Genomic DNA, 57,671 nt, shown 5'->3' on the forward strand with positions numbered 1-57,671 from the left:
TGTTAGCATTCACAGGCATTTGACGGTGGCAGTTTATACACCACCCCATCGTAAGAGGAGCGTACTGCTGTACCACCTCCATTTGTTGTACTTCGCCGTGACATTTCTGACATTCCAATCCACCTACAGCTACGTGCTGACTGTGATTGAAATAAGTAAAGTCGGGGAGTTTGTGAATGCGTATCCACTGCACCCCTTTAGGAGTGCCCGTATAGCGAAATTTCTGCTCGTCCCAGCCCACTGCTTCGTATAATTTCTTGATTTCTTTGGTGTAAAATTCCTTAGTGTAACCATTGGCAAGATCCTCCTCACCTTCATATTCCGAAATGGTATTATGGCAACCCATACATACATTGAGTGAGGGCACACCTGCTACTGCCGAAGTCCGCGCCCCTGAGTGGCAATATTTACAATCGATTTGGTTATCACCTGCGTGAATTTTATGAGAGAAGTGAATAGGTTGTATAGGTTCATAGCCCTCGTCTACCCCTATCTGCATCAGAAAGGCGTAAAGAGCGTAAGTAATACCTAAAAAGGCAATGATAAGGGTTGATATAATGATAATCTTTTTCAATTGATAATTTATAATTGACAATTGACAATTGATAATTGACAAAAGCCGTTGCGTCATATACTTTGCTAAAATTGAAGACTCGTCATTTGTAACTCGTCATTGAGCTTACGTACTTCTTTTTTTGCTACTTCCAAATTGATGTTCTCAATCACTGCATCCGAGAGGGCAATGCGCTGTTCATCAGTCCACTGTTGAGCCATACGCGCTCGCACTTGGGCTTCGGTACAATGGTCGCGTGCCATTACACGAGCAATGCGCAGCTGCTCGGGTGCTGTAACCGTGATGATATAATCACAATCCTTGTAGCTTCCACTTTCAAAGAGGATAGCCGCTTCTTTCAGTACATAAGGTGACGTTTGCTTTTTTGCCCACAGCTTAAAATGTTTCGCAAGGGCAGGATGTACAATGCTGTTGAGTATCGCTAATTTTTCAGGATTGTTGAACACAATTTGGGCGATGTAAGCACGGTTATACTCGCCATTTTGGTAAGCCTCCTCACCAAAACTAGCGATAATGTGTTCCTTTACCTGCGCATCGGTAGCGATGAGTGCTTTGGCTTGTTCATCTGAATTGAATACTGCAATACCTAAGGCAGCAAATTCTTTGGCTATCGTGCTCTTGCCACTGCCAATACCTCCTGTAAGTCCTACTACCATCATTCGCGTATTAGAAAATCAACGGAGGTTTCTTTCATAAAAGCTACCTTTATGCGTCGTTTATGAGTATTGAGTTGTAGTGGTATATGGTTGTCGGTTGCCTCGCACAAATCAGCAGTTACTTCTATATCGTTAGGAGTAAGTGTCTTTAAGATACTCAATTCACCTGTACAAAGTACACTCACTTCGTCGGGGAAGACTTTTGCTTGACTCTCTTTCGGTACGCCCATCACCTTTACAGGCACGCGTAATTCCTGCTCGCTCACCTTATCGACAAAGGCTTGCATCACAATTTTATGAGCGTTATAATGTACCCAAGGAGTGCTTTTGAGCGTATAAGTTTCACCGAAATTGTCTTTTAGCGGACGTTTGTGTCGGTATTGGAAAGTTACTTGTGTGAGCGTATCTATCACTTTTTGGCTACCTGAAGCTACTACCGAATCGGGTAAGAGGCGCAGTTCCGTAAGTTGGTATTCTTTAGGAAACTCCACGTTTAGGTGTACTACTACGGGTATTTTTTTGGTGTGTTTGGGTACTAAGTATAGTTGTAGAGTATCGGAGACTACCGAGCGTATTCTGAAATTCGATAGGTAAGTATTGCTGAGCTTGTCCTTACTGCTTTTAGAGAGTGTATAGAAGTGTTCGCCCACTTCTTGTAAATCGGAGAAATCTACGGTGAGGGTAGCATTTTGTCGGTAGGATTTCAGAAGAGAAAAACCATTGCCTTCTACTGTTATTCTCACGTAGTTAGCAGCAGAGGGTAGAAATACCTTGTCGGCTGGCGGATTGATAACCGTTACTGGTACCGATAATTCTCTAATGAGGTTTTTAGAGAGTTTCATCAGCGACCAAATGAATACCGAGAGCAACAGGCATATCACAAAAGTGAGGTTGCGACGATTAGTGAAAAAGAGGCGAAATGGCTTCATAATTAGGTAAAAGGTAAAATTTGGCACAAAGGTATAAACTTTTATTGAGAGCGCAAAATAATACTTATTAATACTTTAATGTGTTATATACCTATTATTAGAAAAGTATATACCTGTGAGGTCAGCGGTATATATCTATCACTAAACGAGTATATACACGTTACGGCTCGCGTATATACTCGTTTGGTATTAGAATACTATTTGAGTATTTTCCTAATATAATTGGCTTCGTGGATACTTTGGGTAAGGGCTTCGGATTGTTCAGTTTCGATGAGAGTTCTGAAAGTTTCTAAATTCTTGATATATTCATTGAGGGCTTTTAGCACATTGTCCTTGTTCTCCAAAAAGATAGGACACCACATCTGAGCGTCACTTTTTGCCAAACGCACCGTAGAGGCGAACCCTGTACTGGCTAAATCGAAGATTTGAGCTTCGTCTTTTTCTATCTCTAAAACGGTTTTGCCCAGCATAAACGAACTTACGTGCGAGAGGTGTGATACATAGGCAGTATGCAAGTCGTGGTCAGAAGGTTGCATCATCTTCACGCGCATATTAAGGGCTTTTACAATACTCAACGCACGGTCAAGCAGTTGCCAATTGCTTTTTTCTACTTCACAAAGTGCCATTACTTTCCCATCGAAGAGGTTGTAAAGAGCTGCCTCAGGTCCTGAATGCTCGGTACCTGCCATAGGGTGCGCTGCTACAAAATTTTGCCTATGGGGGTGCGTAGCTACTACCTCGCAGATGTGACCTTTTACAGAACCTGCGTCCATTACTAACGTGTGCTCGCCTACTTTATTGAGCACCTCTATAAGCACTTCGCCTATATGGTTCACGGGTACTGCTATGAGCACGAGGTCGGCATCGGTGAGATGGTTGTAATCTGTACTTTCATCGATGATGCCTAAGGCTAAGGCTTTTTCTATATGATTAGGGTTTAGGTCGATACCAGCAATGTGGTAGCCCAAACGTTTTTTTAATTCTAAGGCAAAGGAACCTCCTATGAGACCTAAGCCTATGATGACTGCTTTTTTCAATTCGATATTAATTAGCTAATTGTCTCATAGTGTAGAGCACCAATTCAGTGGGTGATTTTTCAGTAACTATCCAAATAGATTTATCTAAATCTACATCTATTGCAATGGGAGATACTGATTCTACAGGAAAGTCTTTTAACAATTTTCCTTTTTCGTCGTATAAATAGGCTTTTTTGGTGTTCTGTTCGTTTACTGAGACGTAGTTGATGCCACGAATACGGAACTGTTTAGGACGAGCATATTTACCTTCGGGAAGTTCAATGCGTTGCCCGCCTATGGTAAGTATGTTGCCCGAAAGAGAGGTAAGTGCATAACGATTACCTTCCCAATAAAAGGGTTCTACCAGCGATGGATTTGTGCGATTCATTCCTCCTTTCTCATCGATAGAAATAAGGTTACCTTCTTGAGTGGTGAACATAAACAAGTTATTGAATACCAAAGGAGGATTGTTGGAGAAACGATAGTTACCCTTTACTGTTATTCTGTTTTCACCGTTGCGGTGCAAGATATTAAAGACGCCATTATCGGAAGGGTAGATAAGATAGTCTTTACCATTGAAACGGTAATGCTTAGGAGTAAACAAAGGTTTTCCATTGGTGCGCTGTAAGAAGCCTTTCACTTGTTGTCCTTTTCTGTCTAACAGGTGCAAGATATTGTTTTCGGCAAAGAGGAAGCGGTATTCGCGATTGCTATCGTAATCGAACACCTCCAAAGGTGTGATAGGGTTTTGATATTTTAGAGGGAAAGGCTCTACCACATTGCCGTTGCGGTCAATAATCCAGATAGACTTTTCGGTAGTGAAAGCCATTTGCAAGAAGCCGTTTTTAAATAAATCGACCTGGTAAATAGGGCTTTGTATCTTTCCGTCTAAGCGTTTTTTCCACAAGAGAGAACCGTTGTTACCTATCAGATATAAATCGTTATTAGTGTCTTGCACGGCTATTTCGAGTTGTTTGGTGCGGTGGTTTAAGAGAATGGTAGGAGGGATAACCATTTGGTCGTCTAACGTAAGGCGGAAACGTTCTTTCATTTCATCGGAAAGAGTGCTTTCAGTTTGTTTTTGACTGATGAAATTGAGTACGTAATAGTCGTTTTGAGGGGTTTGTTGGAATACTGCCCAGCGATAGTTTTCGGCTATATAAGGATATTTACTGCTAAAAGCTGTGTTGTCATAAAGATTTGTGAGCCGTGTAACACTCACGTTGGAAGCACTGTTTTGTTCTAACCAATCGTAAGATTTATTGGCTGAAAGCACATTGCCTCGTTGCATATCGTTGATTACTGAGGTAAGAAGGTCTTTGGTGGTAGTAAACACGAGAAACTTTTCATACACTCCGACGTATTTAGGGACAAACTGAGGTACAAAAACGGTGAAAAAATCCATTGGGAGGTCGGGGTTGAGTTCGTACATAGAGAAGTTGTGCTGAAAGTCTTCTGAGAGTACGGGCAACTGTTTGATGGTCTCATCTACATCAAAAGAAGAGGCGACCGCAAATTGACCTTCGGAGGTTTGAGCAAAAGCTACCCCATTGATAGAGGTTTTAAACGGATTATTGGTAGCTGTACTATCGTTTTGAGCGAGCTTATCGCCGTCGTCGAAAGTGTAAGAAACGAGTGAACGCAAGCGCGCAGGGAGTATGTTTAACACATTGTTTTGATAGGGTAGGGTGTGTGCCATTATATCGGCATTGGGATTGGCAATGAGCGCCATACCGCTGAAACGTATGTTGTTTTCTTCTAAGAAAAGGTCGAGAGAGACCCAATCTTTTACATTTTGCAATATCTCGGTTCCGAAGAACGATTTGAAGTAAGCATTTGCTTCTTCTTTTTGGAAGAAAAGAGTGGCAACGCATTCGGTATTACCTACTTTTTGTAGTTGTTCCAAAGACTGTTGTCGTGGAGTTTTAGTTTCTTGTTTCAGTTGTTGATAAGCCGCAACAGTCTCGGAATCGCCTATAACCAAGTTGTTATCGGCTATGGTGTAAAACCATTCTTTACCAAACTGAGCTTGTTTTTGGATTTGAGTATCGGCATTGCGCCAAAAACTAATAGTATCGTTGCTAATACGGGGAGTTATGGCAAAGAAATGACCTTCGGTATCAAAAGCTACCCACAAGTTATCATCGGTGGGAATGCTATTAAGGAGTTTTACCTCGTGTGGGCGCAACTGATGAGGATTGTGCGTTTTCCAAAAGGTATTGTTAGCAATGGCACTGAGGAAGTTATCTTTATCGTTGATGCGGAAAAGCATTTGCGTATTATCGGGGAAGAGCAAGGGTGTTACCTCCTCTTTCTTCTCTTTGGAATCGCAGGCAAGTAGCGATAAAAATAGCGTTATGTAAAAAAGAATGCGCATAATTAAGATGTTTCAATGAAAGCAGTGTAATATGCAATGAAGTGCAAAGGTAGGAAAAAAATTTTTAATACCAAAAATGCTGATAATGGCAATAATAGTAATTTAACTTTGGCAAAGTTTTAAACTTTGCCAAAGTTTGAGATGAAAAAGCGATGTATTGGGGTGGTTAGGAGGAGACGAAAGATATCGGAGGAGAACGGAAGAGTGCTGAGAAGAATTTTGGTGAAAAAAGGGTATAAGATGGGTGGGGTTAGCTTATAGAGAGCTTATAGGAAGCTTATACGAATCTTGGACGATTGGTATAGAAAGGGTATATAAGTGATTGACTCATAATATAATACAACAGCGCTAAAAATGTTAAAAACAGGGTTTCGAGACGAAAGAAAGAGGAATAGGTGATAGGCCTTAGGCCATAGGCACTAGGGGGGAGTATGACGGAAAGGAGAAGGGATAATTAGAGAATTAGCAAAATTGAAAATGAGAAAATGGGTGATGTGGGGGGGGGGGCTTAGGCCATAGGTACTAGGGGATAACCTCCCTCTTTACACATACCCAGCTATCGCTGGCTACCTCCAAAGGGGGAATGTAGTGACGGAAAAGGGAAGAGATAGGGGTATGGTAGGATAAAATTATAGAAAGAGTTGGTAGTGAACGGTTAAACAGTGGATAGCTTAACAGTGAATAGTTAAAAATTGAAAATAGAAAAATAATCGAAAGTAAGATAGAGATGAGATAAAGGTGTGTTATGTTAAAATTAAGGATTTTTCAGCTTAAATCAAAAAAAAGAAAATAATTCATTGCTAATTGGAAAATAGTTTTTACCTTTGTGGCGTTAAAAGAACTATAATAATAATTTACCAACTCCATTAACAAACATTATTTTAACCGATGAAAAAGTTACCCTTTTTAATTTGGGGGCTATTGCTGTCTTTCTTCAGTACAGCTATAGCCCAAGAGCTCGATACCATTCGCTATAACCAATATGGCGTGGCAGTCGATAGAAAAGAACTTCGCTCAGAGGCACGTAACAACATTTTGGTTTTTGAATCAAAACATCAGAACTATAAGTTTTGGTTTGACAACCGTGTGCAAGTGGATGCTGCTACGTTTTTTGGTGCTAAGAGCGATTACGACAAGATAGGCAACGGTGCTTCTATTCGCCGTGCTCGATTTGCCGTAAAGGCACAAGTTACCAAAGATTGGTACGGTGAAGTGGACGTTGATTTCGCCGATGGTATTTTTGAACTTAAAGATGCTATCGTGGAATACGACGGAATTAAGAACGTAGCCTTGAAAGTGGGGAACTTCAAAGAAGATTTCTCGATGGAGCAAACTACCAGTTCGCGTTACTTAACCTTTATGGAACGCCCTATGGTGTGTAAAGCCTTAGTGCCGTCACGACATTTGGGTATTCAAGGAGAGTACTTGCGCGACCATTTTAGGGCTTCGCTTGGTATGTTTTTGCAACGAGTGGCTGGCGTTGAGGAAGTGACCAATGAGCAAGACAACAACAAAGATTACGGACGTAACCAAGGGTATTCAATCACCAGTAAAGTGGGCTGGATGCCTTATACCGAAGACCGTATGCAAGGTTGTTATTTAGGAGTTAAGGGGTCTTACCGCACTCCTAAGACTGATGTAGTGCCTAAGGATTACGGAGGAGCGCGTTTCAGTACCCGCAACTCTACCTCGATTAATCGCAAAAAGTACTTAGACACTGATGTTATACCCAATGTAGACCACGAATGGTTGCGCGGGGTAGAAGCTGCTGCTTACTACGGAGGCTTCCGCGTACAAGGGGAATGGATAGGCGACCACGTTACTACGGAAGCAACCTATTACAATTTTACGGGTTGGTATGTGCAAGCAGCGTATTTGCTCTTTGGTGGGAAACAGAAGTTTAATGTATCGGAAGGTGAGTTTACTCAGCCTACCCGAGGCAAGGAATGGGGTGATGTGGAACTGGCAATGCGCTGTGATTACCTCAGCTTGAACGACAAAGACGTGTATGGTGGTTCAGGAGCAAACTTCACTACGGGGCTGAACTTTTATGTGAATAACAACGTGAAAATAGCTCTGAACTATCAGTATACTAACAACGACCGTTATGCAAACGGCAGAGGCAAACTGATTATTGGACACGATGCCACAGGAGCCCCAACTACCGATTATAAAAAAGCGGTGGAAGGCAAAGGCAAAGGCGGTGTGAGCTACCATATGCTCGCTATGCGCTTTGAAATTAATTTCTAAACATTCACCTTTTAAACCATTACTAAAATGAAAAGTTTAAGATACATACTTCTATTAATGTTGGTCATTACAGCAGGTTGTGTGAAAGATGCAGTGTACGAGGGAGCTTCGACTATTGAATCGGTGAAGCTTACTCCCGCAGCCCCTACCTCAACTGACAATGTGGTGGTAACCGCTGTAATCGCTCCGGGACTACAAGCACCTTCGACAGTAACTTTGGTTTACAACGCAGGAGCAGGCAACCAAACCGTAACGATGACAGGCAAGAACAATACTTTTACAGGGACTATTCCGGCACAAGCCGATAAGACAAAAGTAACCTACAAAGTAACAGTAGTGAATACCGCAGGATTTTCGACCGTAAAAGAAAGTAGCTATGTGGTAGGCGATAAGCCTTCGGACTACACTAAATTGGTTCTTAACGAGCTTTACGGAGCAGGTGCCGATGCCGAAAAATTTATAGAACTTTACAACAACGGCGACACTCCTATCAAACTAAAAGACGTAACCATTAAAAAAGACGAAGAACTTACGTGGACGGGTATTGAGGGTGAAGTGGTAGCCCCTCACTCACATTTTGCTATCGTAGGCGCCAAAGGTACTACCCCGAGAGGGTTTAGTTCGGGTTTTTCGAGCAAGAAAAATGTGCTTATAGAGCTTTACAGCCCTGAGGGAACTAAGCTTAACACCTTTCAACGAGGTGAAAAAGGCGATGGTTGGGGCAAAGTGAGTCTTGCGGCAGTTACGAAATCGTGGAGCCGATGTCCTGATGGTACAGGTAAATTTATGCAAGCAGACCCAACTCAAGGAAAAGCGAATCCTGCGACAGGAACAGAAGATGAGACTGTTAAGCAGTGAGAGAGGAGGAGAGTAGGGACGGTTATTGTAGGGAAATATTACAAAATAAGCGATTAAACAATAAATGATATAAAAACATAATTATGGCAAAAGAAGAATTAAAGATAGGCGAAATTTCTAAACCGCGTTTTGAGTTTCGCAGTTTTGGGCGTTGCTTTGCTAAACAAGCCGAGCGTATGGCACGCCTAAGTGTACCTGTTCCTGAAAAAGTATGGGAACGCCACAGTACCGAAACCTATATTGTGAGTAGGACTAACGATGTGAACAACACTAAAATTCGCGATGGTAAGATGGACATCAAAACCTTTGTACAAAAGGTAGATGGCTTAGAACAATGGAACCCACTGATGAAAGGAGAGTTCCCCATCTCGGCAAAAGTGCTTAAAGAAGAGGTATTCTCCGCTTTTAAAGTGCAAGGAATGCCTGAGCTTACCAAAGGAGAATACACCTTAGGAGAGTTCTTACAGATGGTGGAAGCACACCCCGACTTGCAAGCAGTAACCGTTGAGAAGGTGCGTTTTGGTTATATGGTGAACAATACCATTTGCGAAACCGGTAACGTATATATCAATGGGGCTTTGGTGAAAACCATTAACTCAGAGTCTACCGAGATAGAAGATATAAAGAAAACCATTGCCGATTGCGGGTTAGAAGGAGTAGAGAACATCAACTACTTGCAAGCGATTAAACGCGTGATTGGAATGATACATAAACCCTTAGCAAATTAAGTTATGGCACAAGAAATAGAAAGAAAATTTATGGTGAAGAGCGATGCCTATAAAGCGGCATCGTTTAAGGCGACTCGTATCACCCAAGGTTATTTGAGCTCCGTTCCCGAACGCACCGTGAGAGTGCGCATAAAAGGCGATAAAGGGTTCATTACCATAAAAGGCATCGGTAATGAAAGTGGTGCAAGCCGGTTTGAATGGGAAAAGGAAATACCCGTAGCTGAAGTGCAAGAGCTATTGAAGCTATGCGAACCAGGTATTATTGACAAGACACGTTATTTGGTAAAGAACGGCGACTATTGTTTTGAGATTGACGAGTTCTATGGAGACAATGAAGGACTTGTAATGGCAGAGATTGAATTACCCGACGAGAAAGCTACTTTTGCCCGTCCTGAGTGGTTGGGAGAAGAAGTAACAGGAGACAAGCGTTATTACAATTCAATGTTAATGAAGAACCCTTATAAAAACTGGAAATGACAAACAATACCGACCACACGCCACCCTTTGACCCTTTGGATATGAATAACTATCATATCGAAAAGTTGCCAAAGGTACAAAAAACAGGGGTAGAGCGGTTCCTCCAACGCATTGGAGGACCGCTTGCTATCCTCGCCTTTGTGCTTATTTACTGGGTAGCCAATATTTCGTTTATCAACCGGATTGATACCAATGAGAAGACGACACCGCTTACAGAATCGGCGATGGCTCGGTATGCCCAAATAGAAAAGGCTAAAACCAAACAAGTAACAGCTACAATGAAGGGAGAAAAAAAACTCTCGGACGAGCAAAAAGTAACCCTACAACAGGCAATACACAACGAGTTTATACACATTAACTACGCGATGCTGGCTATTTTTGTAGCTGCTATTATTTTATGGATTACCGAAGCAATCCCCAATTACCTCACTTCATTACTGGTAATACTGGGCATTGTACTCTGTGGAGTCACGACCGACAAGACGGCATATGCTCAATTAGGACACCCTGTGATGTGGCTCAATATCCTTTCGTTTATCTTAGCGAGTATGTTAGTAAAAACGCAGGTGGCGAAGCGATTTGCTTTGTGGTTTGTGTTGAAGTTTGGCAGAAATTCGGGAGGTATTATACTGAGTTTTATTATTATTAACTTAGTACTATCGGCATTTATTTCGGCAACTACTGCCAAAGCTGCTATACTGTTGCCTATCTTTATGGTAATAGCCGCTATCTACGGGGCTACGGGAGGAGAACACCGCAATAACTTCGGTAGGAATTTGATATTGCAGAACCTTTTTCAAATCAATTTAGGAGCTAATGCCTTCTTGACAGGCTCAGGGGCAGCCCTTTTAGCGGGCTCTCTTATAGCAGGAGCTATGGGTATAGGCTCTTTTAGTTATCAGGATTGGTTTAAAGCAGCCTTTCCGATGAGCGTGTTACTTATTCTCATAGCGTGGTTCGTAGGCTCGAAAATATATTTTCCACTGAAAAAAGAAGAGCGCGTACCACAGATTGAAGGAGGTATGGAAAGGCTTAGAGAAGAGCTCAATAAGCTTGGCAAAATGAAGTTTGAGGAATATAAAGCGATTGCTATTTTTCTTTGTGTACTCATTTTGTGGGCTACTGATAAGCAACACGGTATCAACCAAACAGCAGTAGCTTTTATGGGTGCCGTAGTAGCCTTGCTTCCGGGCGTAGGCGTAGTGAAATGGAACGATGTAGACATTCCTTGGCACTTGCTATTGTTCTCGGCAGGTGCTTATACCTTAGGGGCAGGACTTGACGCGACGGGTTTACCTGGCACGCTCATCGATGCACTTTTTGGTAGTTTAGGGATTACTCAAGCCACTCCGTTTTGGGTATTGTATATGATACTCACAGGAGGGATTTTGCTTTTCTCGCTTATATTTCAATCTAAAACAATGCTTACCCTCATATTCATTCCTATTGCCATAGGGGTAGCTCAGAAAAACGGGTATCCGATTATGAGTCTTGCTTTCCCGGTGGCAATGCTCGTGGGACACGTGTATGTACTGCCCTTTAACAGTAAACCTGCTGCCCTGCTGTACACTACCAATCAATACAGCTGGAGCGATACCTTCAAGTTTGGTATTACGATGATGTTTATCAGTTGGTTGATGATACTCTTGTGGGGCGAAACGGTATTGCGGTGGTATGGGTTTACCAATGGAGTGTTCTTTTAATACCACAAAGCCAATAATGCCAATAATGCCAATTACTGAAGGTAAAAGATAAAAGGTAAGATAAAGATAACTCTTAAAAAGAGTGCTGGGTTTTGGGTGTAGGCGCATCAATTATAAAATCATAATACCTCCAAAGAGTATTTAATTCTTTGGAGGTATTTTCTGTAAAAAAGCGCTGTAATTCTATAGTCATAGATATAACAATAGACTCGCGCCAGTGGTATTTTGCTAATCTGCTGTTATTTTAAAGCTTCTTTCACTTCTTTTTCGAGGTTTTCTATACGGTTCTTTAAATCATCTGATAACTTTTGAACAGAACTTTTTAACTTTTTCAGATTGAACGAAAGTACTACAGAAGAAATACCTGTGAAGATAAACGCTAAACCTGTGAACACTACTAATGAGATACCTGTAAAGATAGGATTAGCAATCAAAATGAACGAAAGGATAATACCCAATACGCTTACTATGGCTAGGTTACCCCAATTCAGTACACCAGCTTCTTTTACTTCGAAGGCAAAACCGAGTAACTGAAACGAACGGAATAACAATGTGAATCCTACTACCAATGGTAATATAAACATTGATAGGGCGGGATACATAAGTAAAAAAATACCCATTATTAATGAAATGAGTCCGCTTACCAAATACCAACCCCAACCGTTGAGATTTTTAGTATTCTGTAGAGCAAAGAAGGATTCAGTAATCCCTGATATTAAGAATGAGAGACTAAAGAGTATTGAAAGGGTAAGATAAGAAGCTTGTGGAGATATAATTACCCCTATACCACAAAGAATGAACAAAATCCCTAAAATAAGGGGAATGTACCAGTGTTTTACTGGTCTTCTGATGGATTTGAAAAAATACAACATAACTTTATCATTTATAATTTAATGACACAAAGGTAAGAATATTTTATTGATTAGCAAAAATATTTACAAATAAAAGATTAAAAATATAGTTGTTTTGTCAGTTATGCAGTTTATTCGTTAATTATAAAAGCTTGATAAGAAAAGGGTCTGTCCCAAAAGTTTTGTTCTGTGAGGGCGATTGGCAAATCGCCCCTACAATATAACTAGAAGAAATTGATTATCAAGGTAATCAACTTTTCCAAAGTCTGAAACTTTGGAAAAGTGTAGCGACGCAAATGCGATTTTAAGACTTTTCGGGCAGTCTCAGTAATTGATATAACAAGATAGACACAAATTGCAAACTCGCACTAGCAAATAAATTTGATACGTTTGACTTATATCTAAAATTAACAAATTGGCTAATTGACAAATTATTCCTATCTTTGCACCCAAATAGAAACGAATGACACTGAAAAAAACTATATATTTCCTTATAGGATTGCTATTTCCCTTGCTGAGTTGGGCACAAGAAGACGATAGTGCGAACAACAATCAGGAGGGAGGGGTAACCTTTAAGTCGTTGCGTCCTAAAAAGAAGAAAGACAGCATTACTTTCACTGCACGCGATTACAAAATTATTACTTATACCCGCGATACCACCTCGGTAGATACTTCGCTTACGATGCAAAAGTATTACCTGAACAACGAGTGGGGAAAGGATATGTTTGGCAAGATGCCTTTCTCGAATATGGGGCAACCTTATAATACACTCTCTTACGACTTCCGCCGTCAGGATTACCTGCCTTCGATGGGGGCAGAAGCTAAAAAACAACTCTACCTCACTCCCGAAGAGGTAACTTATTACCATTTGCCTACGCCACTTACTGAGTTTACTTACAAGAGCGGTATGGAACAAGGTCAGTTTTTGAACACCCTTTTTTCAATCAATCTACAGCCCAACCTCAATATCTTTGTCGCTTACAAAGGTTTGCGTTCCTTGGGTAAATACCAACGCATCTTGGTGAGTAATGGCAATTTTAGAGCGGGCTTTTCCTACGTATCGCCTAACAAGAAATACACTGCCTTTGCGCACTTTGCCTCTCACGATATCACCAGTCAGGAGAATGGAGGTATCGTTACCCCCGAGCAGTTTGAGGGTGGTGAAAAACAGTTTAAAAACCGTGCGACAATAGACGTGCAATTGCTCAATGCCGAGAATATTCGTGAGAGCAAGCGTTATTTTTTGCAACACGATTACGCCTTCTTACGCAACCGCGATTCGCTAGCTTCGTACAAGCAGATACGCTTCCGCCATTTGTTTAGCTACGAAACTGAACATTATACTTATGACGAAACCCAAAGCAACAGTTATTTTGGAGATGCCTATGTACCCCAAAATCTGCACGACAAGGCACGCTTGAAAAAGATGATCAACCGTTTGGGAGTAGAGCTCGAATTGCCCTATCTGGGTAGGACTTTCCTCTTTGGAAATGCTTATTTCTACAATTATTACTTCCAGAATGCTTACTACGTATCAGGAGTGTTGCAACGCCGACAAATTAAGGATACTGACCTGAGTTTAGGTGTGCAATGGCATAAGAAAGTGGGTGGTTTCAGCATAGAGGCAGAAGGTGAACAGACATTTGTAGGCAAGATGACAGGTACTAGACTCAGCGGGAAACTTGCTTATGCTTTTGACGATAAGAACAGCATCACCGCAGGAGCTGAATTGCATTCGGCTATGCCTAATTTTAATTATTTGCTATATCAAAGCGACTATAAGCAGTTTAATTGGGATAACTATACTTCGTTTAACAAACAGAATACCCAGACCCTCTATGGCGATTTGAAAACCCAATGGGGGAATGCGTCGCTCAGTCTTACCAATCTTAACAACTACACTTATTTTCAAGAAGAAATCTTAGGGAAAGTGCGTCCTGAGCAGTACAGCAACAATATACAATATTTACAACTAAAAGTACAAAAAGAGTTCAGATTTGGTAAATGGGGCTTAGATAACACTATGCTTTACCAACAAGTGGTACAAGACAGCAATATTTTGAATGTGCCTACTTTCGTGACTCGCAATAGTTTTTACTTTGCATCACACTTGTTCAACAAGGCAATGTACTTACAAACGGGTATAGGGTTTAATTACTTCACCAAATATTACTCCAATCAGTACAATCCTCTTTTAGGAGAATTTGCTGTACAGACGGCAGAGAAGACGGGAAACTTTCCGATGTTTGACTTTTTTCTCAATGCCAAAGTGCGTACGATGCGCATTTTCTTTTCCTTAGAACAATGGCAAGTGCCTGTGAGCAACTGGCTAAAAATAGGAAATCCTTACAACTATTATTCTGCACCACGTCAGCCGTATAGAGATTTTATTATTCGATTGGGAATTAAGTGGGACATTTTTAGTTAAGGGTTAAGAGTTGAAAGGCAAGAAAAATAACGAATAAAATCTATATGACTAAAAAGACAATTTTCGATACACAAGTATTAGGACATCCAGCGGGGCTGTTCGTGCTTTTCTTTACAGAAATGTGGGAGCGTTTTTCGTTTTATGGAATGCGCGTACTGCTCATCAACTTTCTTACGATGACGCTTATAGGGTATAACCCAGGATGGGCGTGGAGTACTGAAAACGCAGGAGCACTCTTTGGTACGTATGTTATGCTTCTTTATCTCACTCCTATACTTGGAGGTATAATAGCCGATAAGATTACCGGCTACCGCTGGACAGTAATCATAGGGGCGGTTATTATCACCTTAGGACACGTATCAATGGCTTTTGAAACTGAGGTTTCGCTCTATTTGGGGCTTGCACTTTTGGTGATAGGAACGGGCTTTTTCAAACCTAATATGGTGTCATTTGTATCGGAAATGTACAAAGACCTACCCGAGAAGAAAGATGCTGCTTATACCATCTTCTATATGGGAGTAAATTCTGGAGCTTTCTTTGGAATGATGCTTTGCGGTTACTTAGCAGAACGCATCGGGTGGAGTTGGGGTTTCGGTTTAGCAGGAGTGTTTATGCTCTTGGGGACTATACAGTTTTGGTTTGCCAAACCTTTATTTGGTTCAATAGGAAGTGAGCCTCGCAAACAAGAAAAAAAAGAGACTACAAGTGATGCAAAACAAGAAGAGGAAAAACTCAATCCGTTTACTACCTTAGATAAGATATTGGTAGCGCTTTCGGCAATCATAGGTATTGGCTATGCACTAAACGACCCTCTCTCGAAAATATGGAATATTGACCTCTTTGGGTGGGCTGCTACCTCAGGGCTTAAAGGGCAATATGTGATGGTGATTGTAGGCTTAATAGCTTTCTTTTACCTGATAGGAAGTCGCATAATGCGTTATACTACGATAGTGCGCAACCGTATGCTTACCGTGGTCATCTTTGCCTTTTTTGTGGTGTTTTTTTGGTTGTCGTTTGAACAAGGAGCTTCGTCTTTAGTGATTTTTGCACGGGACAATATAGAACGTGAATTACAGGGTAATTGGGCAGTACTTTACAATATTTTCAATGCACTACTCACCGTGATTCCACTATTACTGATTACTTACGTACTTTTCCTTTTGGTAAAGAAAACCTACAAAAAGATATTTCCTGCCGTAGTAATGTTATTGCTGTGCTTTAGTCTTGTATGGGGCATTGCTTCGTGGATGCTACAACGCGACTTCAAAACTACAGCTTACAGTGTGAGTTATCAAGCCTATGAACAAACCGATACACAGGGAAGAACTACTTATATCCCTATTACTGAAGAAAACAGAGTCGCTCGCCCTGATTTGAAAATCGTAGAACGTACTACTATCATAGGAGTAGCTGATTATGACCTAAAAGTAGGACAAGAGATAAAATTGCTGAGCAAGAACAACAAAAACACTTCGTTTGGCTATGTAGATGCCGAAAAGGAACAGTGGGCAAAACAGAGAGGAGCAGAGCTCAATACCGATAACGGGCTGATAGTTGCGCAAGTGAAAGAAGAGCGCGATAACTGGGTAGAGACGACTGTATCGTGGTTTTCTATCCTGAATTCTTTCTTCATTATTGCCTTAGCGAGCTTATTCTCACGTTGGTGGGATAGCAAGTATAATCCACCTGCTGCGATGAAATACGGTATCGGACTGCTGATGCTCTCAGTAGGGTTTGGTTTACTCGCCTTAGGCTCTCACGGGGTAACTCACGGAGTAAAGGTGAGTATGTTATGGCTTGTATTTGCTTATATGTTTAACACTATGGGTGAGTTGTGCTTATCGCCAGTGGGGCTTTCGTACGTCTCGAAACTCGTACCTGCACGAATGATAGCATTTATGTTTGGGGTATGGTACCTCGCTGTAGCTATTGGTCATAAATTAGCAGCTGTACTGGGCGGACAGATAGAGAATATCACCCGTGAGTACAGTTTGAGTACTTTCTTTTTGATATTTACCATTGTGCCTGCTGTAGCAGGGGTACTCATTATTCTTATCAATCCGTTTGTGAAGAAACTGATGCACGGAGTGAAGTAAGTGAGTTCTATTCTTGTGGAGAATATTTATTTTACTAAATAAAAAATAGTACACCTAAGACAAATATAAATATTTAATTATGAAAAAACTTCTCTTTTTACTCCTACTTCCCTTGGCAATGCAAGCACAACCACTGGTCGAGAAAACGCCACCTGATTATATCAAAACGATTATCTTCAAAGCTAACGGCAACGATAAAAACCAATTCCCGATCGTACGCCGTAACGAATCGTTTAGCTTGCAGTTCGATGACCTCGGGGGGAATGAGGAGACTTATTACTACAAAATCACCCATTGCAACGCCGATTGGTCTGCCTCATCTCTGCTGAAAAGTGAATATCTTAAAGGCATTGATAACCAACCGGTACAGCCAGAGAGTAACTCCTACGGCACCCTGCAAGGCTATTCGCATTACCGCCTTACTTTTCCTAATGAACTTACTAAAATTACTCTCAGTGGTAACTATATGCTCTCTATCACCGATAGTTATGGCACAGAGCTCTTTTCACGCCGATTTGTGCTTTATACACCCCAAGTAAATGTACTCACCGAAATAAAACGCGCTCGGGATTTGCAGTATTTCGATACCCAACAAGTGGTACAGTTCACTATTAAGCAGAAAGATTTCAGACTTGATAATCCCAATGTAGCGGTGAAAGTAGCCATACTGCAAAACTACCGTTGGGATACGGCTATCACAGGTGTAAAACCTCAGTACGTGATGGGCAACGACCTCGTGTATCGCTACGACCGCGAAACGGCTTTCTGGGGAGGCAATGAATACTTCTATTTTGATAGCAAGGATATACAGGTGCCTGCATCGGGAGTCTATCGTTTGGATAGAAGCAAATGGGTAAATAGCTACTTGTTTACCAATGTAAGCCGTGCGAGCAATGTCTATACCTATTACCCCGATATCAATGGCGATTTCTTGGTAACCACTATCAACGGAATGAACCCCAGCAACGAAGCCGATTACACCCAAGTACATTTTGCCTTAGAAGGGAAATCTACTTTTTGGGGGAAAGAAGTGTATGTATACGGCAAGTTTAGCAACTACGAACTCCGTGAGGAATACAAACTCACCTATGACGAAAAAGACGGTCTTTTCAAAGGAAAAGTACTTCTTAAACAGGGATTTTACAACTATAAGTTTGCTACCAAAGCAGGCAACACAGTTGATTTCAACGAAATAAGTGGTAATTTTCAACAAACTGAAAACACTTACCTCGTGCTCGTGTACTACCGCGCTCCTGGGGCTCTCTATGACGAAGTAGTAGGTATTGGCTCTGCTTCTAGTACTAATATCACAAAATAAGTGGTAGTACGACAGGCAGTTTATACATTACTACACTTTGGCAAAGTTGATTTCATTAATCATTAAACATTAATCATTATATCAATGTCTTCTCCTTTAGCAGAACGTATGCGCCCCACTTCCTTAGCGCAATATGTGGGACAAGAGCACTTAGTTGGAGCTCAAGGGGCTTTGCGCCAACAGATAGAACGCGGTCTCTTGCCATCGCTTATCTTTTGGGGTCCCCCAGGTACGGGTAAAACTACGCTGGCAAACATCATTGCGCACCAAAGCAACCGCGCTTTCTATACCTTGAGTGCCATTAGTTCGGGGATTAAGGAAGTGCGCGAAGTAATTGACCAAAGCAAACAAAGTGGTGGACTCTTCACTACCCAAAACCCTATCGTTTTCATAGACGAAATTCATCGATTTAACAAAACCCAACAAGATTCCCTTTTGCAGGCTGTTGAAAAAGGTTGGATTACCCTCATTGGGGCGACTACTGAGAACCCCAGTTTTGAGGTGATTCCTGCCTTGCTCTCTCGTTGCCAAGTGTATATACTGAACGCCTTTGAGCGCAAAGATTTAGAACAACTGCTTCACAATGCCATTACCCAAGATGCTATTCTTAAAACTAAAACTATTAAACTGCAAGAAACTGAAGCTCTTTTGCGACTCTCAGGTGGCGACGGGCGCAAATTGTTGAACACTTTTGAGCTCATTGTCAATGCGACTCCTGAAGGTGAACCAGTCGTGATTACGAACGACAGCGTCCTCAGATTGGTGCAGAAAAACACCGTACTCTACGACAAAACAGGTGAACAGCATTACGATATCATTTCGGCTTTTATCAAATCAATACGGGGCAGTGACCCTAATGGCGCAGTCTATTGGTTGGCACGAATGATTGAAGGCGGTGAAGATGTGAAGTTTATCGCACGCCGTATGCTCATTCTCGCTTCGGAAGACATTGGCAATGCGAACCCTACGGCAATGATTTTGGCAAACAACACCTTTCAAGCAGTAACCACCATTGGTTACCCCGAGGCGCGTATTATCCTCAGTCAGTGTGCTATATATCTCGCTTCTTCGCCTAAGAGCAACGCTTCTTATAAGGCAATTAACAAAGCCCAACAAGTGGTAAAGCAAACAGGCGACCTGAGTGTACCTATCCACTTGCGCAATGCCCCTACCAAACTGATGAAAGAGCTCGGCTATGGCAAAGACTACCAATATGCTCACGACTACGCTCATAACTTTGCCTTTCAGGATTATTTGCCTGATGAATTGCAAGGCGAAACCTTTTATGAACCTTCTGATAATCCACGTGAAAATGCCCTGCGCGACTATCTCAAAAAACTCTGGGGCGAGCGATATGGGTACTGAAATTAGCAAATTAGAAAATGAGGGAATTAGAAAATGAGGTAAAAGCCAATAATGCCAGAAATACTGATAATTAACTTTGCCAAAGGTGCGAGCCGCACAGGCAAAAACTTTGGCAAAGTGTGTACCCCTAAAAGTGACACAGCTGAGCTTTCGGAAAGAAACGGAGAAGTTCGGAAGAGGGGAGGGAGGATTTTTGGTGAAAAAAGGCTATAAGGAGGGTGGGGTTAGCTTATAGAGAGCTTATAGGAAGCTTATACGAATCTTGGACGATTGGTATAGAAAGGGTGTATAAAGAGTTAATAGTGAGGGGTTAAGAGTTAAGAGAGAGAAGCAGTTTTGAGGGTAATAAATCGAAAGGAAAGCAAAGATGAGGTGAATAGATGGACGAGAAAAGACTATAAAATTTTGAATTCAGATTTTAGTATTTAGAGTCTCTGAGCTATGTGCGTGAAATAATTTTTACTTTTCAGTTTTCTTCACTATCTTTGCACTCTTATTTATGGTTAAATCAAATGAAATTCAATATAGTTTCTGACTTTGCCCCTACGGGCGACCAACCTCAGGCTATCGACCAATTGGTAAAAGGTATAGAGCACAACGATAAGTACCAAGTGCTATTAGGCGTTACGGGCTCTGGAAAGACTTTTACTATCGCTAATGTGGTGGAACGCATTCAACGTCCTACTCTTGTATTAGCACATAATAAGACGCTGGCAGCTCAGTTGTATTCTGAATTTAAGGCTTTCTTCCCAAATAACGCTGTAGAATACTTCGTTTCTTACTACGACTACTATCAGCCGGAAGCCTATATACCTTCCACAGGGACTTATATCGAAAAAGACCTCTCTATTAACGATGAAATTGAAAAACTGCGCCTTAGTACGACCTCTGCTTTGCTGTCCGGCAGGCGCGATGTATTGGTTGTGGCATCGGTGTCGTGTTTGTATGGTATCGGTAACCCTGTGGAATTTCAAAAGAACGTAATCACCCTCAAACAGGGCGATATACTCCCCCGTACCAAGCTGATGCATCGATTGGTACAAAGTCTCTATGCCCGCACGACCGCCGAATTTAGGCACGGCAACTTCCGCATCAAGGGCGATGTGCTTGATGTCTTCCCAGGTTATGACGACAACGCTTTCCGCATTCACTTCTTTGGCGATGAAATTGAAGAAATAGAACAGTTTGACCCTACTACTAATCACGTGTTAGACCATTACCAGAGCCTCAATATCTACCCCGCTAATATGTTTGTTACTTCTCCCGATATTCTCCAAAAAGCGATATGGAATATTCAACAAGATTTGGTGAAGCAAGTAGAGTTCTTTGAGGCTTTAGGCAAACCCTTAGAAGCCAAACGGCTGAAAGAACGCACTGAGTTCGACCTCGAGATGATACGGGAATTAGGCTATTGTTCGGGTATTGAGAACTACTCTCGCTATTTGGACGGTAGAGAACCAGGCACACGTCCGTTTTGCCTCATAGATTACTTCCCCGATGATTTCTTGATGGTGATTGACGAGAGTCACGTAACTGTCTCACAAGTGCACGCGATGTATGGAGGCGACCGCAGTAGAAAGGAGAATCTCGTGGAATATGGTTTCCGATTGCCCGCAGCGATGGACAACCGTCCGTTGAAATTCGAGGAGTTTGAAGCGCTACAAAACCAAGTGATTTACGTGAGTGCTACCCCTGCCGATTATGAGCTCCAGCAAACACAAGGCGTGTACGTAGAGCAGGTAATACGCCCCACTGGGTTGCTCGACCCCGAAATAGAAGTGCGCCCCAGTACCAATCAAATAGATGATTTGGTAGAAGAAATACAACTGCGCACCGAGAAAGACGAGCGTATATTGGTAACCACCCTCACCAAGCGAATGGCGGAAGAGCTTACCAAATACCTCACTCGCATTGGTATTAGGTGTCGTTACATTCACAGTGATGTGGATACATTGGAACGCGTGGAGATTATGCAAGACCTGCGCAAAGGACTCTTTGATGTGCTCATAGGGGTGAACCTCCTCCGTGAGGGCTTAGACCTGCCCGAAGTGTCGCTCGTCGCTATCCTCGATGCCGACAAAGAAGGCTTTTTGCGTTCCACTCGTTCGCTCACTCAAACCGTAGGACGGGCTGCCCGCAATGTGAATGGTAAGGCAATAATGTACGCCGACAAGATTACTGACAGTATGCAGCGCACTATCGATGATACTAATTATCGTCGCGAAAAGCAAATGAACTACAACAAGGCGCACGACATCACGCCTCAGCCTTTGCACAAGAAGATAGAGAATAGCCTCAGCAAGAGCCCTATAACCGAATTTCACTACGATCCTTCGTTTAAAGAGCGCACAGCTGCCGAAGCGCAATCGGTATATTTATCGGCTAAGGAGTTGGAAAAGAAAATCAAAGAAACCCGCAAACAGATGGAGGTAGCTGCCAAAGAGCTGGATTTTGTAAAAGCTGCACAGTACAGAGATGAGCTAAAGAAATTGCAGGAATTAGCAAATTAGCAAATGAGAAAATGAGAAAATGAGCAAAGTGTGGTGATTTGGTAATTTAGGAATTTTGGTGTAATTTTGCACTCTAATACATTAAGAGATAAAAAAAATGCAAAATGGTATTTATGCAAAGATAACTACCACGAAGGGAGTTATTTTACTTCGTCTTACTTATGAGAAAACGCCTGCTACGGTAGGGAATTTTGTAGCTCTTGCAGAAGGGAAAATGAAGAACTCACAAAAACCACTTGGTACGCCTTATTACGATGGACTTACTTTTCACCGAGTGATTCCTAACTTTATGATACAAGGAGGCTGTCCGTTAGGGACCGGTACAGGAGACCCAGGTTATCGTTTTGACGATGAATTTCACCCAGAGCTCAAACACAATAAAGCAGGAGTCATTTCGATGGCGAATGCGGGACCAGGTACGAATGGGAGTCAGTTTTTCATTACACACGTAGCCACCCCTTGGCTAGACAACAAGCATACGGTGTTTGGTGAAGTTGTGGAAGGACAAGAAGTAGTAGATGCGATTGCACAAGGTGATAAGATTGAAAAAGTAGAAATAGTAAGAGTAGGAGAGGAGGCAGAAAAATGGGACGCCTTAAAAGCCTTCAATGATTTTAATGAAGCCAAAGCAGCTCGTTTGGCTGAAGAGAAACGCAAAGCCGAAGAAGCCTTTACCAAAGAAGTAGTGGGCTTTGAGAAAACGAATAGTGGTTTATATTACCAAATTACCCACAAGGGTAATGGTAAAAAAGCAGAAGCAGGGCAAAAAGTAGCCGTGCACTATACAGGTATGTTGCTTGACAAGACCGTGTTTGATAGTTCTTATCGCAGGAAAGAACCACTACAGTTTACTGTAGGTGTTGGACAAGTGATTGCAGGTTGGGATGAAGGAATATTACTTCTTCACGAAGGAGATAAAGCCCGATTGGTAATCCCATCAGAACTCGCTTATGGCAGTCGTGGTGCGGGAGGCGTAATACCACCTAATGCACCTCTTATTTTTGATGTAGAATTAGTATCAGTAGGGTAACCTTATTTTTTATTAAAGAAGAGTATTTAGCTATTAAGCCATTTACTCTTCTTAAAGTTTTTGCCTCTTCTTATTAAGTAAGCGTGATAGGCACTAGGGATATCGTTTTGCCATTTGGGCAACAGAAGCAAGATGAGAATTACATCTAATTGTGAGAAGAGCCCCCAATAAATACCTAATTGCAAGGGAAATCCTCCGTGACCAAAGCCTATGAGGGAGATAAATGCTGTAAGTAAGCATAAGCCCCACAACTTGGAGAGAAAAGCGTGAGTACAGGTTTCTTTGCCAAACTTCAAAAAACTAATAGTATAACATAACCCTTCCATTATAAAAATAGCGATTACTTCATACCGATACGTCTTTATGAGCTCAGGGTTGAGATGATAACACGCTATTCCTATAGAGAGCCAGAATACTAAATCTGTTTGGCTATCCATTCGTCGCATTTTTACTGTACTAATACCCATTTGCCTTGCGATAATCCCATCGAAAATATCGGAGAGCAAGCCGAGGATAATGAAAACTATAATCCATAGCCTTGCTATTGATTCTTCAGTGTAATAAGAAAAGATCAGTATGGTAGGGGCTAATAAAAAACGGAAGGCTATTAGTAAGTAAGGTGTCTTCATTTTAATAAGTTCTTATGAGAACAAAAATACAATATTTTTCTAATATACAAAAAAATATATATCTTTTGGTAAATTAGCAGATTATGTATTATATCACACTTGAGTACTAAAATTATTATGATAGGATAGTTTGGAAACTACTTATAGAGGTTAGAGATAAAAATATGAATGTATGTTTAACTGTTGGTAGTTAGTTGTAAGAGGAGAAAAGCGTGTTAGAAAACACTAAGAAGCCCAAAAATGATTATAATATTAGTATTAATAATCAACTACTTACTAAAACACATAAAACTTTTTTGAAAAAAAAAACGTATAAAAATTTTGGAGGTAAAGAAAAAGGTTATACCTTTGCACCCGCAAAAGAGGAGAGTAGTGCCTTTGGAGCGGAAAGAACAACACGTACCTTGACATAATGTTGTACAGCACAAAGAAGATTTAAAGAATTGAGTGAAACCTGAAGTCAATAACTTAAGAATCGGTTAGAAGATATAAAAGATTTTAACGATGAAGAGTTTGATCCTGGCTCAGGATGAACGCTAGCGGCAGGCCTAACACATGCAAGTCGAGGGGGAAGTTACTTTCGGGTGACTGAGACCGGCGTACGGGTGCGTAACGCGTATACAATCTGCCTTTCACTGGGGGATAGCCCGAAGAAATTTGGATTAATACCCTATGGTATAAGAGCACGGCATCGTGCACTTATTAAAGCTACGGTGGTGAAAGATGAGTATGCGTTCTATTAGCTAGTTGGAGAGGTAACGGCTCCCCAAGGCTATGATAGATAGGGGTTCTGAGAGGGATGTCCCCCACACTGGTACTGAGATACGGACCAGACTCCTACGGGAGGCAGCAGTGAGGAATATTGGACAATGGTCGGAAGACTGATCCAGCCATGCCGCGTGCAGGATGACGGCCTTATGGGTTGTAAACTGCTTTTGTAAGGGAAGAATAAGGGCTACGCGTAGTTTGATGACGGTACCTTATGAATAAGCATCGGCTAACTCCGTGCCAGCAGCCGCGGTAATACGGAGGATGCGAGCGTTATCCGGAATCATTGGGTTTAAAGGGTCTGTAGGCGGGCTTGTAAGTCAGAGGTGAAAGCGCTTAGCTCAACTAAGCAACTGCCTTTGAAACTGTTGGTCTTGAATGGTTGTGAAGTAGTTGGAATGTGTAGTGTAGCGGTGAAATGCTTAGATATTACACAGAACACCGATAGCGAAGGCATATTACTAACAATTAATTGACGCTGATGGACGAAAGCGTGGGGAGCGAACAGGATTAGATACCCTGGTAGTCCACGCTGTAAACGATGGATACTAGCTGTTTGGAGTAATCTGAGTGGCTAAGCGAAAGTGATAAGTATCCCACCTGGGGAGTACGTTCGCAAGAATGAAACTCAAAGGAATTGACGGGGGCCCGCACAAGCGGTGGAGCATGTGGTTTAATTCGATGATACGCGAGGAACCTTACCAAGGTTTAAATGGGGACTGACAGGGGTAGAGATACCTTTTTCTTCGGACAGTTTTCAAGGTGCTGCATGGTTGTCGTCAGCTCGTGCCGTGAGGTGTCAGGTTAAGTCCTATAACGAGCGCAACCCCTGCCATTAGTTGCTAACGAGTTAAGTCGAGCCCTCTAATGGGACTGCCGGTGCAAACCGTGAGGAAGGTGGGGATGACGTCAAATCATCACGGCCCTTACATCTTGGGCTACACACGTGCTACAATGGCCGTTACAGAGAGCAGCCACTGCGTGAGCAGGCGCGAATCTATAAAGACGGTCACAGTTCGGATCGGAGTCTGCAACTCGACTCCGTGAAGCTGGAATCGCTAGTAATCGGATATCAGCCATGATCCGGTGAATACGTTCCCGGGCCTTGTACACACCGCCCGTCAAGCCATGGAAGCTGGGAGTACCTGAAGACGGTCACCGCGAGGAGCTGTTTAGGGTAAAACTAGTGACTGGGGCTAAGTCGTAACAAGGTAGCCGTACCGGAAGGTGCGGCTGGAACACCTCCTTTCTAGAGACGACCGATTTAATTAGCAAATTAGAAAATTTGGTAATTAGCAAATTGATAAAAAGGAGCCTCATTCTTTAAATCTTGCTGACAACAAAATAAAATTTGCAAATTTGCTAATTTACAAATTTGCTAATTAGAACAAAGTCTCATAGCTCAGCTGGTTAGAGCGCTACACTGATAATGTAGAGGTCGGCAGTTCGAGTCTGCCTGGGACTACAAAGCAGAGAAAAAAGAAGTTAGAGCTACGGGTGCTAACACCTAACCCCTAACCCCTAACACCTGAAAATGGGGAATTAGCTCAGCTGGCTAGAGCACCTGCCTTGCACGCAGGGGGTCAAGGGTTCGAATCCCTTATTCTCCACAACAGTTTCCCCACAAACACCCCTCCTTGGGAGGGGAAGGGGGAGGAAACCGTACATTGACATATTGGGATAAAGAGCATAAGAGATCAATAAGGATTTATTGATAATCTAACGAAAAAATATTAAAAAGAATCAAAGAGAACGAGAGGTACCTAGATAATTGTCAATTATCAATTGTTAATTGTCAATTGACTAGGACTACAAGCGCGAAAAGTTATGTAAGGGCGTATGGGGGATGCCTAGGCTCTCAGAGGCGAAGAAGGACGTGATAAGCTGCGAAAAGTTGCGTGGATTGGCACATACGAGTTGATACGCAAATATCCGAATGGGGCAACCCAGTACATTGAAGATGTACTACATCGTAAAGATGGGCAAACCCGCTGAACTGAAACATCTAAGTAGGCGGAGGAGAAGAAAACAAAAGTGATTCCCAGAGTAGTGGCGAGCGAAATGGGATTAGCCCAAACCCACTTTGTTACGGCAGAGTGGGGGTTGTAGGACCCAGATATAGGTTGTAAAGCTGGATTAGAAGTGTTTGGAAAGACACACCACAGAGAGTGAAAGTCTCGTATAGGCACAGTTTTATAAATCTTATGGGTATCCTGAGTAGGTCGGGGCACGAGGAACCTTGACTGAATCGGCCGGGACCATCCGGTAAGGCTAAATACTCCTGAGAGACCGATAGTGAACTAGTACCGTGAGGGAAAGGTGAAAAGAACCGTGAATAACGGAGTGAAACAGACCCTGAAACCATACGCCTACAAGCGGTCGGAGCAGCTTTAGGCTGTGACGGCGTGCCTTTTGCATAATGAGCCTACGAGTTACTGTTACCAGCGAGGATAAGTATTTCAGATACGAATCCGCAGCGAAAGCGAGTCTGAATAGGGCGTTAAGTTGGTAGTAGTAGACGCGAAACCTGGTGATCTACCCTTGGGCAGGTTGAAGCGCTGGTAACACAGCGTGGAGGACCGAACTGGTTGTCGTTGAAAAGACTTCGGATGACCTGAGGGTAGGGGTGAAAGGCCAATCAAACTGGGAAATAGCTCGTACTCCCCGAAATGCATTTAGGTGCAGCGTTGATTTGAGTTTAATAGAGGTAGAGCTACTGATTGGATGCGGGGGTTTCATCGCCTACCAATTCCTGACAAACTCCGAATGCTATTAAATGCTCATCAGCAGTGAGGGTATGGGTGCTAAGGTCCATATCCTAAAGGGAAAGAACCCGGACCATCAGCTAAGGTCCCCAAATATATGCTAAGTTGACCAAACGCGGTCTGACTGCACTGACAGCTAGGATGTTGGCTTGGAAGCAGCCATACATTTAAAGAGTGCGTAACAGCTCACTAGTCGAGCGGTTGGGCATGGATAATAAACGGGCATAAGCATATTACCGAAGCTATGGGGTAGTACAGAAGTACCTACCGGTAGGGGAGCATTCTATAGGCGTAGAAGCTAAAGTTGTGAGACATAGTGGAGCTTATAGAAAAGAAAATGTAGGCATAAGTAACGATAAGGCAGGCGAGAAACCTGCCCGCCGAAAGATCAAGGTTTCCTCAGCTATGCTAATCAGCTGAGGGTTAGTCGGGGACTAACGCGTACCCGAGCAGGGGAAGTGGATGTACAACAGGTTAATATTCCTGTACCATTAATCTGATAAAAGTGACGGAACGAGATAACTACCGCGTACTGACGGAATAGTACGTTAAAGGAGCTGTTATAGCTTTGATAGTACACTGAGGCTTCGGCCGAGGTGATAGAGTGGTGACAACGTTTCCAAGAAAAGCGAAGATTAATGCCCGTACCGTAAACCGACACAGGTGATTGGGAAGAGAATTCTAAGGCGCTCGAGAGATTCATGGCTAAGGAACTAGGCAAAATAGACCTGTAACTTCGGGAGAAAGGTCGCCTATCGTAAGATAGGCCGCAGTGAAAAGGTCCAAGCGACTGTTTATCAAAAACACAGGACTCTGCAAAATCGAAAGATGAGGTATAGGGTCTGACACCTGCCCGGTGCTGGAAGGTTAAGAGGAGAGCTTAGTGGCAACACGAAGGTTTGAATTGAAGCCCCAGTAAACGGCGGCCGTAACTATAACGGTCCTAAGGTAGCGAAATTCCTTGTCGGGTAAGTTCCGACCTGCACGAATGGTGTAACGATTTGGACACTGTCTCGGCCATGAGCTCGGTGAAATTGTAGTATCGGTGAAGATGCCGATTACCCGCAGTGGGACGAAAAGACCCTGTGCACCTTTACTATATCTTCGTATTGGTCTTGGATAAGTGATGCGTAGGATAGGTGGGAGACTAAGAAGTGGCTATTCCGGTAGTTGTGGAGTCATTGTTGAAATACCACCCTTTGCTTATCTGAGGTCTAACCCTACAAAGAGTAGGGGACAATTCGTGGAGGGTAGTTTGACTGGGGTGGTCGCCTCCAAAAGAGTAACGGAGGCTTCTAAAGGTTCCCTCAGCACGCTTGGTAACCGTGCGAAGAGTGCAATGGCATAAGGGAGCTTGACTGAGAGACCTACAAGTCGATCAGGTACGAAAGTAGAGCATAGTGATCCGGTGGTTCCGTATGGAAGGGCCATCGCTCAAAGGATAAAAGGTACGCCGGGGATAACAGGCTGATCTCCCCCAAGAGCTCACATCGACGGGGGGGTTTGGCACCTCGATGTCGGCTCGTCACATCCTGGGGCTGGAGAAGGTCCCAAGGGTTGGGCTGTTCGCCCATTAAAGTGGCACGCGAGCTGGGTTCAGAACGTCGTGAGACAGTTCGGTCTCTATCTACTGTGGGCGTTAGAAATTTGCGTGGATCTGACTCTAGTACGAGAGGACCGAGTTGGACGCACCGCTGGTGTATCTGTTGTCTTGCCAAGGGCATAGCAGAGTAGCTAAGTGCGGATGGGATAAGTGCTGAAGGCATATAAGTACGAAACCCGCCACAAGATGAGATTTCTTTTAAGGGTCGTGGGAGATGACCACGTTGATAGGTTACAGGTGTAACGGTGGTAACATCATAGCCGAGTAATACTAATCACCCGTAGACTTTTCGCGCAGCATTCTTTTTTATAGATAAGAGTTAAGAGATAAGAAGTAAGAAAGTGTAATACTACTTATGTTTTATCAATTATCAATCTCTTAAGAAGTTGTTAGTTAAAAATATGTTTTTTATCCCTATATGTTAAAAATATGATTAGGAATTGGTATTTTAGGTTAAGATACAAAAAGGAGTTTTAAAAAGCTCTTATCTTTTACCTCTTACCTCTTACCTAAAACGATTTAAGGTGGTTATAGTCAAAGGTCTCACCTCTTACCATTCCGAACAGAGCAGTTAAACCTTTTAGCGCAGATGGTACTACGGTCACGTGGGAGAGTATGTCGCCGCCTTCTTATAAGAAGAGCAATTCTGATAAAGAATTGCTCTTTTTTTTATTTGTTCTAATAATGTAAAAAAAATAAGGAGTTTTACTCCTTATTCTACAATCTCTATATCTACCTGTATCAATCCTTTGTTTTTATTGTCAGTGATTTCCATAAAGGCGCGTTTAGAGAGGTCGAGCTCTCTCCCTTTGGTAAAGGGACCTCTATCAGTAACAGTAACAACTACTGATTTGCCATTTATGCGATTGGTAACCTTTAGTTGAGTACCAAAAGGCAACGAGGGGTGTGCCGTGGTGAGCTTACTATTGCTAAATACAGCCCCACTAGCAGTTTTTCTTCCGTTGAACTTATCGTGATAATAGGTAGCTGTTACATTCGTCTTATATATGCCTGTTTTTATATTTGCAGTTTTTGTAGCTGCTTTTTTCCCGTGAGGATATCTATGACTATCTACAGTGCTACAAGCCTGTAAAGCTAATAGTCCTATAAGGCATATTGCCATTTTCAAAAAGTTACTCTTCATATATTTTCTTTTTTAGTTTATGTTTCTTTTCTAAAAGTAAACGATGCTTTACTATTGCAAAGCATCGTTTTTATATTACTTAAAATGCTTTATAAGTTACCTACTTTTAGTACCCAAATGTTAGAGTTTTTAAATTCAGGACGTTTCAGCAAGTTGAGCAATGTTTCACCTGCTTCTCCGCGTGATTCATAAGCTCTATCAATATAGATATAGTGCATACCATTTTCTTTATTCTTAAATGTGAATACTTTGATACCTAAATTCTCTATATCTCGTCTCATTTGGTAAGCTCCTTTAGGATTTTGGAATACTCCTGCAATCACATAATAGCCTTGTGCTATACCCTCTATTTTTGGGTCTTCTACCACTCTTATGCGCTTGTCTAATTCTTCTTGAACAGTAGGTGTTTTAGTTGTTGTTTTAGGAGTTTCTACCGTAGGTGTTTTCGTTTCTGTTACCGTAGGAGTTACTACCTTAGGTGTTGGAGGTGTTACTACAGTAGGTTCAGGAGGAGTAGTCTTAATTGGTTTCTTAATGTGATGTTTGCCACCAAACTGATAAGAAACTACCACATCATAACTACCACCCAATTCAGCTACATAGTTAGCAATGGTTTGTTCGTAGCCAAATCCTACGCTCAAGTGGTTAGTCACGTTGAAGCCTAAGCCACCGAAAGCTCCATATTTTTGGTCATAACCGGCGTAAGCCCAACCCAGAGGAACGTCCAACATCACGTGTCCGCCCATTTGAAAATTATCTTTGGTTCTCTTAGCTTTAGCATATATACTGAAAAAACCATCTTCTAAGAAATCACTACGAGAATCCAATTCTTTGCGATACATCACGTGAGCGGTGAGTGACTTTTCATTAAAAGGCACTGCCATTTCTCCTGCCGAAAACGAATAGTCTAAGAGGTTCTCCGCGGTAATACCAAAATGCCAGAAGTTAAAGTTTACGTCTACCCCTGGTTGTAAGTTGATGATACTCGTAGGTTTCGCATTCTCTATCAAGGGGTCTTGCACGTTTGCGCGCACTTTATTTCTGTCGATACTACTGCGAGCAAACGCTACGTTTAACCCTAAGCGCAAAAAGTTATCATCTGATATTTCTACTTGGTGTACGTAGTTTCCTAGTATACCTATATTGGCAAATATACCTGCTGTACGTTGGAAAACCAACCCGTGTGCCATATTGTTGCCATCGTAGTAATCATTCTTTCTACCTGCATCGCCACCCCACTTCTTGCCATAAGAGAGCCCAAAAGTATTAAACTTATCTTCCTTAAAGCCCATCCACTGGTTGCGATGGAAAAAGGTAATTTGCGACTCATTCTTGCTAAATATTGGAAACGCAGGGTTCATCAGGTAGGTATTGTATTTTACAGCCGTATGTCCAGGCATTTCGTAGGGTAGGTAATTACCATCACTTTGTGCAAATAAAAACTGAACACTAAGCGCCAACACTGTTATCGTTATGTTATGTACTATCTTCATCGTCAATTCTTATTTAAGTATTGTAATGGTTCCTTTCTTATCCACGCTTCTCGTTTCGCCGTTTTCGGTAATCTCACCTTTGAGGGTATAGATATAGATAAGCGCACGCTTGCCAAGGTCATTGAAAGTACGCTCATTAGGCCAATTATTTTGGTAGTTGTTTGTCGAGAGTACTTCTTTACCTTCTTGTGAGTATATCGTTACCTTCACTTTCGGAGTGAGGTATACCGACGGTATTTCCCACTTATCGTTAATACCATCGCCGTTAGGAGTTACCACATTAGGCACTTCCACCACTTGGTAGATATTCAGTTCAAAAGGCAATATGTTCTCGCCTGCTGCCACGCACGACTCCTCTTTCAGTGTATAAGAACCCGACATATCCTCATTGGTAACCTCTAAAATCGTGCCGTATTTCACCGTGCCGTCGTCTTTTGTCCAACTGAATTTATTTCCCCCTTCGGCAACTAATCTATCACCTATACGCACGTCGAACTTGCGCTCACGTGCTGTACTGGTTTGGTATACTTGTTTCACAGGAGCAGTGCCTTGACTGTCGCGCATTAAACTCAATTTCAAACCGCCTACTTGGTAGTTCTTCACTTGTATATGAGCGCGTTTAGGGCAACCGCCGTTGTTAATTTCTAAATAGTATTCGCCTATTTCGTTCACGCTTGCCGTAGGGTTTTCACTGCCTATGGGAGTGTCGTTAGTGTAATTGGCACTCGTTACTTTCTTCCATACGTATGAAAAACTATCGGCTACTGATGAGTTAGGGTCGAAGCTATCAGCAGCTACGGTAAGACTAATAGTTCCTCCTTGGCAAAGGTATACTGTTCCTTTCGCACCGTCAGCCGACGATATTTCAAAATCGGGGATAGGAGTAAAGGCTACCGGTTTTTCGTCCGAAGTCTTGATAATCGTGCCATAACTAACCCGCACTGAATATTTAGCCGATTCTGAGTTGCCTGCGCGCGACACGACAAACTGCTGTCGAGTTTCGCCTGGCACATCGTTGCTGTCTTTTTGCCATTGGAAGTTAAAGAATTGGTAATCTATTTTCTTTACTTCCACCTGTTCTCCACTGCTGCTTAGCTGTACGGTTATCTTTTGTACTTCAAGAGTGGTTTGCGTACGGGTTTCACAGTTGGTAGATGCTACCGTTCCTACTCTCACACCTTTAATATCAGCAATGGTTTCAAAATAAATAGGGGTAAGGCTGATACTTGTACCACAACTACCGCCATCGGTGATTTTTGCTTCGTATACGTCAGCCGATACAGGCGTATCAGTAACCGTGTATTCCACCCCCGTAACGCCTGCTATTACAGTGCCGTTTTTCTTCCATTCCACAGTAGGGTTGGTCATATTATGCGATATTTTCAGTACCGTAGTTTTTGCAGGGTAGTAAATCTCGCGAGTGTTCATATCTTCCGCCCAACGTGCTGTGATAACGGTACGCTTTGCCACTACCGAGTTGGACGTAGCAGGGCAACCTCCGCCCGTACCGCCTATGGTAGCGTAATACACTCCTGTGGTAGTTACCCCATATTGGGTCATTCCTACCCCTTGTGCTATCTGTGCGCGGTCTTTAAACCAAGTGTAAGTAGCTGTAGGGTCGGCACCAGTGGTAACCGTGAGCGTATACACCTCTCCACAAAAATCCACATTATCTACACTGTTGTTAATGCGCAATGCATTGCTGTCCTGCAATTGAATATCTAATACATTCGATTCAGGAATGGCAGGAAACCCCGAAGCCGTTATTTTCAAGCGGTATTTGCCGTTTTGGGTAGCGCTGTTAAGAGTGATTTCTTGCGTGGTATTGATATCGGTAAATGCACCGCCCGTTTCTCTTTGCCATTGGAAAGTGAAAAACGAATAGTCGCTCGGGTCTATTGCAAGCTCAGTAGCGCCCGATAAGGCTGTAATTTTGTCTACTGTGAGGTCTATGCTGTTCGTCTCGCAAGGCTGATAAGAAGTTTTGGGCTTGATGCTCACCTTAAAGCTATCAGGGGCTTTGAGTTCGTACTCCTCAGTTTCTACTGTCGAAGCACAACTGCCCGTTTGGGTTACTTGGGCTTTGTATTTGCCTGCGCTAGTTACTACATAAGTATTGGCAGTTTGCCCCGGTATTTCTACCCCGTCCTTAAACCATTTGTACGAAGGATTTTGGGCAGTGGTGTTTACGGTGAGGGTACGCTGTTTGTTCGGTAACAATACATTGCCCCCCGTGGTAGTAATATTAGCTTTAATAGCATCTTTATGTTTTATCTCTATTTCATTGGAGCGCACATCGCAGGCACTGCCGTTGCCTATCTGCACGCGGTATTTACCCGGAAGATTATTGGGGGGCGACACCACATAGGTAGCCACCCCATTAGTTTCGCCCAACTTAGTATTGTCGCGATACCACGTATAGGTCTCATTGCCCGCAGGGGTAGCAGTAAGGGTAAAGCTCTCTGAACTACATATCTCAGTAGCCGAACTACTAAGCACTAACGACTGCCCACCGCCTGCAACTTTTACAGTGATGTTGTTGGACTTTGAATAATTTCGGTCAAAGCAGTTATCGCCGTAATCGATAGCTACTATATATGTTCCTTCTTCAGTTACAGTAAGTTTAGGACCTGTTTGATTAGGTATTTTAATTCCCCAAGAACTACCGTGGTAAGAAGGGTCAAAAGGTTTTCTATACCAAACATACTTGTAGTCAGAAATATTGGTACTTCCAACACTAGTAAAAATTTGTGCTACTGATATATCTAATGACTGTCCAGGACAAAGATTTATATTACCTGAAGGAGTAGTTTTTAAAGCTTGTGCTACATTCATATAAGAACCTTCAAATTCCTGATTAGGACTACTACCAATAGTAGCTATTATTTCGCTCGCAGGGTTGGTTGAACGTACGCGAATCCGGTATTTTTTACCCTTTAAAGTCTTAGGGAAAGTTACATAGGCTTCAAAGGTCTGGGCTGTATTTAATGTCTTTCCAGGCCAAAATTTTTCATTCTGAGTTTGTAGTACAGTTGGGTTATTGAAACTTCCATTAGCATCGGAAAGTTCAAATATATATTTATTATCAGCATTTGGAAGAGGGGGTGACCAACGTACACTAATTCTAAATCCTGAATCATCTTTTGGATTGTTTGGCTGAAGTTTCCCATTGTTAGTGGCACTTGCACAAACAAAAGAAAAATTTGTTTTTGCAGAAACTAGTTTATTATCTTGTCCTTGCACTCCTTCTATACCAAGGAAGTATAAGAGCAGAAAAACACTTATGTATTTAAAAAAATTGCTTACTTTCATTTTTAAAATACGGATTAAAACATTGCTAAAAATACTATAAATCATACCCACTGGGTACTATACACGGTGCAAAGATACGAAAAAGAAATATCTATACAAAATTAATTGTCCATTTTTTTTACACTCTTCTGTCACCTTTACTTAATGTCCTTACCTGCTTTCTGTTATAACTCGCTGAAAATTATACACTTTTTATTATATAATCCCACTTCACATTCCCTATACCATCGCGCTACTCCTGTGAAATTTTAAGCATCAATTAAGAATCTTTTAAGAATGTTTAACGCAAAGCTTACGCAGGTAAAACCTAAAAGGTAAAACCACAAGCGGTATAATCCCCGCCACTACATTCCCCCTCTCCTTGGGAGAAGTCTCCGAATAGGAGAGTATGTGATCAGGGGAGAGGATTTCCCTTTCCGTCGCTACCTTCCTCCTTTCCGTCACTATTTCCCCCTCTCCTTGGGAGTAGTCTCCGAATAGGAGAGTATGTGAACGGGGTGAGGATTCCTCTTTCTTTCGCCTCGAAACCCCGTTTTTAACATTTTTAGTCTTGTTGTATTACAGTATGAATCAACTATTTATATACCCTTTATATACCCTTTCTGTACCAATCGTCCAAGATTCGTATAAGCTTCCTATAAGCTCTCTATAAGCTAACCCCACCCTCCTTACACCCTTTTTTCACCAAAAACGTCCTTAGCCTTCTTCTGAAAATCTCCGTTTCCTTCCGAATCCTCCTAACAATCTCAACACATCGCTTTTTCATCTCAAACTTTGGCAAAGTTTTGCCTGTGTGGCTCGCACCTTTGCCAAAGTTAATTATTAGTATTATCAGTATTTTTGGCATTTTTGGCATTATTGGTATTTACCCCATTCTCTAATTTGCTAATTTCCTCATTCTCTAATTTCCTCATTCTCTAATTTCCTCATTTCCTAATCTTTCTTCATTCGTAATTATTTATTATCTTTGCCCCCGTATGAAAATCCTGATTATAGAAGACGAAAAGGAACTGCGCCTTACCCTGCGACAGTTCCTCGAACAAGAACACTTTTTGGTGGAAACAGCAAAAGACTACCCTTCGGGGTTAGCTAAACTTGCCGACTACGACTACGATTGCATTCTTTTGGACATTATGTTGCCCAACGGTAGCGGTATGCGATTGCTCGACGAGCTTAGGGCGATGAAAAAGAACCATTCGGTGCTTATCATCTCAGCGAAAGACTCGGTAGAGGACAAGGTGCTCGGACTCGAAAAGGGCGCTGACGATTATCTTGCAAAACCTTTTCACCTCGCCGAACTCTTGGCTCGCGTCAAATCAATTATACGGCGCAAAAACCAGCAAGGTGAGGAAGTGATTACCCTCAAAAACGTACGGCTCTTCCCCGAAACCCGTACCGTGAAGGTAGGCGATACAACGCTTACTCTCAACCGAAAGGAATACGACCTCTTGTATTACTTTATCATTCGTCCTGAACGATTGGTAGAGAAAACCACCCTTGCCGAAGCCGTCTGGGGAGACTATATCGACCAAGTCGATAGCCTCGATTTTATCTATTCGCAAATAAAAAATCTCCGCAAAAAACTCAAAACTGCCGAAGCCGAAATAGACCTCCAAGTGGTTTATGGCATTGGTTATAAATTGGTATAACTATGAAAATATCACTGAAAAACTACACCTTGCGCTACCTCACGCTCACTTTTTTGCTCATCTTGGCGGTGTGGGCGGCGGTGTTCTACGCTTATATTTTAGACGAGGTGTACGACAATATTGATGACGGACTGAAAGACAAGAAGACGCTCATTATCCAAAATATCCTTCGCCACCCCGAACTGTTAAAGATAAATGAATTTGGTATGGAAGACTTTAGAGTGTACCCTTCGCAAGATGATTTCTCCGACCACAATGTTCTTAGCAATGCCTTTTTCTATATGCCTTTTGACGATGAAGACGAGCCATACAGGGTACTCAAAACGAGCTTCTACGACCGTGATATGAACCCCTATACGCTTGAGATACGCACCTCTACGGTAGAAAAAGACGATTTGCTGTTCAATTTAGCCATTGCGCTGGGGGTATTGTATGTGGTGTTGGTACTCTCAATGTATCTTGTCAATCTGTTAGTTATCAATAAAATATGGAAACCTTTCAAGGGGATACTCACAGCTATTCGCCAATATGAAGTAGGAAATAAAACCAAACTACAGCCCATCGTTACCGATGTGATTGAGTTCAACGTGTTGCACGACAATATCCAGCAAATGTGGCAACGCAACGAAGTAGTATTTGAAGAACAGAAAGTGTTTATTGAGAACGCTTCACACGAATTGCAAACACCCTTAGCTATTACCCTCAACAAATTAGAACTATTAACCGATGACCCTTCACTGACCGAAAAGCAATTAGTTCAGCTCAGCGAAATCAAGCAGTCACTAATGCGAATGACTCACCTAAACAAGTCGCTACTGATGCTCACCCGCATAGAAAATCACCAATACAAGCAAGCCGAGAGCATATCGTTTCAAGCGCTCACAGCAACTATTATAGAAGATCTCAGTGATTTAATAGCCTTTAAAGAATTGAAAATTACGGTGAAAGAAGATAGTGATTTTCAAGTGGAAATGAATAAGGATTTGGCAATGGTACTCGTGTCGAACTTATTGCGTAATGCCATTAAATACACCGAAAAGGGAAGGGAGATACAAGTCCGTTTAGAAGAAAACTGTTTTCAAGTGAAGAATACTGCCAAAGACGGAATACGCTTACACCCTAGCAAGATTTTCCAGCGCTTTCACAAAGGGCAACAGGACGCTACTTCCACCGGCTTAGGCTTAGCTATTGTAAAGTCTATCGTCGATAGTTATCAATTGCAGGTGAAGTATAGTTTTGAAGAGGGAATGCACTGTTTTACTTTAAAGAAGAAATAAGAAACAAAGGCTGTCCGAAAAACTCGTTTTTGCAGTATAAACAGCATAAACTTTTCGGATAGCCTTTAATCATTAATCATTAACCACTAACCATTAATCATTAATAAGATAGGGCAGTGGTCGCTGTGTTTAGCTTCGGGGAGTATAAGTGCGCGCTCCATACGGTTTTCTAAGGGAGCAGATACCAAGTGATAATCGATGCGCCAGCCCTTGTTGTTGTTGCGAGCATTTGCGCGATAGCTCCACCACGAGTACTGATGTGCTTCTTTGTGGAAATAGCGAAAACTATCAATAAAACCACTCTTCATAAACTTATCCAACCACTCGCGCTCTACGGGAAGAAAGCCCGATACATTGGCATTTCGTATGGGGTCGTGAATGTCTATCGCCTCGTGACAGATGTTATAGTCACCACAAATAACGAGGTTAGGCACCTTCTGTTTCAGTTTGTCTATGTACTTTTGAAAGTCAGCCATAAAAGTCAGTTTGAAGTCAAGGCGGTCAGGGTTTGTACCTGAGGGCAAGTACAGACTCATTACTGATAGGGTCTCAAAATCGGCGCGAAGCACCCGTCCTTCCTTGTCCATATAGTCGATACCCGTACCTACTTCCACGTGCTTAGGTTCTATTTTAGAGAGTATCGCTACGCCACTATAACCTTTCTTCTCTGCACTGTGGTAATACTGATATTTATAGCCCAATTCCGAAAAAACTTCCGTAGGGATTTGGTCTTCTGTAGCTTTAATCTCTTGCAAGCACAACACATCGGGGTTAGCACTTTTCAGCCAGTCGGCAAAGCCTTTCGTAAGCGCTGCCCTAATGCCATTTACGTTATAACTGATAATTTTCATTAGTAGCCCGTTCCTTTTTCTCCTTTTAAGATAGCAATACCGTTCGATGTACCAATGCGTTGTACCCCTAAGTTCACGTACTGCATAGCTGTTTCGTAGTCGCGTATACCTCCTGAGGCTTTTATTTTTGCCTTGTCTTGCACACATTCTTTCATTAGTTTCACATCTGCAAGGGTAGCTCCTCCTGAGCCGAATCCTGTAGAGGTCTTTACAAAGTCCGCTTTAGCATCAAGAGCCATACGGCAAGCCAAGCGTTTTTCTTCGTCAGTGAGGTAGCAGGTTTCGAGGATTACTTTTAGCACTCTATTCTCGCCTACACAGCGTTTCAGTGATATAATTTCGTCTAACGCTTTGTTCACTTCACCAGATTTTAATAAGCCTACGTTTAGCACCATATCAATCTCGTCGGCACCATCGGAGAGAGCTTCACCCGTCTCAAAGTATTTTGCTTTAGCCGACATTGCTCCTAAGGGAAAGCCTACCACGCTACACACCTTGATATCAGTGCCTGCTAAAAATTTCTTAGCTGTTGTTACATAACAGCTATTCACACATACCGAATAAAAATCGTACTCCACTGCTTCTTTGCAAAGGGTCTCAATATCCGCAATGGTAGCCGTTGCTTTTAGAAGTGTGTGGTCAATTAGTTTGTTTAATTCCATATTGTTTTAGTTAAAAGTTAAAACTGAAAAGAATCCAACCGATTCTTTCCTTATTGTCAATTCTTATTTGTTCTTACACTCGTGTTATTACAACTTTCTTCTTAATAGTTGTAAGTAAGGGGAAGTCTAACGCACTTATTTCTGTTTGAAATCTTACAATTTCCGCCTGCGTAGCTCTAAATATTTTTGGCAAAGGTAGATATTTTTTTTCTAACAGCAAAGATAGTAAAGCGAATCTAAGGGTTAGAAAGAGTGATTATCTCTCATTTACAATATCGTAGTCGCTTTTGCGTCACATCTCTCGTCATTCATCATTCGTTATTTCTTCCCTTTTCCATCACACTCCCCCCTTAGTGCCTATTCCCTAAGACCCCACACCACCCCATTTTCTCATTTCCAAATTTGCTAATTCTCTAATTATCCTCTCTCCTTTTCGTCGCTACATTCCCCCTCTCCTTGGGAGAGGGTAGGGGTGAGGATTCCTTTTCTTTCGCCTCGAAACCCTGTTTTTACCATTTTTAAATCTGTTGTATTATACTATTATTCAATCACTTATATACCCTTTCTATACCAATCGTCCAAGATTCGTATAAGCTTCCTATAAGCTCTCTATAAGCTCTCTATAAGCTCTCTATAAGCTAACCACACCCTCCTCACACCCTTTTTTCACTAAAAATCCTCCCGACTCACTTTTTATATTTTTCGTTTTCCTCCGATAACTCAGACAAGTCCAATTTGTCCGACAAGTCAGATCCATCAAAAAACCTTTTTTATCACTACCCATTTGCTAATTTCCAAATTTCCTAATTTTCTCATTTTCTCATTTTCTAATTCTCTCATTCTTATTTATCTATTATAAAATTTGCTCATTAATAAATTAATTCATACCTTTGCACCCTTGATTCGATATTAAAATTATGGCAGAAGAATTATATAACGAACAACAAAATTCAGCTGAATATTCAGCAGACAATATCCAATCCCTTGAAGGAATGGAACACGTGCGTATGCGCCCCTCAATGTACATCGGCGATGTGGGTACGCGCGGGTTACACCACCTTGTATACGAGGTGCTTGATAACTCTATCGACGAAGCGCTCGCAGGCTATTGCGATACTATTTCGGTAACCATTAATGAGGATAATTCTATCACCGTGGAAGACAACGGTCGCGGTATCCCAGTAGATGTCCACAAGAAAGAAGGCGTTTCTGCACTTCAAGTGGTAATGACTAAAATCGGTGCCGGAGGTAAGTTCGACAAGGGTTCTTATAAGGTATCGGGTGGTTTGCACGGGGTAGGAGTTTCCTGTGTAAATGCCCTTTCCGACCATCTTACTGCTACCGTATACCGCGACGGCAAAATATGGCAACAAGAGTACCAACGCGGGGTAGCGATGTACCCTGTAAAACAAGTGGGCGACACCGATAAACGCGGTACTAAGGTTACTTTTCACCCCGATGAAGTAATTTTTGAACAAACTATTGAATATAAATACGATACCCTCGCAGCCCGTATTCGCGAGCTCGCTTATTTAAATAAAGGAATTACTATTACCCTTACCGACCTTCGCAACAAAGACGAAAAAGGTAACTTTATCACCGAAAAATTCTATTCACAAAACGGACTAAAAGAATTCGTTAAATTCCTCGATGGCAACCGTATGCCTATCATCGGAAACGTGATAGCTATGGACGGAGAAAAGAACGGTATCCCTGTGGAGGTCGCTATGATTTACAACGATTCATATAACGAGAACCTACACTCTTACGTCAATAATATCAACACTTCCGAAGGAGGTACTCACTTGCAAGGTTTCCGTATGGGGCTCACTCGTACCCTCAAAGCCTATGCCGATAAATCAGGCTTGCTCGAGAAGATGAGTAAAGATAAAAAGAACCCTGTGGAGATTGAAGGTGATGACTTCCGTGAAGGGCTTACCGCTGTCATTTCGGTAAAAGTAGCCGAACCTCAATTCGAAGGACAGACAAAAACCAAACTCGGTAACCGCGAAGTAACCTCAGCCGTATCTCAAGCCGTAGGACAAATGCTCGAAGATTATCTCGAAGAAAATCCTAACGATGCCAAAACCATTGTCGAGAAAGTGATTTTGGCTGCTCAAGCACGTCAAGCAGCGCGCAAAGCTCGTGAGATGGTACAACGTAAGAGCGTGATGAGTGGTGGCGGTCTTCCTGGTAAACTCGCCGACTGTTCTGAAGAAGATCCAGCAAAATGCGAGCTTTTCCTGGTTGAGGGAGACTCAGCGGGCGGTACAGCTAAACAAGGACGTAACAAAGATATCCAAGCGATACTACCCCTCAGAGGTAAAATCCTCAACGTCGAAAAAGCAATGCAACACAAGGTGTTCGATAGCGATGAAATTAAGAATATCTATACCGCTTTGGGTGTAACTGTGGGTACTGAGGAAGATGCCAAAGCACTTAATTTGAGCAAGCTCCGTTACCACAAAGTAATTATTATGTGTGATGCCGATGTAGACGGTTCGCACATCACTACTCTTATCCTTACGTTCTTCTTCCGCTATATGCGCGAACTTATAGAGAACGGACACGTGTATATTGCCACACCACCGCTCTATTTAGTAAAAAGCAAAAACAGCAAACGCGAAGAGTACGCTTGGAACGACAAACAACGCGATGCGCTTTCAGCTGAAATGGGCAATGTGAATATCCAGCGTTATAAAGGTTTGGGTGAAATGAACGATCACCAGTTGTGGGATACCACTATGAATCCTGAACACCGCACCCTTCGCCAAGTAACCATCGACAACGCTACTGAAGCCGACCGCGTATTCTCTATGCTGATGGGTGATGAAGTACCACCACGTCGTGAGTTCATCGAGAAAAACGCTAAGTACGCTAAAATCGATGCGTAGTTATAGTATAATAAGCAATAAAAAAGCGCAACACTTGTAACCAAGTGTTGCGCTTTTTTTTAACCATTAATCGTTAACTTCTTACCATTGTAGCAAGTTTTTCTCCCGTATATTCATCTATTTGAGTGAGTACTTCGTCTATTACCGAAGCCTCTTTACCATCTTCGCTCCACAAGCCTCCTTTGAAGTAGAGTTTTTCATCTTTAAATTCAGCAAAAGCTCCAATAGGTGCGGTACAACCACCTTCTAAAGCGCGAAGAAAATCGCGTTCTAACTGAGTAGCTATATAAGTATAATCGTCGTGGAGAGGGAGTAGTTTTTTCTGCAAGGCTACGTTATCCTCGCGCACCACCACTACGATAGCTCCTTGCGCAGGTGCAGGTAGCATCCAATCCAGCACCAAGTGTTTTTCAGGTAATTTATTAATGCGTTCCAAGCCCGCAGCAGCAAAGATAGCCCCATTCCAAGGGTTATCGGTGAGTTTTTGCAAGCGGGTATTTACATTTCCCCTTAAATTCTCTATCTTATGATGCGGGTAGCGGTGTAACCATTGCGCCTTGCGTCGCAAACTGCTGGTGGCTATAGTTGCTATTTCAGCTTCCAAAAACGAAAGGTCATCCTTGTATACTAACACATCGTGAGGATTCCCGCGCTTGAGCACCGCTCCTACGGCTATCCCTTCAGGTAGAGCCGTGGGTACGTCCTTCATACTATGTACGGCAATATCTATTTCGCCATTGATCAAGGCAATATCCAGCGCTTTGGTAAAGATACCGGTAACTCCCATTTCGTAGAGCGGTTTGCTTAGCTCTATATCTCCGTGAGATTTAGTGCTTACTATCTCAGTGGGATAACCTAAGGTTTTTAATTGGTTTTGTACCGTTTTAGCTTGCCAGAGAGCCAACTCACTATCGCGTGTACCTATGCGTATGGTGTTCATTGTATTGAATTTAGAGCGACAAAAGTACAAAATAATTATCAATTAGCAATTGAGAACTGATAAATTTGCTAATTACCAAATTATTTGTATCTTTGCCCAAAACAAGACAATATTAATATGCTAAAATTACATATTACAAACGAAACTGATCAATTAGAAACTGTGATTTTAGGCACAGCTACTAGCAATGGACCTACTCCAAAGCTCGAAGAAGCCTACGACCCTAAATCGGCGGAGCATATCAAAGCGGGTACTTACCCCATAGAAAAGGATATGGTTGCCGAAATGGACGCTTTTTGTGCAGTGCTCCAAAAATACGGTGTAACCATTTATCGCCCTGAAATCATTACTGACTGCAACCAGATATTCACTCGCGATATCGGTTTTGTGATTGAAGATACTTTTATCAAAGCTAATATACTACCCGATAGACAAGAAGAATTTCAGGCTATTGAGTACATTGTAAAACAAATAGACCCTAAAAAAGTGATAACCCCTCCTGCTGAGGTACACATTGAAGGGGGCGATGTAATGCCCTGGAACGACCATATTTTCATCGGGACTTATAAAGGGGAAGATTATAAACAGCAAATCACAGCTCGTACCAATGTAGCAGGGGTGGCTTTTATCCAAAAGCTCTTTCCTCAGAAAAAGGTAAAGGAGTTTGATTTGGTGAAATCACAAACTGAGGCGCGTGATAATGCCCTCCACCTCGACTGTTGCTTTCAACCGATTGGTAAAGACAAAGGAATTATCTACAAAGGTGGTTTCCGTTCTGAAGCTGATTATCAGTATTTGGTAGACCTCTTTGGCAAAGAGAATCTCTTTCATATAGAGCGAGAGGAAATGTACCATATGTTTAGCAACATCTTTTCTATTAGCCCAGAGGTGGTGGTTTCTGAAAAGAATTTTACACGCTTGAACAACTGGTTGCGCTCACAAGGCTTTACCGTAGAGGAAATACCATATGCCGAGATTGCCAAACAAGAGGGATTGCTAAGGTGCTCTACTTTGCCTCTCAGTCGCTGTGGCAATTAACAAATAGACAAAATGATAAAAAGACTAATTATTTAGATTGTTTACATATTTTATTTTTTTAGAATAAAAGTTCGTCGTATCTTATGTGATTTGCGGCGAACTTATTATTTTTGCGCTTGCGAAACACAACTACTGATAGTATCAATTACTAAAAAACTATGTCACAACCTACTATATCTAAGAATAAAACCTTTTACTGCATTGGGCTCAGCTACCAGAAAGCTGATGCAACGATGCGTGGAATGTTTAGTCTTACCCCTGAAAACAAAGACCAATTGCTCTCCCAAGCTAAAAGTGAAGGCTTTGAGGAGCTATTGGTAATTTCTACTTGTAATCGTACGGAGCTCTATGGTTATGCCGAACACCCTTTTCAGCTGATACAACTGCTCTGTGAAAATTCTAATGGGTCGGTAGATGATTTTCAGAAAGTGGGTTACGTAACAAAGAACAAAGAGGCTGTGCATCATCTTTTTGAAGTAGGGACAGGTTTAGATAGCCAGATTCTTGGGGACTTTGAGATTATAGGACAGATAAAACAAGCCTTTAATCTCTCGCGCGACAAAGGTCTTGCCAAAGCCTTTTTGGAGCGATTGATGAATTCTGTTATTAACGCCAGCAAGCGTATTAAGAACGAGACGGCGCTTTCTTCAGGAGCAGCCTCAGTATCGTTTACGGCGGTGCAGTATATTATGCAGAATATACCTGAGGTGTCGCAAAAGAATATTCTTCTCTTTGGTGTAGGCAAGATAGGTCGCAATACGTGCGAAAACCTCATCAAGCACACTCAAAACGAACATATTACTCTTATCAATCGCACGCGCGAGAAAGCAGAACAAATAGCGGGTAAGTTTAATGTAATCGTTAAAGATTTTAACGAGTTACGAAATGAAATTAGCAAAGCTGATGTACTCATAGTTGCCACAGGGGCTGCTACTCCTACGGTGTATAAAGATTTTATCAATCCGGCTCAACCGATACTCATTTTAGACCTTTCTATTCCTAAGAACGTGGAGGAACAAGTGGCAACACTCCCCAATGTAACCCTTTTGCATATGGACGAGCTTTCTAAGCGCAAAGACGAAGCCTTAGAGCGTAGAAAAGAAGCGATTCCACAGGCTTTGGAGATTTTAGAAGAGGTAAAAGAAGAGTTTTTCGAATGGTTAGACAACCGCAAGTTTGCACCTACTATCAAAGCGTTAAAAGCGAAGCTTGAAAGCCTTAAAGAAGCTGAAATGGACTTCCAGCGAAAGAAAATAGAAAACTTTAACGAGCAACAAGCTGAAATGATAAGTAACCGCATCATTCAGAAGATAACCACGCAATTTGTAAACCACTTGAAAGATACCTCGTCAATAGATGAAAGTATCAGTTGGGTACAAGAGGTGTTTCAGTTAGAAGTATAAGACATCTATATAAGAAAAATAAAAAAGACTGCTACACAGCAGTCTTTTTTATTTTTTAAGTATTCAGATAAGGATAATCAAAATTTATTTAGAAGACGGATTCGTCGTCAATAAGTTTTAAAACATTTAAGTATTTAGAGGAGCTGAGGTATTTTGCATCGTCGTAATAAGCAAAAATCATTGTTTTCTCTTTGATAGTTTCAATGACTTGTTTATATATATTTTCGGGCAATACAGGGCAACCTAAACTTCTGCCCATACGCCCCGTACGAGCTATGTAATTTTCATTGGCGTAATTGGCAGTGTGGATAACTACTGCACGTTTGGCTAAGTTACTATTATAGCCTTTTTCATCGCCGTACAACATTAGGCTAAATCCTTTACTACCGATGTAAGTGGTACCTGTAATGTAAAAGCCTATACTGCTTTTGTTAGATTCCATCGCATCTGAAAAAGAGGAGGACTTTTTTTCTCCACTATTTTTACCGTGTGCTACATAGGTGTAATACACTATCTTCATCTTCTCTAAGTCGATAGTATAAAAACGCTTAGAGCTACTATCTTTTGTAAAATCAATAATAGAGAAGAGGTCTTTTTCGTTTAAGCGGTGTTGCTTTCTGAGAGATTGATAGCCTATATAAGCGTAGCGAAAAGCTTCGAAGCTAAGGTCGTATTGGGCGGCGTTTAGCTCGTTATACAAATCTTTAATGTTAAGTTCGACTTTTTTTAAGGCTAATAGTTTTTCTTTGCTAAGATGGGAATTTTGGGCGTGTACGAAATACAAAAAACTGCTTAATACAAAAATAAGGAATAAGAAAAAATACTTTTTGTTCATAGTGTTGTTGTTCGAAACATTTTTTAATTGTTAAATAAGAATTCATTGCGGGTGCAAAGGTAGTATATTTTTTTTACGTTGTATCAGAAAGGTGACACTTTAACATTTATTTAACACGTTTGGATAATTTCCACAATGCCCATAAGAAGTAGCGTAATAGCCTTTGTGACGGTTGATGGCAGTATTTTTCAGCCACGCCATAGTGCAATAATTGTACCAAATAATGCCAAAAATTAGAAAATGAGGAAATGAGCAAATGAGCAAATGAGGAAATGAGCAAATGAGCAAATGGGTAGTGATAAAAAAGGTTTTTTGACGGGTCTGACTTGTCGGACAAATTGGACTGGTCTGAGCTATCGGAGGAAAACGAAAAATATAAAAAGTGAGTTGGGAGAAGTTTTGGTGAAAAAAGGGTGTAAGGAGGGTGGGGGTAGCTTATAGAGAGCTTATAGGAAGCTTATACGAATCTTGGACGATTGGTATAGAAAGGGTATATAAAAAGTTGATTCATAATATAATACAACAAGGCTAAAAATGTTAAAAACGGGGTTTCGAGGCGAAAGAAAAAGGAATCCTCACCCCGTTCACATACTCTCCTATTCGGAGACTTCTCCCAAGGAGAGGGGGAGTGTAGTGCCGGAAAATTGCGGATTGTAGTGGTGGTAAGACGGTGCGAGTCATACGGATAGGTGATGAATAAACAAAGACACAATGGAGATAAAGCGAAAATACAATGAAGATAAAGTGAAGGCACAATGAAGATAAAAGCAAGGTATGATGAAGATAAAGCGGGGGTAAGATGAAGGACGAAAGAAGCTATTTTAGTGTGTTTGGGTATTTTTTCAGTATATCTTTTTTTGCTTTTCAATTTTATTTGTATCTTTGCACGCTAAGTCAGCAGTAAAGAACTCATTCTATCAAAAGATTACGAAAAATACTTGTCCGTTTCTTCCTTATAACCCTTGTGTTACTTGGGGTTACGGCTCTGCTTTTGACCTTACCCGCCACCCAAACCTTCATCGCTAAAAAGGTGGTGAACTACCTGAATGAAGATTTTGATATCGACCTGAATATAGAGCGCATACATCTGAAAATCAACGGGGATGTGGATATCAAGCGAGTGCTTATTCGCGACCACAAGCAAGATACGCTTATTTCGGCAAAGAAACTCACGACTTCTATTTTAGACTTTAAACAGCTGTTTGACGGTAATTTGTACTTTGGACACATAAAGGGTGATAGTCTCATTTTCAATATGAAAACCCATAAGGGTGATACTTTGTCTAACCTGGACGTGTTTGTAAACAAATTCGATTCGGGGGAACCCAGCACGGGCAAGTTTGTGATGAAGGCAAAAAGCATCAAGCTAAAAGACAGCTATTGCCGTATTTCGGACGAGAATAACGCCAACCCTTCTATCTTGAAAGTAGACCATCTGAACACTAAGCTAAATGACTTTAAAATCTTGGGTAGCAAAGTGTTTTTTGAGATGCAAGAAGGGAACTTCCGCTTTGATGACAAACTGAATGTTACCCACCTAAATACACAGTTCAGCTATACCGATAGCTTGATGCAAGCCAAGGATTTGCGACTGCAAACGGCATTGACGGACATTCAGGGTACTATAACGATGTTCTCTCACAACGGCAGTTTTGGCGATTTTGTGAACAAGGTAGTCTTTGACGTTAATCTGCCCAAAGCTACGGTAAACACTACCGATTTGAACGCTTTTTACAATGGTTTTAACGGAGGTAGAAACATTGTTTTAGAGGGTGTAACGATGAAAGGTACGCTGAACAACTTCACTATTCCGCAGGGAAAAATATCTTATCAGAACACGCTTATAGAGGGAGATTTAACTTTCCAAAACCTATTAGCAGAACACGCTAATATAGCCGTGATAGGCAAAGGTGTATATGCTGAGAGTATTTATAACGATTTGGCTTACTTAATGCCTAAGGATTTGGGTGAAAATATTCCAGCGGAACTACAAAGATTAGGAATGTTTTCAGTAGAAGGTGATTTTGCTTACAGAACTACTTCGCTACAAGCCAATGTACTGCTGAAAACCAATGACGGCGAAGCACATATCGACGGCTCTCTGGAAGACCTTACCCATACCGATAAAACGGCTTTTACAGGTACGCTCACTACGAATCAGTTTCATTTGGGCAAGATTTTAGACGACCCGACTATGGGCGCACTCACTGCCGATATGACAGTGCGCGGACAAGGATTGAACTTTAAAACTATGCAACTCTACGCCAATGGCACGGTTCATTCGGTGGGCTACAACGGTTATAACTACCAGCGCATAGGTATTAATGGGGAGTTTAGGAATCAGGTGTTTAACGGCAAAATAGACGCAAAAGACCCGAACCTTACAATGAACTTCAACGGACTTGCTGACCTATCGGGCAGAAACAACAAATTTGACTTTCAAGCGGATATTGCTATTGCCGATTTGCACGCTTTACACTTTATGGAAATGGACAGTGTATCGCAGTTATGTGGTAAGGTAGTGATAGACATTTCGGGCAATCAGTTGGACGATATTGTGGGTAAAATATCATTTAAACACACCAATTACATCAATTCAGCAGGAAGTTTTACCTTTAAGGACTTCGAGGTCGTTTCAACCTTGAACAATGGAGTGAAAGAAATCACGATTAATTCGCCTGATATTGTAAGCGGGAATGTAAGAGGAAAGTTCAAGTTAGCTGAGCTAAAAAAGGTAATGCAAAATGCGGTGGGGAGTATCTATGCCCAATACAACCCGTATAAGATAGAGAAAAACCAGTACGTAGACTTCCATTTTGATATTTACAACAAGATAGTAGAAGTGTTTGTGCCCAAAGTGAAGATAGGCAGAAACACTTTCATCAACGGGAATATAGATGCCGATAAAGGGAGTTTTAAGTTCCAAATGAAGTCGCCCAGCGTGAATGCATACGGCACTCAGATAGACAGTATCAGTCTTGAAATAGACAATAAAAACCCGCTGTACAATACTTATTTTGAAGTGAAGAAAGCCGATTTTGGGGTGTATGCCATTCAAGATTTTAACCTGATTAATACCACTATTAAAGATACGCTTTTCTTCCGTACTGAGTTCAAAGGGGGCGATACCGGCAAAGATACTTATGAGCTGAATTTCTACCATACTTTGAACAAGAAACAAGAGTCGATTATAGGGATTAAGAAATCATTGATAAACTTCAAAGGCAATGCGTGGTATATCAACCGCGAGAATGCGATGAATGAGTACAACAAGATTGTGCTCAACCGCACTGCCGATACGATTAAGGTGAGCAACTTCAAGATGGCGCACCAAAACCAATATATGAACCTCAGTGGGCTCATCACTACCAAAGATTATAAGAACCTGCATTTAGTTGCCCATAACGTAGCGATGGACAAGATAGTACCGGAAATCAAAGGGCTCAACCTCACGGGAACGCTCAATGGTAACGTGTCGCTCACTCAACGCGGGAACTTATATTACCCTTCGGCAGACCTTTTTATACGCTATTTTAAACTGAATGGCTATGACTATGGCGATTTGGAAGTGGGTATCTTTGGTAACAGTGATTTGTCGTCGTTTGATGTAGGGGCGTTTTTCTCTAACGGGCGGGCTCTTGGCTTTGCTACGAGAGGGAAAATTAACTTAGACAAGAAGCGGGGTACTTTGCTCGACCTTACGGCTTATTTTAGAGACTTTGAGCTCTCGCCTTTTAATCCGTTCTTGGAGGGAGTCTTCTACAACCTTAGAGGAACGATGTCGGGGCAAGTGAAGATAGACGGTAGCGTAACCGACCCACTGATGGACGGCGAACTCACCTTGCACAAAGCAGGTGTGGGGATTACGTACCTGAAACTCAATACTGATATTCAGGAAGGTGCACGGATAAAGGTAAATAACAAAACGTTTGATATAGACAACTGGCTACTGACCGATACCGCTTATAAAACACAAGCCAAACTGAATGGTTCGATTAGGCATAACAAACTATTAGATTGGTTTTTAGACCTAAGATTGCAAACCCTTGGCAAGCGCTTTATGGTGCTCAACACCCCTTATACTGATGATGCGCTGTTCTACGGGACTGCCTTTATCAAAGGGAATGCGAGCATTAAAGGAGCATTGGACGAAATTGCGATTAAAGTAAATGCGAAGACCGAAGAGGGTACGTCCTTCAAAATACCGCTCAGCGATAGTGAGAGTGTGGGCGATGACTCGTTTATCACTTTTGTAGAGAAGGGCGATAAAAAAGTAAAAATTAACCGAGAATTGGAGTCTATCAAGGGGTTAGAACTGAACTTTGAGCTTGATATCCTTCCTACTGCCGAAGTGGAAATTGTGATGGATAGAAAAACGGGTAGTAACCTTGTGGGGCGTGGAGCAGGTACGCTTCTTATTGAAATTAATACCAACGGCAAGTTTAATATGTGGGGGGACTTTATCACCTATTCGGGCTTTTATAATTTCAAGTACGAAAACATCATCGACAAGCGTTTTACGGTGCTCCCAGGGGGGTCTATCTCTTGGAGTGGCGACCCGCTAAGAGCCACTTTGCGCGACTTGAAAGCGGCGTATAACCTGAGTGCGAACCCAAGTACGCTATTGGAAAGCACCCAGTATAACCGGAAAATCAACACTCAGGTAATCATTAAATTAGAGGGAGAATTGATGCGCCCCGAAACCTTGTTTGACATTACTTTTCCTGATAGTAGTCCGAGTTTGGTATCGGAGCTCAACTACAAGCTTGAAGACCAAGACCGCAAGCAGTTACAAGCCTTTTCGCTCTTGGCACAGGGTTCGTTTATGAGCGAAAAGAATACCGACAACCGTTTGGTAGCTTACAACCTCTTTGAAACGGCAGCAGGCTTGTTTAACCAATTGCTCTCGGACGAAGACAACAAGCTGAACTTGGGAGTATCGTACGAAGCGGGGATTAACGACGGTTCGTCCGACATCAACAGCGACCGTTTGGGCTTTACTGTCTCTACCCAAATCACCGATTGGGCGAGTGTGAATGCCAAAGTGGGTATCCCTGTGGGAGGAGTGAGCCGTACGGCAGTGGCGGGTAACGTAGAGGTACAATTCCGCTTAAACACCGACGGTAGTCTCACGGCTAAAATATTCAACCGAGAAAACGAATGGCAACAGTATATGCTCGACCGTATAGGGTATGCCCAAGGGGTAGGACTGACCTATTCGGTAGATTTCAATACCTTTAAAGACTTGATGCAAAAGATATTTAAAAAGGGAGGAAAAGTGATAGAACCCAAGACAGAGAAGTAAAAAATATATATCGCAATAAAACTTTGGAACAATAATTGCTGTTAGACAGAGACTAAATCATTAAAAACACTAGAAATGAGAAGAATATTTATTGTAGCTTTTGCTTTATTTTTAGGCGTATTTCAGGCACATAGCCAGCAAGTAGACAAGGCAAAAAAGCTATTGGACGAAGTGTACAACAAGATGGTTGCTTACAATAATATCTATATAGATTTTAAGTATAACCTCGATAATATTGCTGAAAATATCAATCAGGAAACCAAAGGTAATGTAACCATTGCCAAAAACAAGTATGTGCTGAATTATTTGGGGGCTACTAAAATATACGACGGTCATAAGACCTATACCATAGTACCCGAGAATGAAGAAGTAACCATAGAGAAAAACGCCAATGACGACAATGCGATTACTCCTTCAAGAATGCTTACCTTCTATAAGAAAGGTTATAAGTACAAATGGGATATACAGCAAAATGTGCGCGGGCGCAAAATACAATATGTAGAGCTGAAACCGCAGAAAGCTAATACTGATGTAAAGCAAATTCTGTTGGGGATAGATATACAAACTAAACACATCTACAACCTTATTGAAATAGGAAAGAACGGTACTAAAACCACTATCACAGTGAATACTTTTAAAACAAACCAGCCTATTTCGAACAATATCTTTAAATTCGACCGCGAGAAGTACAAAAAAGACGGCTATACTATCAGTGAATTATAGATGAAGATATTAGACCGCTACATTATCACTCAGTTCCTTACTAACTTTTTAGGAGCGCTCTCTATACTTGTTCTTATCTTTGTATTCCACACTATCTTTACATACATTGATGAGCTAGCAGGGCGTGGTTTGGAGTTATGGATTATATTCAAGTTTCTAATCTATTTTATTCCGCAACTTATCCCTATCATTATGCCCTTGGCAGTGGTAATAGCCTCTATTATGACCTTTGGGGCATTTGCCGAAAACTATGAGTTTGCTGCGATGAAAGCCTCAGGTATTTCGCTAATGCGCGTAATGCGTCCGCTGATTATACTGATGGCATTACTGAGTTTAGGCACTTTCTTTTTAGCCAATAATGTAATTCCAGTGGCTTATCGCGAGGTGTATACCCTTAGATCGAACATTGCCAAAGTGAAGCCTGCTATGGCTATAGCCGAAGGTGTATTCTCTAACATAGGGGAGGATATAAGCATAAAAGTAGGGAAAAAAAGAGGAGATAATGACGAGTTTTTAGAGAATGTGCTCATTCACAAAAAGACTCCAGATAAAGTAAATCGCACTGTAATCAATGCCAAGCGAGGAGAACTTAAGAGTTCTAAGACTAATAGCAACTTCTTACAGCTTATTTTGGAAGACGGGACTTATTACGAGGATATTAAAACCAACTCTTATGAAGCCCAACAAAAAGAACCTTTTGCCAAGGTATACTTTAAAAAATACATCATCAATCTTGACCTTTCGCATTTGAACAATGTAGATTTTAACGAGAAAACTGATGCTACTACCTATCGTATGATGAATGTAGGACAGCTTAATTACGCTATCGACTCACTCCGCACCGATTTCAAACAGAATATTACTGACTATGGCAATAATATGTTTCGCCGTACAGGTTTCTCAGTAGCTCCTTCGACACCTCCTTCTTCCGAAGGGAAAAAACAAGAGAAGCCTAAACCTGCTAAGGAGATTACTTCGGTGAGAGAGCTCTTTAACAAACTGAACAACACACAAAAATCAATGGTACTTGATATGGCTATCAATACCAATCAAGCTCAGTTAGACAATGTGGAGTTCCGCCAAAGCGACCTTGAATATCGCTATAAGCTAATGAACTTACACATTTTAAATCTCAGCGATAAGTTTGCTCTTACGGTGGCTTGTTTTGTGCTCTTTTTCGTAGCGGCACCTTTAGGAGCATTCATTCGCAAAGGAGGGATTGGTATGCCTTTGGTAATAGCAATGATACTGTTCTTAGCTTATTATTTTATAGGAATGTTTATGAAAAATATAGCTGAGAACAACACTATCAACCCAGCCTTGGCACCGTGGATACCCGCTTTGATACTTTTGCCTTTGGGTATTTACCTCACTACAAGGGTTACTACTGATAAAGAAGTGTTCAATTTCCCTATTACCAATAAACTAATGCGATTTGTAGAAGACAAAGTGAAAGAAATAAAAGAGAAAATTAAAAAGAACAAGTAAAAATCGATAATATCTAATTATAAGTTCATCAATGGATATTCAGAGTATTGAGTATCCATTGATTTTTTATAACATCACAATACCGAAAAAAAAAACAATAATACCAATTATCAGAGGTAAAGCTAGCGATAAGTTAGGTATGAGAGTAGAGAAAGAGCTATATTATTTAGATGTGATATAAATTAATATCCGTTTTCTACTTTTCTTTTGGTATATTACTCATATAGTGTACTTTTGTCGCATATTTCACTAATTAAATTACTCGACATATGGAGACAGAAATTTTAGCACGGGTGCAGTTCGCACTGACGATTGCCTTCCATTACATCTATCCGCCTTTAAGTATAGGGCTTGGACTACTAATGGTAGCTTTTAAAGGTATCTACCTACGCACTGGAAAAAAAGAGTACGACACGCTCGCCCGCTTCTGGACGCGCATCTTCTCACTTACCTTTGGCTTAGGAGTCGCTACAGGGATTGTAATGGAATTTGAATTTGGTACCAACTGGGCTACCTATTCGCGTTATGTAGGTGATATCTTCGGTAGTGCTTTGGCTGCTGAGGGTGTTTTTGCTTTCGCACTTGAAAGTACCTGCCTTGGTATTGTACTTTTCGGTTGGAATAAAGTAAAGCCTATATGGCACTTCTTGGCTACCCTTGGGGTGTTCTTAGGCTCTATGTGTTCCGCTATTTGGATTGTGATTGCCAACAGCTGGCAACAAACCCCCGCAGGTTATGTAATTGCAGGCGAAGGTATGCAAGCTAAAGCCGTAATCATCGACTTTTGGGCGATGGTGTTCAATCCTTCGAGCATAGACCGTATATGGCACGTATGGCAAGGAGCGTTCTTAGCTGGTATCTTCTTGGTATTGAGCGTTCACGCTTGGTATTTACTCAAAGGTCGCCACGTAGAAATCTCTAAAAAAGCCTTTAAAGTAACTCTTATCATCGGTACCATTGTGTGCTTGTTGCAATTGGTTTCAGGACACAGCTCAGCTGATGGTGTAGCTAAAAACCAGCCTGAGAAATTAGCTGCTATGGAAGGGCACTTCAAGACAGGGCCTGGAGATGCTTACATTATTGGTTGGGTAGACAAAAAGAATGAGAGAACTCACGGGTTGAGTATTCCTAAAGGGCTTTCGTATATGGTGCATTTTGATGCTGATGCCCCCGTAACAGGTCTTGACCAATATCCATTGGAAGACCGTCCAGGACAAGTGAATGCTGTATTCCAATTCTATCATATAATGGTAGCCATTGGTATGTTTCTCATCGCACTCACTCTCTATGCTTCTTTCTTATTGTGGAGAGGCAAATTATACAACAAACGTTGGCTCTTGCACATTTTCGTATGGAGTGTACTATTGCCACAAATAGGTAATCAAGTAGGTTGGTTTGCAGCCGAAATGGGTCGCCAGCCTTGGATAGTGTACAAACTCTTGCGCACGAGCGAAGCTCTTTCTAAATCGGTATCGGCTAACCAAATACTCTTTGCGATTATCTTATTCACCGTTATTTATATTATCCTCTTCGCTCTATTCATCTACTTGATGAACAAGAAAATTGTTCACGGTATTGATGAACACGAAACTCAAGAACAATTACAAACAGCATAACATTATACAGATATGGAAACATTTTTAGGAATCGACTACCCTACGTGGTGGTTCATCATTATAGGATTTTTGATTACAGGCTATGCTATTTTAGACGGCTTTGACTTCGGAGCAGGGGCGTGGCATTTGTTCTTCGATAAGAAAAAAGAACGCCGTGTAGCTCTAAACGCTATCGGACCAGTATGGGACGGTAATGAAGCGTGGTTAGTAATTGGGGGAGCAGGTATTTTTGCTGGTTTCCCACTAATGTACGCCGAATTGTTTTCGGCTATGAACACGCCTTTTATGCTTTTCCTCACCTTTATTATTTTTAGAGCGGTAGCTATTGAGGTACGTGGCAAAGAAGACAGCGACCGTTGGCGCAACACTTGGGATACCGTATATAGCGTGTGCAGCATCGTATTGCCTGTACTCTTAGGCGTGGTAATTGCCAATGTACTACAAGGACTTCCATTAGACGAGAATTTCGTATACCAAGGAGGCGCACTCTTTACTTTCCTTACTCCTTATGCACTACTTGTAGGTGTAATGACACTCTTGCTCTTTATGGTACACGGAGGTTTGTATTTGCTTCTCAAAACTCACGGTGATATGCACCACCGCATCGAGAAACGCATTAACTATGCATACCTCGGTTTTTTGGTAGTGTTTACAGCAGTAGCGATTTACAGTATGCTCACTCCTCATTTAGCTGAAAATATTGCTAATAGCACTGCACTGAAAGTATTCTCTGCGTTATTGCTCCTCAGTATCTTAAGCGTAGCTTTCTTTATGAAGAAAAAAGACTATAAAAAGGCTTTTGTGGGTACTATTCTCACCATCGTTTTCTTTATGGTGGTAGCAGCACTGAATTTGCACCCTACTTTCTTGAGAACTACTTTAGAAACTGGCAATAGCATTACCGTATACAACGCAGCAGCTTCTCAAAAATCATTAGAGATTATGCTCACTATTACCGCGATAGGGGCGCCGTTATTGCTTCTCTACACTTATTTTGTCTACAAAGTATTCTGGGGCAAAGTAGAGATTGATGAAAACAGTTATTAATACAAGCCTTATAGGCGCTATAAAATAAGAAAGAGAGAAAAGGTTTTAAAACTTTTTCTCTCTTTTATTTTGGTAGGTAAAAAATAATTCGTACTTTTGCGCCCGATTTAAACCATTATTAAATAACAAAGCTATGTATGCAATTGTAGAGATAGCAGGGCAACAATTTAAAGTTAGCAAAGACCAAAAAGTGTTTGTTCACCGTTTGCCTAATCAAGAAGGAGAGAAAGTAGCGTTTAATAACGTACTCCTTTTAGATAACAACGGAACCATCACCGTAGGCGCCCCAGCTATAAATGGAGCTTCCGTAGAAGCAAAGGTTTTGAAACATTTGAAAGGCGACAAAGTACTCGTGTTCAAAAAGAAAAGACGTAAAGGTTACAAAGTTAAGAACGGACATCGTCAGTTCCTTACGCAAATTGTAATTGAGAACATCGTTGCAAGTGGTGCTAAAACTACCCAAGCAAAACCTAAGACAGAAAAAGCTCCTGTTAAGTCAGCAAAAGCTGATGATTTGAAAAAGATAGAAGGTATTGGGCCTAAAGCAGCAGAAGCCTTAGTAGCAGCAGGGGTAGACACCTTTGCTAAATTAGCTAAGAAATCAGTCGAAGAAATCAAAACCATTCTATCAGAAACAAGTTCAACCTTGGCACACTTAGACCCTCAAACTTGGGCAGCTCAAGCTCAATTAGCCGCTGACGGCAAATGGGACGAACTTAAAAAATGGCAAGACGAGTTGAACGGTGGTATCGTAAAATAATTGTTAAACCTAAAAATCTAAGAAAAAATGGCTCACAAAAAAGGTGTCGGTAGTTCTAAGAACGGTAGAGAATCTCACTCTAAACGCTTAGGTGTTAAAATTTTCGGTGGACAAGTTGCCATCGCAGGAAACATTATTGTTAGACAACGCGGAACTCAACACAATGCTGGCGAGAATGTGTATATTGGTAAAGACCATACCTTGCACGCTAAAATCGATGGTATCGTTAAGTTCGAAAAGAAGAGAGATAACAAATCATTTGTTTCTGTTATTCCATTAGAATCATAATAAAGTTTTTTAATG

General features: G+C 41.6%; 38 protein-coding genes, 2 tRNA genes and 3 rRNA genes (1 of these 43 only partly in view). 29 read left to right on the forward strand and 14 right to left on the reverse strand.

Features of this window, described 5'->3' with window-relative positions:
- The 5 genes from HW279_RS06615 to HW279_RS06635 all read right to left on the reverse strand — a co-directional run.
- Window positions 1–586: the 5' portion of a cytochrome c3 family protein gene (locus HW279_RS06615; protein ID WP_178959038.1), read on the reverse strand. The gene continues 116 nt to the left of window position 1, outside the view; 586 of the gene's 702 nt are visible here — the first part of the coding sequence; the start codon lies at window positions 584–586; its stop codon lies beyond the left edge, outside the window.
- 53 nt (window positions 587–639) lie between these two features.
- Window positions 640–1,233, reverse strand: coding sequence for a dephospho-CoA kinase (gene coaE / locus HW279_RS06620; RefSeq protein ID WP_178958404.1), 594 nt, complete (start codon window positions 1,231–1,233; stop codon window positions 640–642).
- Complete coding sequence (locus HW279_RS06625; protein WP_178958405.1) at window positions 1,230–2,159, reverse strand: YbbR-like domain-containing protein; 930 nt, start codon at window positions 2,157–2,159, stop codon at window positions 1,230–1,232. Before HW279_RS06625 ends, coaE begins: the two co-directional genes overlap by 4 nt.
- Window positions 2,160–2,356: 197 nt before the next feature.
- Window positions 2,357–3,196, reverse strand: a complete 840-nt coding sequence (locus tag HW279_RS06630; RefSeq protein ID WP_178958406.1) for a prephenate dehydrogenase — start codon at window positions 3,194–3,196, stop codon at window positions 2,357–2,359.
- A gap of 7 nt (window positions 3,197–3,203) precedes the next feature.
- Complete coding sequence (locus HW279_RS06635) at window positions 3,204–5,552, reverse strand: hypothetical protein (RefSeq protein WP_178958407.1); 2,349 nt, start codon at window positions 5,550–5,552, stop codon at window positions 3,204–3,206.
- Window positions 5,553–6,440: 888 nt separating this feature from the next.
- On the opposite strand from HW279_RS06635, the gene HW279_RS06640 reads away from it, so the two are divergent.
- The 5 genes from HW279_RS06640 (at window position 6,441) to HW279_RS06660 (ending at window position 11,568) form a co-directional block, all read left to right on the forward strand.
- Entirely contained in the window at window positions 6,441–7,802 is a 1,362-nt protein-coding gene (locus tag HW279_RS06640; protein ID WP_178958408.1) for an OprO/OprP family phosphate-selective porin, read from the forward strand.
- A gap of 27 nt (window positions 7,803–7,829) precedes the next feature.
- Window positions 7,830–8,660 (forward strand): lamin tail domain-containing protein, encoded by an 831-nt coding sequence (locus HW279_RS06645; RefSeq protein WP_178958409.1) that lies wholly within the window; start codon window positions 7,830–7,832, stop codon window positions 8,658–8,660.
- Window positions 8,661–8,743: 83 nt separating this feature from the next.
- A complete protein-coding gene (locus tag HW279_RS06650) occupies window positions 8,744–9,388 on the forward strand; it encodes a hypothetical protein (protein ID WP_178958410.1) in 645 nt (214 codons plus the stop codon).
- A 3-nt stretch (window positions 9,389–9,391) separates the two neighbouring features.
- Window positions 9,392–9,865 carry a CYTH domain-containing protein gene (locus HW279_RS06655; RefSeq protein ID WP_009411330.1) on the forward strand — a complete coding sequence of 158 codons (474 nt, stop codon included), beginning with the start codon at window positions 9,392–9,394 and terminating at the stop codon, window positions 9,863–9,865.
- Entirely contained in the window at window positions 9,862–11,568 is a 1,707-nt protein-coding gene (locus HW279_RS06660; RefSeq protein WP_178958411.1) for an SLC13 family permease, read from the forward strand. Before HW279_RS06655 ends, HW279_RS06660 begins: the two co-directional genes overlap by 4 nt.
- 239 nt (window positions 11,569–11,807) lie before the next feature.
- Here the strand turns inward: HW279_RS06660 and HW279_RS06665 are convergent, their stop codons facing one another.
- Window positions 11,808–12,440 carry an HdeD family acid-resistance protein gene (locus tag HW279_RS06665; protein ID WP_178958412.1) on the reverse strand — a complete coding sequence of 211 codons (633 nt, stop codon included), beginning with the start codon at window positions 12,438–12,440 and terminating at the stop codon, window positions 11,808–11,810.
- Window positions 12,441–12,882: 442 nt separating this feature from the next.
- Between HW279_RS06665 and HW279_RS06670 the strand changes: the two genes are divergently transcribed.
- The 6 genes from HW279_RS06670 to HW279_RS06695 all read left to right on the forward strand — a co-directional run bounded on the left by HW279_RS06670 (window position 12,883) and on the right by HW279_RS06695 (window position 23,166).
- Window positions 12,883–14,847, forward strand: a complete 1,965-nt coding sequence (locus HW279_RS06670; RefSeq protein WP_178958413.1) for a putative porin — start codon at window positions 12,883–12,885, stop codon at window positions 14,845–14,847.
- A 44-nt stretch (window positions 14,848–14,891) separates the two neighbouring features.
- Window positions 14,892–16,943, forward strand: a complete 2,052-nt coding sequence (locus HW279_RS06675; RefSeq protein ID WP_178958414.1) for a peptide MFS transporter — start codon at window positions 14,892–14,894, stop codon at window positions 16,941–16,943.
- 79 nt (window positions 16,944–17,022) lie between these two features.
- The gene (locus HW279_RS06680) at window positions 17,023–18,261 is read left to right on the forward strand and encodes a type IX secretion system plug protein domain-containing protein (RefSeq protein WP_178958415.1); all 1,239 of its coding nucleotides are present in this window, start codon (window positions 17,023–17,025) and stop codon (window positions 18,259–18,261) included.
- A gap of 84 nt (window positions 18,262–18,345) precedes the next feature.
- On the forward strand, window positions 18,346–19,626 hold the full coding sequence (locus tag HW279_RS06685; RefSeq protein WP_178958416.1) for a replication-associated recombination protein A: 1,281 nt from the start codon (window positions 18,346–18,348) through the stop codon (window positions 19,624–19,626).
- A 512-nt stretch (window positions 19,627–20,138) separates the two neighbouring features.
- Complete coding sequence (gene uvrB / locus HW279_RS06690) at window positions 20,139–22,136, forward strand: excinuclease ABC subunit UvrB (RefSeq protein WP_178958417.1); 1,998 nt, start codon at window positions 20,139–20,141, stop codon at window positions 22,134–22,136.
- Window positions 22,137–22,233: 97 nt separating this feature from the next.
- Complete coding sequence (locus HW279_RS06695; RefSeq protein WP_178958418.1) at window positions 22,234–23,166, forward strand: peptidylprolyl isomerase; 933 nt, start codon at window positions 22,234–22,236, stop codon at window positions 23,164–23,166.
- Between the two features lie 26 nt (window positions 23,167–23,192).
- On the opposite strand, the gene HW279_RS06700 is transcribed toward HW279_RS06695, so the two are convergent.
- Entirely contained in the window at window positions 23,193–23,795 is a 603-nt protein-coding gene (locus HW279_RS06700) for a CDP-alcohol phosphatidyltransferase family protein (RefSeq protein ID WP_178958419.1), read from the reverse strand.
- A gap of 501 nt (window positions 23,796–24,296) precedes the next feature.
- Here HW279_RS06700 and HW279_RS06705 point away from each other — a divergent pair.
- The 5 genes from HW279_RS06705 (at window position 24,297) to rrf (ending at window position 29,561) form a co-directional block, all read left to right on the forward strand.
- Window positions 24,297–25,812 (forward strand): 16S ribosomal RNA (locus HW279_RS06705).
- Between the two features lie 142 nt (window positions 25,813–25,954).
- A tRNA-Ile gene (locus HW279_RS06710) sits at window positions 25,955–26,028 on the forward strand.
- A gap of 71 nt (window positions 26,029–26,099) precedes the next feature.
- A tRNA-Ala gene (locus HW279_RS06715) sits at window positions 26,100–26,173 on the forward strand.
- Window positions 26,174–26,381: 208 nt separating this feature from the next.
- Window positions 26,382–29,225, forward strand: a 23S ribosomal RNA gene (locus tag HW279_RS06720).
- 226 nt (window positions 29,226–29,451) lie between these two features.
- A 5S ribosomal RNA gene (gene rrf, locus HW279_RS06725) occupies window positions 29,452–29,561 on the forward strand.
- Together the 16S, 23S and 5S rRNA genes with 2 tRNA genes alongside form the textbook arrangement of a ribosomal RNA operon.
- An 82-nt stretch (window positions 29,562–29,643) precedes the next feature.
- Here rrf and HW279_RS06730 read toward each other — a convergent pair.
- The 3 genes from HW279_RS06730 to HW279_RS06740 form a co-directional block, all read right to left on the reverse strand.
- Window positions 29,644–30,075 (reverse strand): septal ring lytic transglycosylase RlpA family protein, encoded by a 432-nt coding sequence (locus tag HW279_RS06730; RefSeq protein WP_178957873.1) that lies wholly within the window; start codon window positions 30,073–30,075, stop codon window positions 29,644–29,646.
- Between the two features lie 89 nt (window positions 30,076–30,164).
- On the reverse strand, window positions 30,165–31,568 hold the full coding sequence (locus tag HW279_RS06735) for a PorP/SprF family type IX secretion system membrane protein (RefSeq protein WP_178958420.1): 1,404 nt from the start codon (window positions 31,566–31,568) through the stop codon (window positions 30,165–30,167).
- A 9-nt stretch (window positions 31,569–31,577) separates the two neighbouring features.
- Window positions 31,578–34,880: a gliding motility-associated C-terminal domain-containing protein gene (locus HW279_RS06740; protein WP_178958421.1), complete on the reverse strand. Its 3,303-nt coding sequence runs from the start codon at window positions 34,878–34,880 to the stop codon at window positions 31,578–31,580.
- Window positions 34,881–35,857: 977 nt separating this feature from the next.
- Between HW279_RS06740 and HW279_RS06745 the strand changes: the two genes are divergently transcribed.
- Both HW279_RS06745 and HW279_RS06750 read left to right on the forward strand, forming a co-directional pair.
- Window positions 35,858–36,529, forward strand: a complete 672-nt coding sequence (locus HW279_RS06745; protein ID WP_178958422.1) for a response regulator transcription factor — start codon at window positions 35,858–35,860, stop codon at window positions 36,527–36,529.
- Between the two features lie 2 nt (window positions 36,530–36,531).
- Window positions 36,532–37,806 carry a sensor histidine kinase gene (locus tag HW279_RS06750; RefSeq protein WP_178958423.1) on the forward strand — a complete coding sequence of 425 codons (1,275 nt, stop codon included), beginning with the start codon at window positions 36,532–36,534 and terminating at the stop codon, window positions 37,804–37,806.
- A gap of 86 nt (window positions 37,807–37,892) precedes the next feature.
- On the opposite strand, the gene HW279_RS06755 is transcribed toward HW279_RS06750, so the two are convergent.
- Together HW279_RS06755 and deoC are read right to left on the reverse strand one after the other, a co-directional pair.
- Window positions 37,893–38,657, reverse strand: a complete 765-nt coding sequence (locus HW279_RS06755) for an exodeoxyribonuclease III (protein WP_178958424.1) — start codon at window positions 38,655–38,657, stop codon at window positions 37,893–37,895.
- Window positions 38,657–39,319 (reverse strand): deoxyribose-phosphate aldolase, encoded by a 663-nt coding sequence (gene deoC / locus HW279_RS06760; RefSeq protein ID WP_015782573.1) that lies wholly within the window; start codon window positions 39,317–39,319, stop codon window positions 38,657–38,659. Before deoC ends, HW279_RS06755 begins: the two co-directional genes overlap by 1 nt.
- A 917-nt stretch (window positions 39,320–40,236) precedes the next feature.
- On the opposite strand from deoC, the gene gyrB reads away from it, so the two are divergent.
- Window positions 40,237–42,213, forward strand: a complete 1,977-nt coding sequence (gene gyrB / locus HW279_RS06765) for a DNA topoisomerase (ATP-hydrolyzing) subunit B (RefSeq protein ID WP_128091769.1) — start codon at window positions 40,237–40,239, stop codon at window positions 42,211–42,213.
- Between the two features lie 73 nt (window positions 42,214–42,286).
- On the opposite strand, the gene hemC is transcribed toward gyrB, so the two are convergent.
- Window positions 42,287–43,153 (reverse strand): hydroxymethylbilane synthase, encoded by an 867-nt coding sequence (hemC, locus tag HW279_RS06770; protein WP_178958425.1) that lies wholly within the window; start codon window positions 43,151–43,153, stop codon window positions 42,287–42,289.
- A gap of 117 nt (window positions 43,154–43,270) precedes the next feature.
- Here hemC and HW279_RS06775 point away from each other — a divergent pair, with 117 nt between their 5' ends.
- Both HW279_RS06775 and hemA read left to right on the forward strand, forming a co-directional pair.
- On the forward strand, window positions 43,271–44,191 hold the full coding sequence (locus tag HW279_RS06775) for a dimethylarginine dimethylaminohydrolase family protein (protein WP_178958426.1): 921 nt from the start codon (window positions 43,271–43,273) through the stop codon (window positions 44,189–44,191).
- Window positions 44,192–44,349: 158 nt separating this feature from the next.
- On the forward strand, window positions 44,350–45,594 hold the full coding sequence (hemA, locus tag HW279_RS06780; protein ID WP_178958427.1) for a glutamyl-tRNA reductase: 1,245 nt from the start codon (window positions 44,350–44,352) through the stop codon (window positions 45,592–45,594).
- An 88-nt stretch (window positions 45,595–45,682) separates the two neighbouring features.
- Here the strand turns inward: hemA and HW279_RS06785 are convergent, their stop codons facing one another.
- Window positions 45,683–46,429 (reverse strand): murein L,D-transpeptidase catalytic domain family protein, encoded by a 747-nt coding sequence (locus HW279_RS06785; RefSeq protein ID WP_178958428.1) that lies wholly within the window; start codon window positions 46,427–46,429, stop codon window positions 45,683–45,685.
- Window positions 46,430–46,717: 288 nt separating this feature from the next.
- Between HW279_RS06785 and HW279_RS11150 the strand changes: the two genes are divergently transcribed.
- From HW279_RS11150 to rpmA, 8 genes are all read left to right on the forward strand, one after another.
- Window positions 46,718–46,870 carry a glycine cleavage system protein T gene (locus HW279_RS11150; RefSeq protein ID WP_255495796.1) on the forward strand — a complete coding sequence of 51 codons (153 nt, stop codon included), beginning with the start codon at window positions 46,718–46,720 and terminating at the stop codon, window positions 46,868–46,870.
- Window positions 46,871–47,393: 523 nt separating this feature from the next.
- Window positions 47,394–51,734: a translocation/assembly module TamB domain-containing protein gene (locus HW279_RS06790; RefSeq protein WP_178958429.1), complete on the forward strand. Its 4,341-nt coding sequence runs from the start codon at window positions 47,394–47,396 to the stop codon at window positions 51,732–51,734.
- A gap of 75 nt (window positions 51,735–51,809) precedes the next feature.
- Window positions 51,810–52,457, forward strand: a complete 648-nt coding sequence (locus HW279_RS06795) for a LolA family protein (protein ID WP_178958430.1) — start codon at window positions 51,810–51,812, stop codon at window positions 52,455–52,457.
- The gene (locus HW279_RS06800; protein WP_178958431.1) at window positions 52,458–53,945 is read left to right on the forward strand and encodes an LptF/LptG family permease; all 1,488 of its coding nucleotides are present in this window, start codon (window positions 52,458–52,460) and stop codon (window positions 53,943–53,945) included.
- A gap of 269 nt (window positions 53,946–54,214) precedes the next feature.
- Window positions 54,215–55,561: a cytochrome ubiquinol oxidase subunit I gene (locus HW279_RS06805; protein ID WP_178958432.1), complete on the forward strand. Its 1,347-nt coding sequence runs from the start codon at window positions 54,215–54,217 to the stop codon at window positions 55,559–55,561.
- Window positions 55,562–55,573: 12 nt separating this feature from the next.
- Window positions 55,574–56,608, forward strand: a complete 1,035-nt coding sequence (gene cydB, locus HW279_RS06810; RefSeq protein WP_178958433.1) for a cytochrome d ubiquinol oxidase subunit II — start codon at window positions 55,574–55,576, stop codon at window positions 56,606–56,608.
- A gap of 133 nt (window positions 56,609–56,741) precedes the next feature.
- Window positions 56,742–57,368 (forward strand): 50S ribosomal protein L21, encoded by a 627-nt coding sequence (rplU, locus tag HW279_RS06815; RefSeq protein ID WP_015782584.1) that lies wholly within the window; start codon window positions 56,742–56,744, stop codon window positions 57,366–57,368.
- Between the two features lie 27 nt (window positions 57,369–57,395).
- Complete coding sequence (rpmA, locus tag HW279_RS06820) at window positions 57,396–57,656, forward strand: 50S ribosomal protein L27 (RefSeq protein WP_002670844.1); 261 nt, start codon at window positions 57,396–57,398, stop codon at window positions 57,654–57,656.
- The last annotated feature ends 15 nt before the right edge of the window (window positions 57,657–57,671 follow it).

It is taken from the genome of Capnocytophaga sp. oral taxon 903 (assembly GCF_013394785.1).
Lineage (GTDB): Bacteria > Bacteroidota > Bacteroidia > Flavobacteriales > Flavobacteriaceae > Capnocytophaga > Capnocytophaga ochracea.

Bases quoted from the DNA above. Each gene is read 5' to 3' on its own strand.
- HW279_RS11150 (WP_255495796.1), top strand. From the start codon at position 46,718: ATGGGTAGTGATAAAAAAGGTTTTTTGACGGGTCTGACTTGTCGGACA.
- uvrB (WP_178958417.1), top strand. From the start codon at position 20,139: ATGAAATTCAATATAGTTTCTGACTTTGCCCCTACGGGCGACCAACCT.
- HW279_RS06625 (WP_178958405.1), bottom strand. From the start codon at position 2,159: ATGAAGCCATTTCGCCTCTTTTTCACTAATCGTCGCAACCTCACTTTT.
- cydB (WP_178958433.1), top strand. From the start codon at position 55,574: ATGGAAACATTTTTAGGAATCGACTACCCTACGTGGTGGTTCATCATT.
- HW279_RS06750 (WP_178958423.1), top strand. From the start codon at position 36,532: ATGAAAATATCACTGAAAAACTACACCTTGCGCTACCTCACGCTCACT.
- rplU (WP_015782584.1), top strand. From the start codon at position 56,742: ATGTATGCAATTGTAGAGATAGCAGGGCAACAATTTAAAGTTAGCAAA.
- deoC (WP_015782573.1), bottom strand. From the start codon at position 39,319: ATGGAATTAAACAAACTAATTGACCACACACTTCTAAAAGCAACGGCT.
- HW279_RS06745 (WP_178958422.1), top strand. From the start codon at position 35,858: ATGAAAATCCTGATTATAGAAGACGAAAAGGAACTGCGCCTTACCCTG.
- HW279_RS06800 (WP_178958431.1), top strand. From the start codon at position 52,458: ATGAAGATATTAGACCGCTACATTATCACTCAGTTCCTTACTAACTTT.
- HW279_RS06680 (WP_178958415.1), top strand. From the start codon at position 17,023: ATGAAAAAACTTCTCTTTTTACTCCTACTTCCCTTGGCAATGCAAGCA.
- HW279_RS06700 (WP_178958419.1), bottom strand. From the start codon at position 23,795: ATGAAGACACCTTACTTACTAATAGCCTTCCGTTTTTTATTAGCCCCT.
- hemA (WP_178958427.1), top strand. From the start codon at position 44,350: ATGTCACAACCTACTATATCTAAGAATAAAACCTTTTACTGCATTGGG.
- coaE (WP_178958404.1), bottom strand. From the start codon at position 1,233: ATGATGGTAGTAGGACTTACAGGAGGTATTGGCAGTGGCAAGAGCACG.
- HW279_RS06785 (WP_178958428.1), bottom strand. From the start codon at position 46,429: ATGAACAAAAAGTATTTTTTCTTATTCCTTATTTTTGTATTAAGCAGT.
- HW279_RS06685 (WP_178958416.1), top strand. From the start codon at position 18,346: ATGTCTTCTCCTTTAGCAGAACGTATGCGCCCCACTTCCTTAGCGCAA.
- HW279_RS06805 (WP_178958432.1), top strand. From the start codon at position 54,215: ATGGAGACAGAAATTTTAGCACGGGTGCAGTTCGCACTGACGATTGCC.
- HW279_RS06775 (WP_178958426.1), top strand. From the start codon at position 43,271: ATGCTAAAATTACATATTACAAACGAAACTGATCAATTAGAAACTGTG.
- HW279_RS06640 (WP_178958408.1), top strand. From the start codon at position 6,441: ATGAAAAAGTTACCCTTTTTAATTTGGGGGCTATTGCTGTCTTTCTTC.
- gyrB (WP_128091769.1), top strand. From the start codon at position 40,237: ATGGCAGAAGAATTATATAACGAACAACAAAATTCAGCTGAATATTCA.
- HW279_RS06650 (WP_178958410.1), top strand. From the start codon at position 8,744: ATGGCAAAAGAAGAATTAAAGATAGGCGAAATTTCTAAACCGCGTTTT.
- HW279_RS06670 (WP_178958413.1), top strand. From the start codon at position 12,883: ATGACACTGAAAAAAACTATATATTTCCTTATAGGATTGCTATTTCCC.
- HW279_RS06730 (WP_178957873.1), bottom strand. From the start codon at position 30,075: ATGAAGAGTAACTTTTTGAAAATGGCAATATGCCTTATAGGACTATTA.
- HW279_RS06735 (WP_178958420.1), bottom strand. From the start codon at position 31,568: ATGAAGATAGTACATAACATAACGATAACAGTGTTGGCGCTTAGTGTT.
- HW279_RS06665 (WP_178958412.1), bottom strand. From the start codon at position 12,440: ATGTTGTATTTTTTCAAATCCATCAGAAGACCAGTAAAACACTGGTAC.
- HW279_RS06695 (WP_178958418.1), top strand. From the start codon at position 22,234: ATGCAAAATGGTATTTATGCAAAGATAACTACCACGAAGGGAGTTATT.
- HW279_RS06645 (WP_178958409.1), top strand. From the start codon at position 7,830: ATGAAAAGTTTAAGATACATACTTCTATTAATGTTGGTCATTACAGCA.
- hemC (WP_178958425.1), bottom strand. From the start codon at position 43,153: ATGAACACCATACGCATAGGTACACGCGATAGTGAGTTGGCTCTCTGG.
- HW279_RS06660 (WP_178958411.1), top strand. From the start codon at position 9,862: ATGACAAACAATACCGACCACACGCCACCCTTTGACCCTTTGGATATG.
- HW279_RS06740 (WP_178958421.1), bottom strand. From the start codon at position 34,880: ATGAAAGTAAGCAATTTTTTTAAATACATAAGTGTTTTTCTGCTCTTA.
- rpmA (WP_002670844.1), top strand. From the start codon at position 57,396: ATGGCTCACAAAAAAGGTGTCGGTAGTTCTAAGAACGGTAGAGAATCT.
- HW279_RS06755 (WP_178958424.1), bottom strand. From the start codon at position 38,657: ATGAAAATTATCAGTTATAACGTAAATGGCATTAGGGCAGCGCTTACG.
- HW279_RS06635 (WP_178958407.1), bottom strand. From the start codon at position 5,552: ATGCGCATTCTTTTTTACATAACGCTATTTTTATCGCTACTTGCCTGC.
- HW279_RS06795 (WP_178958430.1), top strand. From the start codon at position 51,810: ATGAGAAGAATATTTATTGTAGCTTTTGCTTTATTTTTAGGCGTATTT.
- HW279_RS06675 (WP_178958414.1), top strand. From the start codon at position 14,892: ATGACTAAAAAGACAATTTTCGATACACAAGTATTAGGACATCCAGCG.
- HW279_RS06655 (WP_009411330.1), top strand. From the start codon at position 9,392: ATGGCACAAGAAATAGAAAGAAAATTTATGGTGAAGAGCGATGCCTAT.